This is a genomic window from Pseudomonas sp. NY15364, from assembly GCF_048068235.1.
Classification (GTDB): Bacteria; Pseudomonadota; Gammaproteobacteria; order Pseudomonadales; family Pseudomonadaceae; genus Aquipseudomonas; species Aquipseudomonas mendocina_D.
In genome coordinates this window covers 1-48,092 of the sequence record NZ_JBLUPX010000028.1, presented here as the reverse complement: position 1 = coordinate 48,092, position 48,092 = coordinate 1, and the positions used below count along the sequence as shown (strand labels likewise).

Here is a 48,092-nt window from a genome sequence, read left to right as displayed (position 1 = left end):
ATCCGCGATGGTCTTGAAGTCCGGCGCCAGACGACCCAGCAACCACATCACCTCGATATTGCGCTGGCACTCCGCCTCCAATCGACGAGAGGAGCGAATGCGCTGGAAGTAAACGACAATGCCCCTATCGATCGATAGAGGCATTGTCTTCAGCTTGCTCTCAGACTGCTAGGTTTTCACACAGTCTGCTCGGGCGCCGTTTTCGTTTGCATCACGGACAGGCCGGCAAGGCCTGACACTGCCCACCAGAACCACCGGCTTTCGGCGGTGCGGCGAAGCGCCCATCTTCCGGCCCCAGACGCCGTGCGCAGGCCTGGGCCTGCTGCGCCTCAGCAGCACAGCCCTGCTCACCCAGTACTTGCGACAGGTTGAACCAACCCGCAGCAAAACCCGGCTCGCGCTTGAGGCTCTCACGCAACGCCTGCTCGGCGCCCTTGCGGTCGCCATCGGCGTACCGACTGTTGCTAAGGGCGAACCAGGGCAATGACTGCTCCGGCCAGGCCTCGGCGGCGCGACGATAGGCGCGCCGAGCCGGCTGAGCATTGCCGGTTTGCTCAAGGTCGTTGGCAGCCTTCATCCAGACATGCATGTCGGCCTGTGCCGGCAAGCGCTCCGGTGGCAAGGTCACTACCGCCCAGCGACCACCGCGTGCCCAGGTTCTGTCGAAGCTGTTGAAGCTGTCTTCGAGCCTGCGCGTGGTGGCCGAGCGCAAAATCAGCGTGCGCTCGCGGCGGTCGTAACCCACCACCACCGCGAAGTGCCATTGCGGATACCAGTCGAATGCCAGGTTCTGCAGCACCAGCACCGGGTTGCCGGCGGACACTTCGGCGAGCACCGCCTCCAGGCTTGGCTGCAACGGATACACCAGCATTTCGTGATTGCGTGCGGCGGCGACCATCTCCACCTGCAGGCTGCCTTCACGACTGGGGATGTAGACCTTGTCCTTGAGCGCACCAGGCGTGGTCAGCACGCCACGCTGGTTGAGCATGGTAGCCAAGGCGGCCGGGCCGCACTGATAGGCGTCCTGGGGGAAGAAGGGAACGTCGGTGAGCTCCACCCGCTCAGGCAAACGCTCGCCCACCGGTGATAACACCGGGGAGCGAGCGCAGGCTGTGAGTAGAACGATCGATGCGATACAGCAGAGGCGAATCAGCGATTTATGCATTTGACGAAATTGAAGATGTTGGTGGCGCACAGCATATCAGTGATGATGAAGATCACCAGAAACAACACGATGATGCCGACAACACCCGCACCGGCTGGTGCCTGATCCAACTGCTGGTTGAACTGCGCCAGTTCGGCCGGGGTCAGGCTGGCGATACGCGACTCGACCTGATCACGGTCGACGCCCATCGATACCAGTTTCTCCTTCACCTGCTCGTCATCGAGCATGGCCATCAACTGCTCCTGATCCACCTTGTGCTGCTGCTCGGCGATCACCTCGTGAGTGCCGACCATCGCCGCATTCGCGGCAGGAATCTGCACCACCAGCAGCAGGTGAAACAGCGCAGTAATAGCTGCCAGACGGCGCATAACGGGGTTCATGGAAGTTGTCATTGTGGTTATCTCCTGAGGGACGAGGTAGCCGATAGACAGCATCCAAATCGCTCAGGTTCACTCCACCAGTCTGCGCGCGTTCACGTTTCCATCAAAAGCTGGCTGAGCACCGCACGCAGCTTGCCTGGCTTGACCGGTTTGTTCAGCAAAGGTGCACCCAGCGCCTGCAACTCGCGACGACAGTCATCGCTGCGATCGGCGCTGATGATCAGCGCCGGAATCGGCCTGGAAAACACCTCACGTAGCTGCTGAATCACCTGACAACCGAGCACCCCGTGATCGAGGTGAAAATCCGCCAGAATCACCTCTGGTGCCCTGCCCTGCAGACGCTGCAGGGCCTCGTTAAGATCAACCGCCGTGACCACCTCGCAGCCCCACTGCCCGAGCAGCGCCTGCATACTGTGCAGGATGTCGACTTCGTTATCGATCACCAACAAGCGCCTCCCCGGCAGGGGGTTGCCGAGGATCGGCTGCGCCGCGGATTGCACCTGGTGCCGCGGAGCCTGCTGCGCCAGCGGCACGCGGATACTGAAGACCGAACCACGCCCTGGCTGCGAGCGCACCTGCACCGGGTAGCCCAGCATACGCGCGATGCGCTCGACGATGGCCAAACCCAGGCCGACCCCCTTGCGCTCGGCCGCACGCCCGACCTCAAGCTGGCTGAACTCGAGAAAGATCTTGTCCAGTTGATCGGCCGCGATGCCGCGGCCGCTATCCCACACTTGCAATTCGATGAAAGCGCCACGGCGCCGCGCACCAAGCAGCACGCCGCCACGCTCGGTGTAACGGCAGGCATTGCTGAGGAAGTTGCGCAAAATGCGCGTCAACAAGCGGAAATCGGTATGCACCGCATAACTGGCAATTCGCGCGCGCAGGCGCAAACCACTGGCCGACGCCACGCTGTCGAACTCGGACGCGAGCGGAGCGAGCAACTCTTCAAGGCGATAGACATCGAGATCCGGCTTGATCGCCGCCTGATCCAGCTTGGAAATATCCAGCAGATCCGCCAGCAGATCCTCGGCGCCTTCCAGGGCCAGGTGGCTGCGCTCCACCAGGTTCTGCTCGGCACTCGGCAGTTCGCGCTCACGTAGCGTGGAGATCAACAAGCGCGCCGCGTTAAGTGGCTGCAGCAAGTCATGACTGGCCGCGGCCAGGTACTTGTCCTTGCTGCGGTTGGCCGCTTCGGCTGCGTCGCGCGCCTCGCGCAGGGCCAGCTCGATGCGTTCGCGCTCCTCGATCTGCCGCTGCAGATTGCGGTTGGATTCGAGCAACTCGAAGGTGCGCGCAGCGACGCGACGCTCCAGTTCGTCATTGAGTTGTTGCAGGCGCTGCTGCGCCTGCTTGCGCTCGGTGATATCAGCGACGAAGCCTTCGAAGATGCCCTCGCCTTCAGGCTTGAGCAGCAGGTTCATCAGCACGTCGATGGTGCTGCCATCGCGCCTGCGCAGGCGCGTCTCGTAGCCGAGCAGAGTCTGGCCCTGGCTCAGTCGCTGGCGAATCACTTCCAGCTCGTCGAAGCCGCCAACGAACAGGTGCCGAGCCAGATCGCCCGGCGACCACAGCACCTGCTGCGGGTCGTCATAACCGAGCATGCGCGCCATCGCAGGATTGGCCGCCAGTACGCCGTCCTGCAGGCTGGCCTGGATGATGCCGTGTACGGCGTGTTCGAACAGCCATTTATAGCGGTTGCGCTCAACTTCCAGCTCTTCCAGGCGCGCCAGCAGCTCAGGGTAATGACTTTTGCGCGCCGACTGGCTGCCGAGCCCCAGCAGCCCGGCAAGCGCTTCGTCAGAGCGCCTCGCCATACACCACCTCGACGTCACGCTGGGTCGATTCACGCGGATTGGTGAGGATGCACGGATCGTCCATGGCGTGGCTGGACAGGAACGGAATGTCCGAGGTTCTGACGCCGTGCAGGCCAAGCGTCTCGCGGAAGCCCATGGCGTGCTTGAAGGCGATCAGATGCTCGACCAGGCGCTGGCGAATCTGCGCATGGTTGAGCCCACGGCAGTCGATGCCGAGGGTTTCGGCGATGACCTTGAAACGCTCCGGCGCCGCACTGTAGTTGAATGCCACCACATGCTCGACCAGCACCGCATTGCACAGGCCGTGCGGCAGGTCGAGGAAACCACCCAGGCTGTGGCTCATGGCATGCACCGCGCCAAGGATCGCGTTGGAGAACGCCAGACCAGCCTGCATGCTGCCGAGCATGATCTTCTCGCGCAGGGCGATATCGCCCGGGTTGGCGATCATCTGCACCAGGTTGCCGTTGATCAGACGCATGGCCTCCAGCGCGTGCGGATCGGTCAGCGGGCCGTGGCCAGTGGAAACGAACGCTTCGATGGCGTGCACCATGGCGTCGATGCCGGTACAGGCGCTGAGGAACGGGTCCATGCTCAGGGTGGTTTCCGGATCAATCAGCGACACGTCCGGCACCACTGCCTTGCTGACTATGGAGAACTTCATCCGCTCCTGCTGGTTGGAGATGATCACGAACTGCGACACGTCGGCCGAGGTGCCGGCAGTGGTCGGGATCAGGATCAGCGGCGGGCTGGGCACGCGAATGGTGTCCACGCCTTCGAATTCGAGAATGCTGCGACCGTGGGCGACGACGATACCGATGCCCTTGGCGCAGTCCATCGGGCTGCCGCCACCGACCGCGACGATGACGTTGCAACCTTCGCTGCGATACAGCTCGGCGCCCTCCATCACCTCTTCCACACGCGGGTTGGGCGATACCTTGGTGTACAGGCAGTAGGCGATGCCCTGGGCCTGCAGACTCGCCTCGACATCGCCAGCCCAGCCCGCGGCGACCACACCGGGATCGGAGACGACCAGCACCTTGCGTGCACCGAAGGTCTTGGCGTAATTGCCGACGTTATGCCGGGAGCCGGCGCCAAAGATGATCTCGGGGGAAACGAACTTTCGCAGCTGATTCAATTCGTGGCTCATACAACGGCCTGAAACTTATTGTTATGGAATGGCGATCAGCCTACTGCATTGCCGGGTTAATGCAATGCGACCTGCGATCAGCTCAGCCGCTGATAAAAGGTATGCTCAGCGCGCAGAGCCTCGGCCAGGTTGGTGGCCTGACGGAAACCGTGGCGTTCTTCTGCGAACAGGTGATATTCAACCGGTAACCCGCGCTGACGCAACGCCTCGGCCATGGCCTCGGTCTGGCTCGGCACCACCACCGCATCCAGTGCGCCCTGGAAGAAAATCACTGGTGCCTTGATCCGTTCGGCCTGCAACAAGGGTGTGCGATCCCGGTAGCGCTCGGCATCCTGCTCGGGGTCGCCGATCAGCCAGTCGAGATAATCCGCCTCGAACTTGTGGGTCAGCCGACGTAGCGCCAACGGGTCGCTGACGCCATAGAGGCTGGCGCCGCCACGCAGTTGCGGCAACTCGACCAGTGCACGTAGCGCGCTGAAGCCGCCCGCGCTGCCACCGCGTACGAATACGCGCTGCGGATCGATACGGCCATTACTGGCGAGCGAGTCGATGGCAGCGCGAGTATCTTCCACTTCCAGCTCGCCCCACTGCCCTGCCAGACGCAGACGATAGGCACGCCCATAACCACTGCTGCCGCGATAGTTGAGATCGAGCACGGCGTAGCCACGTAGCGTCCAGAAAGCGATACGCGGATCGAACACCGGGTAGCAGGCCGAGGTCGGGCCGCCGTGCAGGAAGATCACCAGCGGTGGGCGCTCCCCGGTTGATGCAGGCGAGTAGAAAAAACCATGGCTGCGTTCGCCCTCACCGACCCCACAGCTGAATGGCTGGGGTCGTGATAGCTGTGCTTCGGACAGCGGCTGCTCGCCACCGGCGAGTATGCGCAGTGCACCATCGCTTCGGCGAATAGCAAGCACAGCCGGCAGACGATCCGGGGCACCAGCGATGCAGTAGAAGTGCTCGGCATCGGCGGCCAGGGAGCGAAAGCGGGTGAAATCCTCGGCCAACCGTCTTTCTAGGGAGGCTGCCCTGTGCGCACCGATTGTTTTGCCTTCGAGAGCGCTGGTGCGCACGGCGCACCCTACCAGCGCGCCGACACCCTGCTCGAAACGGGTCAGCAGAAACTCATCGTTTTCCAGCGGCAGATAGGTTCGACCGCCCAGTTGCCAGGGCGCCGGCGCGTGATCATAAGGCGCGGCGTGCAGTGTTGTGTCGCCATCGACGCACCAGGGTTGCCACCATCCTGCCTTGTCGCTCAACACCCACAACCGGCCCCGGGCATCGAACCGCGGCTGCTGCAGGGCCTGATCGCTGCCCTGCCCGGCCAGCACCCGAGTGCGCTCGCCGGACTCACGCTGGCACAGGCGCGTGGCGATCCAGGGCTGATGTGGTCGATCCCATTCGATCCAGGCAAGACGCTGGCCAGTTGGGTCAGCCACCGGCGCCGCATAGAAATCGGCACCCTCGACCAGTACCTCACGCTTGCCGTTCAGACCGATGCGCACCAGGCGATGCACCACCGTGCCGACTTCATGGCTTTCCTCCACAGCCAGCAACGCCTGCCAGGCGGGCACGAAGGACAGGTCGCCATAACGGCAGTGGGAATGACTGGTGATCAGGTAGGGTGCGCCGTGCGCACCGCCGTCCAAGCCGATATCGATGCGATAGACCTGCTGATCACGCTCATTGACGAACGCCACGCCCTGCTCCGTGGCGCAGCAAGCGCCACCGCCGTACTCGTAGACGCGGCTTCGCACGGAAAACCCTGGTGGCGTGAGCTCACGCACGACACCATCGCGATAGAAAAACAGCCCGCAACGCGCCAACTGTGGGTCGAATGCCACCCACAACACGCCACCGTGGGTAGCGTGCAGTTCGGCGAAGTCGGCACTGGCGGCTGCAGCCTGCTCGGCGCTCCAGATCGCGTCAGGATCGGTGCGCACGGCGCACCCTACGCTTTGCATATGATTCGTGAGGTCTTCTCGTTGCGGTACTGCAGTTCACCCAGCCCAAGCGGCGCCTCATCGGCCTGCTGACGTGCAGCGAGAATCACGCCATGGTGCGCCGACTTGCTGCATACCGGGTCGGCGTTACTGGCATCGCCGGTGAGCATGAAGGCCTGGCAGCGACAGCCGCCGAAATCCTTGTCCTTCTCGTCGCACGAACGACACGGCTCGGGCATCCAGTCGTCACCGCGGAAGCGGTTGAAACCGAAGGAATGCCGCCAGATATGTTCGAGACTGTGCTCGCGCACGTTGGGAAACTGCACCGGCAACTGCCGCGCGCTGTGGCAAGGCAGCGCCGTGCCGTCAGGGGTGATGTCGAGGAACAGGTTGCCCCAACCGTTCATACAGGCCTTGGGGCGCTCCTCGTAGTAGTCCGGGGTGACGAAGATCAGCTTGCACGGGTGGTTCTCGGCCGCCAGCTTGTCGCGCCACTGATTGGTGATGCGTTCGGCGCGCTCCAGTTGCGCGCGGGTCGGAAGCAGCCCGGCTCGGTTCAGCTCGGCCCAACCGTAGAACTGGCAGGTGGCGAGCTCGACGAAATCCGCCTCCAGCTCCAGGCACAGTTCGATGATGCGCTCGATATTGTCGATGTTGTGCCGGTGGGTGACGAAGTTGAGCACCATCGGGTAGCCATGCGCCTTGACCGCGCGGGCCATCGCCAGTTTCTGCGCGAAGGCCTTCTTCGAGCCCGCCAGCAGGTTGTTCACTTCCTCATCGGCAGCCTGGAAGCTGATCTGAATATGATCGAGCCCGGCATCGGCGAACTCGGCGATACGTGCTTCGGTCAGGCCGATGCCGGAGGTGATCAGGTTGGTGTAATAGCCCAGGCCGCGCGCCGCTGCGATCAGCTCGGCCAGATCCTGACGCACCAGCGGCTCGCCGCCGGAAAAGCCCAACTGCGCCGCACCCAGCTCGCGTGCCTGGCGGAACACCTCGATCCATTCGGCGGTGCTGAGCTCGGCACCCTGCTGAGAGAAATCCAGCGGATTGGAGCAGTACGGACACTGCAGCGGGCAGCGGTAGGTCAGCTCGGCCAGCAGCCACAGCGGTGGCCCTGGTTCATGACCTGCCTTAGCGAAGCTCGATCCAGAACTGAGCATGGGCCACCTCCATGAAGGCAAGAATGTCTTCGTCGATACCGGGCACATCGGGGAAGCGCTGGTGCAGGTTGCCGATGATCTCGGCCACCGAGCGCTTGCCGTCGACCTGCTGGAGAATCTCGCTGGCGCTGTCGTTGAGCTTGATCATGCCTTCCGGATAGAGCAGCACATGGCAACCCTGCGCCGGTTCGAACTGCAGGCGGAAGCCGCGGCGGATGGCAGGTACGCTGGGTGGGAGGATGACAGCAGTCATTGTTCGGGCTCCTGACTGGTGCGCGCGGCGCACTCTACAAAGGGCGCGTCGAACGGAAATGCGGCAGTAGGGTGCGCCGTGCGCACCGCTTGCTCGATACTCATAAGGCGATACCCCGATGCCAAGCGCGCTCGGCGGTCACGGTGTGATACGGCGGACGCTGCAGTTCATAGGCCATGCTCATGGCATCGAGCATGCTCCACAGCACATCCAGCTTGAACTGCAGGATATTCAGCATGCGCTCCTGCGCCTCACGGGTGCGGTAGTGCTCGAGGGTGATGCGCAGGCCATGCTCAACGTCGCGGCGCGCCTCTTTCAGCCGCTTGCGGAAGTAGTCGTAGCCGGTGGCGTCGATCCACGGGTAGTGCTGCGGCCAGGCATCCAGGCGCGACTGGTGGATCTGCGGGGCGAACAGCTCGGTCAGCGAACTGCTGGCCGCTTCCTGCCAGCTCGCACGGCGAGCAAAGTTGACGTAAGCATCAACAGCAAAGCGCACGCCGGGCAGCACCAGTTCCTGCGACAGCACCTGCTGGCGGTCGAGGCCGACCGACTCGGCCAGACGCAACCAGGCCTCGATACCGCCCTCCTCGCCAGGTGCGCCATCGTGGTCGAGAATGCGCTGAATCCACTCGCGGCGGGTTTCGCGATCCGGGCAATTGGCGAGGATCGCCGCATCTTTCAGTGGAATGTTGACCTGGTAGTAGAAACGATTGGCCACCCAGCCCTGGATCTGCTCGCGAGTGGCGCGCCCTTCGTACATGGCGCGGTGGAACGGGTGATGGATGTGATACAGCGCGCCCTTGGCGCGCAGCGCCTGCTCGAATTCGGCAGGTGTCATGGCAGCTTGGCTCATCAGTACTCCCCGGTGCGCACAGACTACAAAACGATGCTCATGCCATCGAACGCGACCTCGATGCCGTGGGCGTCCAGTTCGGTGCGCTCGGGCGAGTCCAGGTCGAGAATCGGGTTGGTGTTGTTGATATGGATCAGGATCTTGCGCGCGGACGGCAGGCCGTCGAGCACCTCGATCATGCCGCCAGGACCGCTCTGGCACAGGTGGCCCATCTCGCTGCCGAGCTTGTCGCCCACCTCGCACACGCGCATCTCATCGTCGCGCCACAGCGTGCCATCGACCAGCAGGCAGTCCGCGCGGCGCATCCAACTCAGCAACTGCTCGTCCACCTGGCCCAGGCCTGGCGCGTAGAACAGGCTGCGGCCGCTGCGACGGTCCTCGATGAACAGGCCGATGTTGTCGCCCGGATGCGGATTGCCACGGTGCGGCGAATATGGCGGCGCACTACTGCGCAGGGCGATGGCGGTAATGCTCAGCGCCGGACAGGCAGGAATGCTGAAGGGTTTAGCGTCCAGCTCGATCAACCGGTGCTGCAGACCACCGTTCCAGTGGCTGAGCATGTTGAACAGCGGAAAACCTGTGGTCAGATCCTGATGCACCATCTCGGTACACCAGACCTCATGCGGGCAGCCCTCGCGCAGGGTCAACAAGCCCGTGCAGTGATCGATCTGGCTATCGAGCAGGACGATGCCGGCAATCGCCGTGTCGCGCAGCTTGCGCGCCGGCTGCAGCGCAGGAAAAGCTTCAATCTGCGCACGGATGTCAGGCGAGGCATTGCACAGAATCCACTGCTCGCCATCGTCGGAGATGGCGATGGACGATTGCGTGCGCGGCTGCGCCCGCAGGGTGCCGGCCCGCACGCCACGGCAGTTGCGGCAGTTGCAGTTCCACTGGGGAAAGCCGCCGCCAGCGGCGGAACCGAGAATCTGGATATGCATGGAAGTCACCAGCGGGGATGCCCCGGACGAACCGGGGCCAGGAGCGATCAGCGGTTGGCGAAATACATGGTCACTTCGAAGCCAATGCGCAGATCGGTGTAGGCGGGTTTAGTCCACATGGTGCGGTCCTCTTTTTATGAAGCCGGGGCATTCCGGCAACCCCATTAAGCCCCCGCCAGGCAAGAGGCCAAATGGTACTTTGGGATGAATCGGTACTGGCATTGGTAGGTGACGCTATCAGTAGGCGTGCCTCGCGCCTGGAAGGTTCCAGTCATAGCCCGAGCTGAAACATGCGCCAATAAAAAACGCGGCCGAAGCCGCGTCGCGATAAGGATCTGCTGCCGTTCAGGCCCATGGCTGCCTGCAGATCCACCCGGGTAGGGTTGTTCGCCTGGCAAGAGGCGGCGCACCGGAGCTAGCGTGCCGCCGTTGGGATGCATCACAACTCAGAAGAAACCCAGAGGATTGATGTCATAGCTCACCAGCAGGTTCTTGGTCTGCTGGTAGTGGTCGAGCATCATCTTGTGGTTTTCACGGCCGACACCGGACTTCTTGTAGCCACCGAAGGCGGCGTGCGCCGGGTACAGGTGGTAGCAGTTGGTCCACACACGGCCGGCCTTGATCCCACGACCCATGCGGTACGCGGTGTTGATGTCGCGGCTCCACACACCGGCGCCCAGACCGAACTCGGTGTCGTTGGCAATCGCCAGGGCTTCGGCTTCGTCCTTAAAGGTGGTCACGCCGATCACCGGGCCGAAGATCTCTTCCTGGAACACGCGCATCTTGTTGTGACCCTTGAGCAGGGTCGGCTGGATGTAATAGCCGCTGGCCAGGTCGCCTTCGAGCCGCTCGACAGCACCGCCGGTGAGCACCTGTGCGCCTTCCTGCTGAGCGATTTCGAGGTAGCTGAGGATCTTGTCGTACTGCTGCTGCGAGGCCTGTGCGCCAACCATGGTGTCGGTGTCCAGCGGGTTGCCGCGCTTGATCTGTTTGATCTTCTTCATCACCTCGACCATGAAGGCGTCGTAGATGGACTCCTGCACCAGCGCGCGCGACGGGCAGGTGCACACCTCGCCCTGGTTGAAGAAGCCCAGCACCAGGCCTTCGGCGGCCTTCTCGATGAAGGCCGGCTCGGCGTTCATGATGTCGGCGAAGAAGATGTTCGGCGATTTGCCGCCCAGCTCGACAGTGCTCGGGATGATGTTCTCGGCAGCGCACTTCATGATGTGCGAGCCCACCGGGGTGGATCCGGTGAAGGCGATCTTGGCAATGCGCGTGCTGGTGGCCAGCGCCTCACCGGCCTCACGGCCGAAGCCCTGAACGATGTTGAGCACGCCCGGCGGCAGCAGATCACCGATCAGCTCAATCAGCACGGTGATGGAGAACGGCGTCTGCTCGGCCGGCTTGAGCACGATGGCGTTGCCTGCAGCCAGCGCCGGAGCCAGCTTCCACGCGGCCATCAGCAGCGGGAAGTTCCACGGGATGATCTGCCCGACTACGCCCAGCGGCTCGTGGAAGTGATAGGCCACGGTGCCGTCGTTGATCTCGGCGGTGCTGCCTTCCTGAGCGCGGATGCAGCCGGCGAAGTAACGGAAATGGTCGGCGGCCAGCGGTACGTCGGCGTTCAGCGTCTCACGCACCGGCTTGCCGTTGTCCCAGGTTTCGGCCACGGCGAGCAGTTCGAGGTTGGCTTCGATGCGGTCGGCGATTTTCAGCAGGATGTGCGAACGCTCCTGCACGCTGGTGCGGCCCCAGGCGTCGGCAGCGGCGTGAGCAGCATCGAGAGCCTTGTCGATGTCGGCAGCGTTGGAGCGGGGGAATTCGCCGATTACCGAGCCATCGACCGGGCTGGTGTTGCTGAAGTACTGGCCGCTGAGCGGGGCGACGAACTCACCGCCGATGTAGTTGCCATAGCGCGGCTTGAGGGTGACGAGGGCGCCTGCAGTACCCGGTTTGGCGTAAATCATGATGCTGACCTCTCTTGTTGTCGGAGCCCGCTGCCAGTCTGGGAAGCGAGTCATGGTTCGATCTTAGGAAGCCCCTGAAAACCTCGGTATGCGCCCATGGCACAGATAGCCTAGTCATTTGGTAGTAGAGCGGTCTGGCACGGGCCTTTGGTAGCGAGGTACGAGGCGATGGAAGCTAAAGGCTAGACCCGTTGGCCTGGTCTTGCGTTCCAAACCAGGAAAATTAGCCCGTGGCATTTCGCAGCGGCTCGGCGCTGGCAGCCAGAAGCCAGAAGCCAGAAGCCAGAAACGACGATGGCCGGACAGAGTCCGGCCATCGTCTGAGACCTCATGCGATCAGTGCTTGGCCACCAGCTCCTTCGGCAGCTTGAAGGTCCACAGCATGCCGCCCTGGTTCAGGTGCTTGACGCGCTTGGCCACCTCGCCGCCCCACAGCGGTACCGCACCGCCCCAGCCGGACAAGACGGAGACATACTGCTCGCCGTCCATTTCCCAGGTTACCGGCGAGCCGATCACGCCCGAGCCGGTCTGGAATTCCCAGACTTTCTCACCGGTCTTGGCATTGAACGCCTGCAGGTAGCCTTCCGGGTTGCCGGTGAACACCAGGTTGCCCTTGGTGGTCAGCACCCCGCCCCACAGCGGCGCGTAGTTCTTATGGCGCCACACTTCCTTGCCAGTTTTCGGGTCGATGGCGCGCAACACGCCGATGTAGTCCTCGTTGAGCGGCTTGATGGTAAAGCCGGCACCCAGGTAGGCCGCGCCCTTCTTGTAGGCGATGTCCTCGTTCCAGATGTCCATGCCCCACTCGTTGGACGGCACGTAGAACAGGCCGGTGTCCTGGCTGTAGGCCATGGGCATCCAGTTCTTCGCGCCGAGGAAGGCCGGAGCGGAGAACACGCTCGTGCCCTTCTCCTTCGCGCTCGGCGAACCCGGACGGTTGCTGTCGTCGTAGATCGGCCGGCCATTCTTGTCCAGACCCTTGGCCCAGGTGATCTTGTCGACGAAGGGGAAGCCACGGATGAACTTGCCGTTGGTGCGGTCGAGCACGTAGAAGAAGCCGTTACGGTCGGCGGTCGCAGCTGCCTTGATGGTTTTACCGCCTTCCTGGTAGTCGAAGGAGATCAGCTCGTTGACGCCGTCGAAGTCCCAGCCGTCGTGCGGCGTGGTCTGGAAGTGCCATTTGATGCTGCCGTCGTCCGGGTTCAGTGCCAGGCGCGAGGAGGAATAGAGGTTGTCGCCAGGACGCAGGTGCGAGTTCCACGGTGCCGGGTTGCCGGTACCGAAGAACAGCAGATTGGTGTCGGCATCGTAGTAGCCGCCGAGCCAGGGCGCGGCGCCGCCGGTCTTCCACAGGTCGCCCGGCCAGGTCTTGCCGGCCTCGCCACCACTGATGCCATTCTCGACGGCCTTGCCGTCCTTGTAGACGTAACCCATGTGACCTTCGACGGTCGGGCGACTCCAGAGCAGCTCACCGTTCTTCGGATCGTAGGCTTCGATCTTGCCGACCACGCCGAACTCACCACCGGAGACGCCAGTGATCAGCTTGCCGTTAACCACCAGCGGCGCCGCGGTGATGGAGTAACCCGCCTTGTGATCGGCGACGTTCTTGCGCCACACCACCTTGCCGGTGTCCTTGTTCAGCGCCACCAGCTTGGCGTCGAGGGTGCCGAAGATCACCAGATCGTCATACAGGGCGACACCCCGGTTGATCACGTCGCAGCAGGGACGGATATCGTCCGGCAGGCGCGCTTCGTACTGCCACAGCTCACGCCCGGTGCGTGCATCGACGGCGAACACCCGCGAATAGGAGGCGGTAACGTACATCACACCGTCCTTGATCAGCGGCTGCGCCTGCTGACCACGCTGCTTCTCACCACCGAAGGACATGGTCCAGACGGGGCGCAGTTCCTTGACGTTCTGCTCGTTGAGGATGTTCAGCGGGCTGTAGCGCTGGCCTTGCAGACCGAGGCCATTGGTGACGATCTCGTCGGTGGTGGTGGCGTCCTTGAGAATCTCGGCGTCGGTGACCGCCAGCGCGGCGGCGGACGGCAACAGCATGGCGGCACAGAGTGCGGTGAGGAGGAAAGGCTGGCGAAGACCGGCGTGTTTCATTGCGGCTACCTCTGCGGGTTCATTGTTATTGCCGGGAAATTTTCCCGGTCTGCCGCAAATTCTTGGCTCACCCGGGTCCCCCAACAATTGCACCCCCAGCCGATTTTCCTCGTTCCTTGGTAGCAATACCTGCCGTACCCGCCCCCGGACAGATCGCCGCAAGTAGCAACCAGGCGCCACCAAAATCCCATGGTGCAGGGATGACGCGGCCCGTAGAAAGGCACCTCCCAACCATAAGGAGAATGCCCATGGGACGCGTACTGCTCGCACTACTACTGGCCACGTTGCTTGGCCAGGCGCAGGCCGAAAGCCTGAAGATTGGCCTCAACTATCCGCGAACCGGCAACTACAAGGATGAAGGCCTGGAGCTGCGCCGCGGCGCCCTGCTCGCCGTCGAGGCGATCAACCAGCAAGGGAGCCTGCTCGGCCAGTCGCTGGAACTGCTCAGCGAGAACACCGACTCCAACGCTGCCCAGGCCACACGCAACGTCGACCACTTCGCCAGCCAGGGTGCACGTATGGTCTTCGGCAGCGCCACCAGCGAAGAGGCCATCGCCGCCGGGCAACGGGCCCGCGAGTTGGGTCTGCTGTATTTCGCTACCCTTGGTTACGCCAACGAAGTCACCGGCCAGGCCGGCCAGCGCTACCTGTTTCGCGAATCCGGCAGCGCCTGGATGAGTGCGCGGGTGCTCGGCGAGTACCTGTCCTGGCATCTGCCGCGCCAGCGTTATCACTACATCGTCATCGACGATGCCTGGGGTCGCAGCATCGAGCAGACCCTGCGCCTGGCCACCGGCAGCGCTGACCGTGCCCGTCATGGCCGCAGCGCCCTGCCCCCCGGCCCGTTGCGCCGCGAGCAATACCGCGCCGCCATGGACAAGGCTGCGGCGAGCGGTGCCGACGTGCTGGTCCTGGCGCTACTCGGCGACAACCTGCAACGCAGCATGCGCATGGCTCACAACATGGGCCTGAAGCAGCGCATGCAGATCATCGTGCCGAACCTGACCAAGAGCCTGGTCCAGCAGGTTGGCCCGCAGGTGATGGAAGACGTGATAGGTACCGAAACCTGGACCTGGGACACCCCGAAACTGGAAAACAGCGAGGCCGGCCAACGCTTCGTCGAACGCTATCTGCGCGAGCATCAGGAGTATCCGGGCGGTACCGCGGCCTCTGCCTACACCGTCGTCCAGCAATGGGCCGATGCCGTCAGGCGTAGCGCCAGCACCGACGCCGAAACCCTGATCGCCGCACTCGAAGGCCACCGCTACCAGCTGCTCAAGGACGAGCAGCAATGGCGCGATTTCGACCATCAGAATCTGCAGAGCATCTACGCCGTGCGCGTGCGCAAGCGTGAACAGATCATGCGTGACACCCTCAAGCAACATTACTTCGAGATCATCCACCGCATGAGCGGCGAACAGGCCGCGCCCAGCCATGACGAATGGATCCAGGAGCGCGGCGAAGTGCTCAGCCTGCAGTGAGCTTCGTCACCAAGCAGGCTTTACAGGCTCCACGATGATTGCGGCGGCCCCGGCTTTGCCCGACACTTGGCCGCCCGCACATTCTGATCGGAGACGCCCGTGCCCCACCCTCGCCAGGAAATTCTCAACCATCCCGATGCACTGGACTGCACTGTCTATCGCCCGGACGAGCAGGACCCGGATGCCGAAGAGCAGGATCTGGGCGACGGCAAGGTGCTGATCACCGGTGCCTTCGAGCCGCCGCAGGATTGGGATGCGCACCAGCGCGAGGACTACTACGGCGAAGAAGACCCCACCCACTTCGTCAGCGCCCATATCGAGTGCCTGGCCAAGCCGGCGACTCGGGACTTCTTCATGCCCGAGAGCGGTGACTATGTGGCCGTGCAGTCGAGCCTGGGCGAAGTGGTTATGTATTACGTCTACGACCACGAAGAGACCGAGCACGGCCGTCATTACGTGCTGATTCGTGACGACGAAGAGCTCTAGGTTGTAGGGGTGGATTCAGGAGCGAAGCGAACAATCCACCAATCTTCGGAGCCTCACAGATCCAACGGCGTACTGCTTCGCGAGTACGCCCTACTCGAATACCCAGCCGTTATGAGATTGGTTGCAGGGTGCGCCGTGCGCACCGATGACACCCCACGCTTCTAATCCTGACGATCAACCCGCCCCATGGCGTTGCGCTCATAGCGCGGGTAGAGGTGGCTAACACTGCGGATCAGCTCATAGCGCGACAGGTTGACCTGAGCGAAGCGCTCGGGGATCGGCGTACGAATCAGTTCGTTCATCTCCGCGCCCTGCTCTGCCCCCTGACGCAGCAAGCCATCGAGCCAGCCCAGGTAATCACGCATCTGCACGAACGGCGCCGCATCAAGGGTCACCGGGCCATGGCCGGGCACGATCTGCTTCCATGGCATTGCTTCGAGCCGGTCCAGATCGGCCAGCCACACGTCCAGCCCCGGGCTGTTCGGCGTGGTCAGCGCACGCTGATAGAACAGGATATCGCCGGCGAACAGCACGCCCGTGCGCTCATCCAGAATCGCCAGGTCGGCGCCGGTATGCCCCTGTAGCTCCAGCAGTTGCAGGCGCCTGCCGCCAATTTCCAGCGTGCCTTCCTGCACCTCCTCGGTGGGCAACACCACTTCGGTACCGCGCATCCAGTCGCCGACCAGGCGGTACATGTTCTCCGCCATGGCGTCGCCCTGTTCGGCCAGCAACCGGGTGGTCTCGGGCAATGCCGCGATGGACACCCCGGCGAAAGCCTGGTTGCCCAGCACATGATCGGGGTGATGGTGAGTCAGCAACACGCGCAGCACCGGTTTGCCGGTGGTTTTCTCGACACTCTGGCGCAGCGCCTCGCCATAACGCCGCGACGGGCCGGTGTCGATCACCACCACGCCGTCTGCGGTTTCGATGAAACCGATGTTGACGATATTGCCGCCGTTTTCCGCCGCGAAATTATCGGTACTGCCCTCCAGCAACCAGACACCCTCAGCGATCTGTCGGGGTTGCAGGTGGTAATCGAGTGCTTGGGCAAGCCCGGTACCGAGAGCCAGCAAAAACAGTATCCAGCGCATGCTTTTCTCCTCGAAATCCGCTTGAGCCGCGAGCTTCGCCCCGAGGCGGGGCTCCTACACACAGGGCGAGCGCCGCTGCCTACTGTGGGAGCCGCGCCCCGCGGCGAATAGAACCGCCGTCAGAACGCGGCCTGGAATTCGTTGCCGTTGTTGTCGCGCAGCCAGACTTCGGCCTGCCGGTCGTCGCGCAGGTCGAAGGTCAGCGTCGGGTTCTCGCTGACTGCAGGGAACAACTCGATACGCCCCAACACCTGGCCATCGGCATCGCGCAACTCGGCCTGCTCGATGTAGAACTCGGGGATGCCGCCGACCAGGCCGTTGTCCATCGGGTGCGACACCTGCAGGCGCAGGCGGCTGTCCTCGCCACGCACGAAGCGCTTGCCCAGTACCTGGCCCAGACGCTCCTCCCAGCCGGCCTCGGCGCGCACCACGCTGGGCGCGGTACAGCCGCCGCCTGCCGCCTCGACCCGGGCCGAGCCGATATGCCAGACGCCATCGTCGGTCAGCACCGCCGCGCGAATCGGCGTGGCCTGCTCGACCCGAATGCGAATGGCCAGGCTCGGCTCCAGATGCTCGCCGGGGGCGAAATCGAGAATACGCGGGATAGGGTTGAGCTCGGCCCAGGCCAGAATGCGCTTGACCTTGCCGCGGTAGGCGCTGGCGTCGATCTGGATCGGCACCTGGCGCGCATCCTCGGCGAACGGCGGTACCTCGAGACGAACCTTGTCGTCGAAGACGAAGGCCTCACCGTTGAGCAGGCGCTGGTGATAGTAGTCCCACATCACCGAGGTGACCGGATCGGGCGCGGCGGCCCTTGCTTCCCAGGCCCAGGCAAACAGGGCCAGCAATATCAGGCTACGCCAATCCATCGCCCACCTCCGGCTCGACTCTTATTGGTATTGTTCTGGCTTCTCGTAGCGCAGCCCGTAGCGCGCGTACAGGCGCTCGAGTGAGCCGTCGAGGATCATGTTTTCCAGCTGTTCTTCCAGGGCATAGGCCAATTGCCGATTGGTTTCGTGCACCGCCATGCCGATTTCCCAGATCTGCCGGCCCATGTCCGGGTAGGCGTTCTCGGCCAGCGCCAGTTGTGGGTCATCGGCCTCGTGCACCAGCCAGTCCACCTCACCCCGCAGCGCCATCACCGCATCCACTTCACCACCCTGCATGGCCGCAAAGGCCAGCTTCGGCGTTGGGTAATGGCGGGTTTCCTGGCTGAGCATGCCGCCCTGCACCGAACTCAGGTAGAACGAGGGCACACTCTCGACTTCGACGCCGACCGGGTGCTGGCGCAACGCGACGATGCTCGGCACTTCGGGCAGACGACGGCGATCGAACGCCAGTTGCCAGCGCTCACGCTGATAGGGGCCGAACATCACCACGAGTTCGTTGACCAGCTCGCCCAGCTCGTTGCGCATCTGCGCGTAGTCGCGGTCGTATGGCACACGCAACATCACATCGGCCAGTTGGCCCTGCGCTGTCACCCGGCCACGCCAGATGTAGTCACGCAGGTCGTCGTCAAGCTTTTCGCCAGGCGGCGCCCACATCACTTCCAGCTTGAGCCCAAGCCCCTCAGCCAGCGCCTTGGCCAGCTCGTAGTCGACACCACGTGGCTGACCGTCCTGCTCGTAACTGTAGGGCGGGAAGTTCTGGTACAGCGCCACGCGCAGGGTGCCCGACTCGGTGATGCGGTCGAAGTCGCGCACCTGCGCCTGGGCAATGCCCAGGCCTAGCAGCAGGCCAAACAGGAGGATCAGCCGGCGCATAACGCGAGCGCTTATGAAGAAATCGTCGCGAGCGATGGCAGGTCGCGCTTCGCTGGAGCGCAGCAAGCGGAATGTATTGAAATACATGAGCATTGCGAGCACCGCCGAAACGCGAGATGCCGAGCGCAGCAGATTTATCATCAAGCGCTACTCCTCGACGTGCACGCTCTCCAGGTAGCTACGCACTGCCCACAATGCTTCCTGGCTAAGGAAGTCGGCCATCTTCGGCATGTACACACGCCCATCGCGCACCGCGCCGTTGATTACCCGCTCCTTGAACCATTCATCGCCGCTGGCGCCCAGCTCCAGCAGGCGCAGGTCGGGGGCGATACCGCCGGATTTGGCTTCGAGGCCGTGGCAGGCAGCGCAGTTCTGGTTGTAGGCCGAGGAGCCAATCTCGATGGCGCGCGGATTGTCGCGATAGGGGTTCTCGTCCAGCCATTCCTCACCCAGCGGTTCCAGGCCATCAGTGTTCACCGCCTGCGGGACCACATCACCGTGCGCCCAAAGGTTGGTCGATGCGGCGAGCAACAGCAGCGCCAGGGTGGATTGGATCTTCTTGTTCATGGCCAGGACCTCATCTAATGCACGCAAGACAGCCCATACAGAGCTCGTGGCGACCATCTTAGAAAGGCCGTGCAACGCGCCGAATGCTGCTTTGGTGGTCGCGTTCTAGTCCCTTGGTAGTAGGGCTTGTGAGGGGGTGTTGGCGATGCCTTGGCAGCAAGGCCAAGTCATGGGCCGACCGGGAAATCCTCCCGGCAAAGGCGGGAGTTTTTCCGTAGGCGCGAAGGTGGCCGGGTACCACCATCGGCTTGCCTCTGCTGGACATCCCCGGAACCCAGTTTTCGCGGTGTCACTGCAGCGACCTACCACCTCCAATGGGAAGCACAACGATGACAACAAGAAACCTACCCAGCACCCCGCGCCCTCTGGCGCTTGCCCTGATGTTGGCCGGCGGCCTGGCGCTGAGCCAGGGCGCGTTTGCCAAGCCGGTCACCTGGGAAGACATCGCCAACGACCACACCACCACCACCAACGTGCTGCAGTACGGCATGGGCACCAACGCCCAGCGCTGGAGCCCGCTGGCTCAGGTGAACGCCGAAAACGTGTTCAAGCTGACCCCGGCCTGGAGCTATTCCTTCGGTGACGAGAAGCAGCGCGGCCAGGAGTCCCAGGCCATCATCCACGACGGCGTGGTCTACGTGACCGGCTCCTACTCGCGCGTCTTCGCTCTCGATGCGAAAACCGGTAAACGCCTGTGGACCTACAGCCACCGCCTGCCCGATGACATCCGCCCGTGCTGCGACGTGGTCAACCGCGGCGCCGCCATCTATGGCGACAAGATCTACTTCGGCACCCTCGACGCCCGCGTCGTGGCGCTGAACAAGGACACCGGCAAGGTGGTCTGGAACAAGAAGTTCGGCGATCACTCCGCCGGCTACACCATGACCGGCGCGCCGACCATCGTCAAAGACGGCAAGACCGGCAAAGTATTGGTGATCCACGGCAGCTCCGGTGACGAGTTCGGCGTGGTCGGCAAGCTGTTTGCCCGCGACCCGGATACCGGTGAAGAAGTCTGGATGCGCCCCTTCGTCGAAGGCCATATGGGTCGTCTGAACGGCAAGGACAGCACCCCGACCGGCGACGTCAAAGCGCCGAGCTGGCCGGATGATCCCAACCACCCGACCGGCAAGAAGGAAGCCTGGAGCCAGGGCGGCGGTGCGCCGTGGCAGAGCGCCAGTTTCGATGCCGAAACCAACACCATCATCATCGGCGCCGGCAACCCGGCCCCGTGGAACGGCTGGGCACGCACCAGCGACGGCGGCAACCCCAAGGACTACGACAGCCTGTACACCTCCGGCCAGGTCGGCGTCGACCCCACCACCGGCGAAGTGAAGTGGTTCTACCAGCACACCCCGAACGATGCCTGGGACTTCTCCGGCAACAACGAGCTGGTGCTGTTCGACTACAAGGACAAGGACGGCAAGGTCACCAAGGCCACCGCCCACGCCGACCGCAACGGCTTCTTCTACGTGGTCGACCGCGCCAACGGCAAGCTGAAGAACGCCTTCCCCTTCGTCGACAAGATCACCTGGGCCAGCCATATCGATCTTGAAACCGGTCGCCCGGTCGAAAACGAAGGCCAGCGCCCGCCGAAGCCCAAGCCCGGCGAAAGCAAGGGTGAAGTGGTCGAGGTCTCCCCGCCGTTCCTCGGCGGGAAAAACTGGAACCCGATGGCCTACAGCCAGGACACCGGCCTGTTCTACGTCCCGGCCAACCACTGGAAAGAGGACTACTGGGCCGAGGAAGCGCATTACAAGAAGGGCTCTGCCTACCTTGGCATGGGCTTCCGTATCAAGCGCCTGTTCGACGACCACGTCGGCATCCTGCGCGCGATGAACCCGACTACCGGCAAGGTCGCATGGGAGCACAAGGAGCGCCTGCCGCTGTGGGCCGGCGTGCTCGCCACCAAGGGCAACCTGGTGTTTACCGGCACCGGCGACGGCTACTTCAAGGCCTTCGATGCCAAGAACGGCAAGGAGCTGTGGAAGTTCCAGGTCGGTACCGGGATCATCTCCCCGCCCGTCACCTGGGAGCAGGACGGTGAGCAGTACATCGGCGTGACCGCCGGTTACGGCGGCGCCGTGCCGCTGTGGGGCGGCGACATGGCCGACCTGACCAAACCGGTCGCCCAGGGCGGTTCCTTCTGGGTGTTCAAGCTGCCGAGCTGGGACAAGGCCAGCGCCCAACGCTAAAGGCTGAACGCATGGCGCACCTGAGTGCGCCATGCACGCTACCTGTGGGAGGGGCTTTAGCCGCGACTGCCTCACCCATCATCCCATTCGAGGACTCGCCATGAACTACCTGCCCCTGCTTATCCCGGTCCTGCTACTGGTACTCGGCAGCCACGCCATCGGCGCCGAAACCCAGAACGACGGCGTGCCGCAGATCAACGGCTGCCGCATCGAACCCGACAGCAAATGCCCCAACGCCAACCTGCGCGGCGCCGACCTGCGCAACCTCGACATGCGCCGCATGGACCTGTCCGGTGCCGACCTTTCCGGCGCCGACCTGCGCCACGTCAACCTCGACCTGGCCAACCTGGAGAAAGCCAAGCTGCGCGGCGCCAACCTCACCCGCGCCAGCCTGCAACAGAGCAACCTGCGCCTGGCTGACGTGTCCGGCGCAAGCCTGGTGGCCATCAGTGGCTGGGCCCTGTTCGCCCAGGCTGCGCAATTCGAAGGCGCCGACATGCGCGCCGCCAACCTGGAGTTCGCCCGCCTCTCCGGCGCCAAACTGCACAACGTCCAGCTGCAGGCGGCCAACCTGGAAATGACCTGGCTGAGCAAGGCCGACCTCAAGGGTGCACATCTGGAAGATGCCAACCTGCAGGAAGTGAAACTCAGCGGCTCCAACCTGGAGAACGCCAACCTCACCGGCGCGCGCACCCGCTTCGGCAACTTCCAGGACGCCAACATGCCCGGCTGCGTGCAATGTCCCAAGGGCTGGGACTGAGCCTAATCCCGCAAGGCCCTGATTCTTAGGGTGGGCCGGGCGGCGCTCCGCTTCAGCCCACCGACAGGCAGTGCAGCTAACGCCAATCCGCGTTCTGGCGGGTTGCACCCGCCCTACGTTGTTCCCCCCCCCTGTAGGAGCGGCTGGGCGGCATTCCGCTTTAGCCGCGATACTCAAGAGCGCTTCGCGGCTAAAGCCGCTCCTACGGTCTGCGGCCGAACGCTGATTTGCGTAGGAGCGGCTTCAGCCGCGAACCCACCCTGAATCAAGCACTCTCCAACCCCACCCTTACCACCCCACTATCAATCGCCAAATGCACCAGCTCCGCCTGCGAGCTGATCTGCAATTTGTTCTTTACCAAAGTCTGATAATTGGACAGGGTCTTGGCGCTGATGCACAGCTTCTCGGCGATCTGCCGAGGTGGCAGGCCGCGGGCGAGCATGACGAAGATTTCGAACTCGCGCTGGGTCAGCTCGCGCAGGCGCGGGTCTAGGCCGTCGCTGCTGGCGGGGTTGCAGGCCAGTTGGGTGGCCAGTTGCTGCTCGATATAGGCGTGGCCGGCAGCGGTGCGTTTGACCGCCTCCACCAGCACTTCCGGTGAAGAGTTCTTGGTCAGGTAGCCGATGGCGCCGGCGTCCAGCGCCTGGCGTACCAGAGGCAGTTCGTCGTGCATGCTGAAGAACAGCACGCGCAGTTGCGGCAGGCGCTGACGAAGGCGGCGGGTGGTTTCCAGGCCGCTGATGCCGGGCAGGCCGATGTCCATAATCACCAGGTTGGGAATCTCTTCCTGTACCCGCTGCAGGGCCTGCTCGCCATCGCAGGCTTCGCGCAGTTGCACGTCTGGCAACAGCGCACGCAGCAGGCTGGCGTAGCCCTGGCGCACCACGGCGTGATCGTCCACCAGTAGAACCTTCATCGCGTTGCCTCCAGAGGAATGTTCAGACACAACGCCCAGCCGGCTTGCGGGCGACTGTGCAAGCGCAACTCGCCACCGAGGCTGCGGCTGCGTTCGCGCATCGAGCGCAGGCCGATGCCGGGGCGTAGCGGCAGCGCGGTGCCCTGGCCGTTGTCGCGCACCAACAGGCGCAGGCCCTGGCCACGGCGTTGCAGGCGAATGCGCACTTCGCTGGCGTCGGCATGGCGGGCGACATTGGTCAGCGCCTCCTGCACCAGGCGATAGAGATGGGCCTTGCTCGCCAGCGGCAGGCTCGGCAGGTGCTCGCCCAGTTGCAGACGGCAGCGAATGCCTTGCGCCTGCTGCCAGTCGGCTGCCAGTTGCTGCAGCGCCGGGCCCAGCTCCAGGCGCTCCAGCACCACCGGGTAGAGGTCGCGAATCAGGCTGCGAAAGCCCTGCTGCAGGCGCTCGCAGTTGTCGTCGAGCAGGCGCGCGGTGTCCTGCACCTGCTGCGGCCGGTCGGCAATCACCTTGAGCAGGCAGGCCTGGGCACGGATGCCACTCAGGTACTGGCCGAGGTCGTCATGTAGGGTCTGACCGAGGCGCGTGCGCTCGCGCTCCTGCAGTTCCAGCAGCGCCTGGGTCAGCTCGGCGTTGTCCGCCTGCACCTGCTGCAGGGTGATGGCCATGTCGTTGAAGTGCGCCGCCAGGTGCTTGGCCTCGGCCAGGCCGTGGTCGTGCAAACGGGTATCGAAGTGACCGGCGCCGACTTCGCGCAGGCCGGCAAGCAGCTCGTCCAGCACGCGCCTGGCACGGCGCACGGCAAAGCGGATGGTGAGCAGGCTGAGGACCAGGGCGAAGGCGCTGAGCAGCAGCAGTTGCAGCAGCGAGTCGTAGATTTCCTCGATCTCGTCATAGGGGTCGAGAGCGATACGCAACTCGCGGCCATCTTCCAGCGGCCAGGCATCGGCCACCAGTGAAGCCGAGCCCAGCAGGCGCTCGGCGATCCAGTGCTCGATGAGGCTTTCGGTCTGCTGCTCGGGCTCTTCGCCCGGTCGCAGCCAGCTCACGCGGATATGCCGCAGGTTCTCGGTCAGCTCCGGGCGCAGGCTGCCGGGGTTGCTGCGCGCCACTTCGCCGAGGTATTCAACCACCGCCTCGGCGGCCTGTAGCTCGCGCTGCACATCGTGGCTGGCCTGGCGCAACAGCAGCACCAGCCCGGCCAGGGTCACCAGCCCGAACAGCAGGCTGACGCCGAGGTTGATACGGCCCAGAGCAGTCATCTACTTGGCCGCGCTACTTGACGACGAAGTAACCGAGCATGCCCTTGCCTTCCAGGCCTTTGGCGTAGAAGCGGTATTTGCCCGGTTTGACCGGCAGGAAGAAGATCTCCGCCTCGCCAGCCTCTTCGAACTCCAGTTCGGTGAGGGTGACCGCCTTGATCTCCACACCACCCGCCTCGACCTTGCGCAGGTAGATGGAAGTGGCGAACTCCGGCGCCTGGAAGGCGTATTCCTTCTGCCCGCTGGCAATGATCTTGAGCTGGTAGGCCTGGCCGGTTTCCAGCTGGTATTCGGTCTGCGACATGAAGTAGTCGCTGTCGTCGTTACCCAGCACCAGGTCAGGCAATGCCACCGGGCGGCGGGTCATATCACCGGCGGCGTGCAATTGATCGACACCGAGCAGGCTGATGATCAGCAACAGCGGCAGTAGCAGAGCCTTGAAAATACGCATGGCGTTCACCTGTTCTTGTTATTGGACGTTGCCTGCCATGCTAGGAAGTAACGCCTTGCGCCGGGTTACTACCTTGGTACTGACGCGCTGGTACTTTGGGCATATTTCCCGGCAGCTGCGGGCTGACAGCCCAGCACGACCGCCCTACCCGCCACCATTGGTGCATCCATTCGCCACCATCGAGTTAGATACCCCACGCACTGGGCTTGCTAGCCTCCATTGCATACGTCTAACCACTGGAGTATCACCATGCGTCAACTTGCCGGCCTGTTGCTGGGCGCTCTGTTGAGTACGCCGCTGAGCGCCAGCGACGACGAACAGACGCGCATTGCTCGCGAGATGATCCAGGTGCTGGACGCTTACGCGGTGTACAAAATGGGCGACTTCGACGAGGCCTTCGAGCGCTATCGCCGGCTCGCCGAAGCCGGCAACCGCCAGGGCATGCTCAACCTGGGCAACATGCACGCAGCAGGTCTCGGTACCAGGACCGATCTGGGACAGGCGTTGAGCTGGTACCAACGCGCAGCTGATGCGGGCGACGCTATCGGCATGTATGAAGTGGCCCGCGCCCACGACATCGGACTCGGTACGCCAGCCAACCCCGACGAGGCGCTACGCTGGTATCAGCGTGCCGCCGAGCAGGACAACGCCGACGCCCAGTGGGCGCTGGGCGAGCGCCTTTACCAGCAGGGCCAGCACGCCAATGGCCTGAGCTGGATTCGCGCTGCGGCCAGGCAAGGCGAACATGCGCAGGCCCAGCAGTTTCTTGCCACGCTGGACGGTGATGGCGTTGCCGCCATCCAACCCAATAACGAACAACGCCAAGCGGTACTGGCCGCACTCAGCCTGATCGACCAGGCGGCGCAGCGCCGTGACGTCGACGCACTGGTGGCGTTGATCCGCGATGAGGCCCAAATACAGGTGCGCCTGCCGCAGTCACGTAGCTGGCAAGCATTGAGCAAGGCGCAGCTGCGTACATTGTGGCAACAAACATTCGCCCAGACAGATCGCTATCACTACCAACGTAACGAACCAGAACTGCTGAGTACTGATGATGGGATCCTGGCCTTCTCGCTGATTCGCGAAACGCTGGCACGCGGCGAACGTACGCAGCAGCTGGAAATCCACGAGAGCGCCCGACTGCAGCTCCTTGAGGGCAGGGCAAGCATCTACGGTCTGCGCCTGGATATCCGCCAGCGGGGCGAGTGAGCACGACACACCGCCACCCTGAAGAGCTACTACCTTCGTACGTGTCCGGCGCTACCTTGGGCATATTTCCCGAGCTGTAAGCGCTTCCTATGCTGGCGACACCCTCTGCAGGAGTCGTCCCATGCACCGGATCAGTTGCCGCCTGTTGTTCTGTCTCGCTGCCATATTCAGCTTGGTGGCCGAAGCCAGCGCGAACGAGCTGCAGGTGCGCATCGGCTACCTGGCTCATCAACCACCACGCGGGCCTTTGCTGTCCAACGTCATCCCCGAACCGCTGGACGCCGGCCGCCGCGGCGCGGAGCTGGCGATCATCGATAGCAACAGCACCGGGCGCTTCCTCAAGCAGAAGTTCGAACTGCAAAGCGCCGAGAGCGAGGATGCAACGGAGCTGCTCGCCGCCGCCGAACAACAGCATCAGGCCGGCATTCGCCTGTTCGTAGTCAATGCCCCGGCCGCCACCCTGCGCCAGCTCAGCGAGCGCCTGCCGGACAGCCTGCTGCTCAACGCCGGCAGCGCCGACGACGGCCTGCGCCGCGAGCAATGCCTGGGCAACGTGCTGCACACCCTGCCCAGCCGCGCCATGCTGGCCGACGCCCTGGCGCAGTTTCTCGCCGTGCGCAAATGGACACGCTGGCTGCTGGTCACCGGCAGCACCGAGGACGACATCGCCTACGCCGACGCGCTCAAGCGCGCCGCGAAACGCTTCGGCCACAAGATCGTCGCCGAAAAGCCTTGGAGCTTCGACAACGACCAGCGCCGCAGCGCCCAGGCGGAAATGCCTCTGTTCACCCAGGCCAGCGAGTACGACGTGGTGTTGGTAGCCGACGAGCGCGGCGACTTCGGCGAATACCTGCCCTACAACACCTGGTACCCGCGCCCGGTGGCCGGAACCCAGGGCCTTACCCCGACCGCCTGGCACAAAACAGTGGAAACCTTTGGCGCCGCGCAGCTGCAGAAACGCTTCGAGGAGCTGGCCGGACGCTGGATGAACGACCGCGACTTCGCCGCCTGGATGGCCGTGCGCAGCTTGGCCACGGCCGTCACCAAGCAGCGCACCGCCGAGCCGCAGGGCATTCGTCACCTGCTGCTGAACGAACAACTGCCGCTGGACGGCTTCAAGGGCCGCAAGCTGAGCTTCCGCCCGTGGAACGGCGAGCTGCGCCAACCTATTCCTCTGGTGCATCCACGCGCCCTGGTCAGCACCTCGCCGCAGGATGGTTTTCTCCATCCCAGCAACGAGATGGACAGCCTTGGTTACGACCGGCCCGAGGTTGGCTGTGATCTGGCGGGGACGCCTTAGCGGCTCAGTATTCAGCACGATTGCCCAGTGGAAGGAGATGGCCGCAGGCAAAGAAATTCTGTCCCCTCGCCCCTCCGGGGAGAGGGCTAGGGAGAGGGGTAATTTCAGCCCTCTCCCCCAACCCCTCTCCCATAAATGGGAGAGGGGAGCACGCGCACAGGCCAACGCCTTCGCCCCGACAACAACAAGAGGATCAACCCCATGCACCTGACCCGTCTTGCCTGCGCCGTCGCCTTCGGCCTGGCCTGCCACTCAGCCTTCGCCGCCACTGCCTACGTGTCCAACGAGAAGGATGACAGCATCAGCGTCATCGACCTCGACAGCCTGGAAGTCACCGCCACCCTCGATGTCGGCATGCGCCCGCGCGGGTTGCTGCTGTCTTCCGACAACAAGCTTTTGTACATCTGCGCCAGCGACTCGGATCGCGTGCAGGTGATGGATCTGGCCACGCGCAAGATCATCAAGGAGCTGCCCTCCGGCGCCGACCCCGAGCAGTTCGCCCTGCATCCCAATGACCGCTGGCTGTATATCTCCAACGAGGACGATGCCCTGGTCACGGTGGTCGATACCCAGAGCGACGAAGTGCTGGCGCAGATCGAAGTCGGCGTGGAGCCCGAAGGCATGGCGGTGAGTCCCGACGGCAAGTGGGCGGTCAACACCAGCGAAACCACCAACATGCTGCATTGGATCGATACCAGCACCAATCAACTGGTGGACAACACCCTGGTCGACCAGCGCCCGCGTCACGTCGAATTCGACAAGGACGGCAAGCGCCTGTGGGCCTCAGCCGAGATCGGCGGCACGGTGACGGTGCTGGACGTCGACTCGCGCCAGGTGCTCAAGGTGCTCAACTTCGCCATCAAGGGCGTGCACCCGGACAAGGTGCAACCGGTCGGGGTCAAGCTCACCGACGACGGCAAGTACGCCTTCGTAGCCCTCGGCCCGGCCAACCATGTGGCGGTGGTGGATGCCAAGACCTACGAGATTCTCGACTACCTGCTGGTCGGCCGGCGCGTCTGGCACCTGGCGTTCACCCCGGATCAGAAGCGCCTGCTGACCACCAACGGAGTCAGCGGCGATGTCTCGGTGATCGACGTCGATACGCTCAAGGTGACCAAGTCGATCAAGGTTGGCCGCTACCCCTGGGGCGTGGTGGTGACGCCATGAATGCGCTGGAGGTGAGCGGCGTCGGTTTCGCCTATGGCGCCCGCCAGGCGCTCCATGACCTGGCCTTCGAGCTGGCGCCGGGGCGCTTCGGCGCCCTGCTCGGCCCCAACGGTGCCGGCAAATCCACGCTGATCGCCCTGCTCACCCGCCTGTACGACCTGCAGCAAGGCGACATCCGCATCTTCGGCCACAGCCTGCGCGACGAACCGCGCCAGGCGCTGCGCCAGTTGGGTGTGGTGTTCCAGCAGAGCACGCTGGATCTCGACCTGTCGGTGCAACAGAACCTCGCCTATCATGCCGCGCTGCATGGTATGCCCCGTCGCGAGGCGCAGGCGCGTATCGACGAGGAGCTGTTGCGCCAGGATCTCGCTGAGCGCCGTCACGACAAGGTGCGCACGCTCAACGGCGGCCACCGTCGCCGTGTGGAAATTGCCCGCGCCCTGCTCCACCAGCCGCGCCTGCTGCTGCTCGATGAAGCCAGCGCCGGGCTCGACCCAGCCAGCCGCCTGGCGCTGGGCCGACATGTGCGCAACCTGTGCCGCGAGCAGGATTTGTGCGTGTTGTGGACGACTCACCTGCTGGATGAGATCGAGTCCAGCGACGACCTGCTGATCCTGCATCGCGGCGCGCGCGTGGCTTGGGGCAAGGCCAGCCAGTTCGGCGACGACCTGGCCATCAGCTTCGCCCGCCTCACCGGCGACGAGGCGCTTGGCCGTGGCCATGTGCGCGAGGCGCTGCGACCGAAGCGTGCCGGCGAAGTTGGCGATGATGAAACGGCCCCGGTGCGCACCGCGCACCCTACGCGAGGAGCTAGCTGATGACGGCCTACTGGGAATGCCTGCGTGGCATCGTCCTGCGCGAATGGCTGCGCTTCGTGTTGCAGCGCTCGCGCTTTCTCAGCGCCCTGGTGCGCCCGCTGCTGTGGCTGCTGGTGTTCGCCGCCGGCTTTCGCGCCGCCCTGGGCATCGCCATCATCGAGCCGTACGACACCTACATCACCTACGACACCTATATCGTGCCGGGCCTGGCCTGCATGATCCTGCTGTTCAACGGCATGCAGGGCTCGCTGTCGATGGTCTACGACCGCGAGATGGGCAGCATGCGCGTGCTGCTCACCAGCCCGCTGCCGCGCGCCTTCCTGCTGGTGGCCAAGCTGCTGGCCACGGCGCTGATCTCGCTGCTGCAGGTCTATGCCTTCCTCGCCATCGCCTGGGTCTATGGCGTGCAACCACCGGCCTGGGGCCTGCTCGCGGCGCTGCCGACACTACTGTTGGTGGCGCTGCTGCTCAGTGCGCTGGGCTTGCTGCTGTCCAACGGCATTCGGCAGTTGGAGAACTTCGCCGGGGTGATGAATTTCGTCATCTTCCCCATGTTCTTCCTGTCGTCGGCGCTGTACCCGCTGTGGAAGATGCGCGAGTCCAGCGAGTGGCTGTACTGGCTGTGCGCGGCCAACCCCTTCACCCATGCCGTTGAGCTGGTGCGCAACGCGCTGTACCTGCGCCTGCATATCGAGGCACTGCTGATCTGCGCCGGCCTGACGGTATTACTGACGCTGTTCGCTGTGGTCAGCTTCAACCCGCAGCACGCGGCGCTGCGCAAGGCGGGCTGAGCATGATCGTTCCCACGCTTTGCGTGGGAGCAATCAACGTATCCGTAGGGCGGGCGCAACCCGCCAATGGCGCGGCGGCGGGTTGCACCCACCCTACCCACTGACCGCCCTACTACTTTGGTACTGGTTTTCCTCTCCAACGTAGAATTCCCAAGCCCGCGACCATGGCCTGTAATACCGCTACAAAAATAAGTAGAGACCTTGCCATGAAGTACCGTCTGCCCGTGCAAGCAGGCCTGATGCTAGCCTCCCTGCTGTTGGTCTGCGTCGTGCGTGCCGAAGAGCTGTTCGATGCCGACGGCTATCGCAGCAGCCAGTACCGCAGTCCCACGCCGTCCAGCCTGGAAGGCGTACAGATCGTCGATACTCCCGCCCTGCAAAAGCTCCTTGCAGAGCGCCCGGACACCCGCCTGATCGACGTTTATCGACGCCCCTTCGTGCAGGACCGCTTCGTCGAGGACGCGCCCCACTCGAACCTGCCCGGCAGCCTGTGGCTGGCCAACGTCGGCGACGGCAACCTGGCCCCGCAATGGCAGCGCTACTTCACCCACTACCTGCACCAGCAGAGCCGTGGCGACGTGCGCCAGCCCTTCGTATTCTACTGCCGCTCCGACTGCTGGCTGAGCTGGAACGCCGCGCGCCGCGCCCATGCCATGGGCTATCGCCAGCTCTACTGGTACCGTGACGGCGTCGATGCCTGGGAACAGGCCGGCCTGCCCCTGGTACCCGCTCAACCCGCCGAACTGCCTGCTGCTTTCCTCACGCCCACTGCCACACCATAATCACAACAACGAGGTGCAAGGCCATGTACAAGATTCTGATTGCCGACGACCATCCGCTGTTTCGTGAAGCCATCCATAACGTCATCGCCGACGGGTTTCCCGGCAGCGAGATCATGGAAACCGCCGACCTGGACAGCGCCCTGGAGCTGACCCAGAGCCACGACGATCTGGACCTGATCCTGCTCGACCTGAACATGCCCGGCATGCACGGCCTGGGCGGGCTGATGAACCTGCGCAACGAGGCGCCGACCATCCCGGTGGTGATCGTCTCCGCCGAGCAGGACAAGCAGATCGTGCTGCAGGCCATCACCTATGGTGCGGTGGGTTTCATCACCAAGTCCTCGCCACGCGCGCAGATGACCGACGCCATCGCGCAGATTCTCGACGGCAACGTTTATCTACCGCCGGACATCATCCGTTCGCAGAAAAGCGGCAGTTCACGGCAGCACCACGACAACCACAGTATCGCCCCGGAGCTGCTGCAGGCGCTGACGCGCAAGCAACTGTTGGTGCTCGAGCGGATGACCAAGGGCGAGTCGAACAAGCAGATCGCCTACAGCCTGGATATCGCTGAAACCACGGTCAAAGCCCACGTCTCGGCCATCCTGCGCAAGCTGGGCGTGCATAACCGCGTGCAGGCGATTCTCTCGGCGGGCGATATCGATTTCGCCTCCTATCTGCGGCGCTAGCGTCCGACAGGTTAGCTGTCGTTCCCGCGCAGGCGGGAAGCCAGAACCCGAGAAGCACCTGGGCTCCCGCCTTCGCGGGAGTGACGGACGAGGTTGTCCTGACTCCCGTCATCAAGCCGTGCTACAACGGCGGCCTCACCGATTGGAGTCCACCATGCACATCCGCCCCTTCCGGCTCGCTGACGAAGCCGCCGTCATTGATCTCTGGCAACGCTGCGACCTGACCCGCCCGTGGAACGACCCGCACAAGGACATCCAGCGCAAGCTGCAGGTTCAGCCCGAGCTGTTTCTGGTGGGTGAGATCGACGGCAAGCTGGTGGCCTCGGCCATGGCCGGTTATGAAGGCCATCGCGGCTGGGTCAACTACCTGGCGGTGTGCCCCGAGCAACGCCAGCAGGGCCTGGCCCGTCAGTTGATGACGTATATCGAAGAACAGTTGCTCGCTTTGGGCTGCCCCAAGCTCAGCCTGCAGGTGCGCGACACCAACGCAGCGGCATTAGCCTTCTACGAGCGGCTTGGCTACAAGATCGACGCCTCGGTAAGCCTGGGCAAGCGACTGATCGCGGATGACTGACGAGGCGCCCTTATCGTAGCCCGAATGAAATCCGGGGTAGAACGGCGTGATCGTTCCCGGATTGCATCCGGGCTACGGGCTCGCCTCGGTGCGCGCAGCGCACCCTACAGGAGGATCGACGCAGTGTCGTAGGGTGGATCACGCTGTACCGATCCACCGCTGCGGTGGATGTAAAAAGCGACATCCACCCTACAGCTCCTGCGCTCTGCTCGCTCGGGTAAACCGTAGGGTGTGCCGTGCGCACCGGATTTCAAGCCCCTGCCCCACGCTCCATCAAATGACTCATCGCCGCCTTCAGCTTCATCGGCCGCACCGGTTTGTGCAGCAGGCTATGGCCCAGCTCGCGCATCTGCTGCTTGAGCTCGTTGCTGTAGTTGGCGGTGATCATCAGCGCCGGTAGCGGCGTACTGCGTCGGGCGTTGATCTGCGCCACGGCGTCGACGCCATTGCGCTCGTCGTCGAGGTGGTAGTCGGCGATCAGCAGGTCGGCTTCGGCGTGGTAGTTGTCCACCTGGCACGCCAGGTCTTCTTCACTCAGCGCAGTCACCACCCGGCAGCCCCAGCCTTCGAGCAGGGTGCGCATGCCGGCGCAGATCGCCGCGTCGTTATCCAGCACCCAGACCCGCGCGCCGCTGAGGCGTTCGAGCAACATATCCGGGCTGTCCTGCACGGCACGCACACGCGGCGCGCGGCGGGTAAGCGGCACCTCAACGGCAAACATCGAGCCCCTGCCCTGCTGCGACGCTACGCGGATGCGATGGCCGAGCATGCCCGCAATCTTCTCGACGATCGCCAGGCCCAGACCCAGACCGCGATCCTGCTTGCGCTGCACGTTATCACCGCGTTTGAACTCCTGGAAAATCTCCACCAGCTTGTCCTGGGCGATACCGATGCCGGTGTCCCAGACTTCGATGGACAGGCTGTTGCCGCGCCGTCGACAGCCCAGCAGGATGCGCCCGCTGGCGGTGTAGCGAATGGCGTTGCTGAGGAAGTTGCGCAGGATCCGCGCCAGCAGTTGCACGTCGCTGCGCACCAGGGCCGAGCTGGGCAGGTAATCCAGGCGCAGGCCTTCGCTGCGGGCGATCTGGTGATACTCGGCGGCCAGGTTCTCCAGCAGCTCGCTGACGGCGAATGGTGCGATATCAGGCTTGATCACCCCGGCATCGAGCTTGGAAATGTCCACCAGCGTGCCGAGCAGACTTTCCACGTCTTCCAGCGAGTTGCTGACGTTGCGCACCAGCGGCGCACAGCCTGACAGGTCGCGTTTCTCCAACAAGGCACTGGTGAACAGCCGCGCGGCATTGAGCGGCTGAAGCAGGTCATGGCTGACCGCGGCGAGGAACTTGGTCTTGGACAGGTTGGCCTGCTCGGCCTCGCCCTTGGCATCACGCAGGCGCGCTTCCATCTGCGTGCGCTCGTCGATCTCGCGGCGCAGCTGGTCGTTCACCGTGGTCAGCTCGGCGGTGCGCTCGCGCACGCGCTGTTCCAGGTGTTGATAGGCCTGGTGCAACGCCTCGGCGGTGCGGCGACGCTCGGTGATATCGCGGATCAGCACGAAGATGCCGACCACCTCACCACTGGCCTGACGGTTGGGCACGTAGGAACGCAACATGTAGCGCTCCTGGCCGTTGTGGTTGGTTTCGGCGAATTCGAAGGTCACGCTCTCGCCGGACAGCGCCAGTTCGACGTAGGGCTCCAGGCGCTGGCAATGCTCCTCGCTGTGTACTTCGCGCAGGCTCTGGCCGAGCATCGCACCGCGTGGCCAGCAGTACCATTCCTCGTAGACCTTATTGGTGAATTCGTAGACCAGATCGGCTGACAGATAGGCGATCAGCGCCGGCACGTGGTCGGTGATCAGGCGAATCCAGCGCTCGCTGTCGCTCAGCGCCTGGGCCTGGCGATGGCGCTCGGTGATATCGGTGAAGGTATTGACGAAGCCGCCGGTGGGCAGCGGATGAGTACGCACTTCCAGCATGCGCCCGTCGAACAGACGCACCTCCACCTGGCGCAGCGGTTTGCCGCTGGCGTCGCGGCTGTCCGGGGTCAGCGGCTCAAGTTCGCTTTCCTCCATCACTTCGGCGAACGGCCGATGGGCGTTGATCGGCGCCAGCCCGCAGAGTTCGAGGAAACGGTGGTTCCACAATTCCAGCGCGCCCTCGGCATTGACCATGGCCATGCCCTGCGACAGGTTGTCGACCGCGCGCTGCAGCAGGCGCGACTTCTGCGCCAGGGCCTGCTCGCGGCGTAGCGCCTCGCTCTGCTTCACCTCGGTGATGTCGGTATAGAGGATCACCAGCCCGCCCTCGCGGGTCGGCCGCTCGCTGACCTGGACCCAGCGCCCGTCCTGCAGGCGGAACAGGCTCGGCTCGCCCTCCTTGCCCAGCTGCGCCTCCACCACCAGGCCGGTGCTGCGGCTCAGCCGGCGAATCTCCTCCAGCCGCGTACCGGTGCCGATGCGCGCGCGGCTGCGCGCCCACAGCGCCTTGAAGCGACTGTTGAACAGCACGATGCGCTGGCGATCATCGAACAGCACGAAGGCGTCGGAAATGCTCTCGATGGCGTCGATCAAATGCTGGTGCGCGGTCTCGGCCCGCAAGCGCGCATCGCTGAGCAGTTGGTTGCTGGATTTCAGTTCGGCCATCGCCTGGTTCAGCGCGTCGGTGCGCTCGCGCACCTGTTCGGACAGCACCACCGAATGCTGGAAGGCCGCGTAGGCGTCATCGCCACGGGAATGGATCGACTCGACCCGCTCGATCAGCGCGGCGTTGATGCGCCTGAGCTTGGCGTTCTCCTGCTCCAGCGCCGTACAGCGTGCCTGCAGCTCAGCGCTCGGCACGCCCAACAGGTCGGCCAATGGCGACACCGGTAAAGGTCTGGTTGATGTGCATGCCATTGAACTGCTCTCCGTAGGTGTTGAAGCCGATCACCCGCTGCTGGCGCAGCAGTGTGGCGACCGACTCGACGCCGCCATCGTTCTCGATCTCCAGGCGGCGCAGGAAGCAGTCGCAGCCGATGGTCAGCAGCAGAGGACCGAGGCGCTGCTCCAGTCCGGCGAACAGCTGCGCAAGGTTCGGCAGCAAGGGCCCGGGGTGCATGGCGGTAAGGACGATGCCGTTCTCCACCGCGCAGTAGAAGGTCAGACTGAGGTCGTCGTGCACCTGCTGGATCGAACGCACGTAGTAGTGATCGCTGATTCGCACTGCCAGCGGATAGGCGGCGAACGCGCGCAGATCCAGCGCCTCGACCGGCACACCGATCAGCTCGGCATATTCCTGCGCGGCCGGTGCGGCATTGAGTTCGTACACCCGGCGCGTGGCGCTGTCGGCGCGGGTCACCACCAGCTTTTCCGCACTGGGCTGGATGTGATGGGTGCTGAACACCTCGAACTCCAGCCAGGTGTTGAACAGCACCACCACCGCCGCACCGCTGTGGAAGCGCCCGCCGTGATAGACGTGGGTATGGGTCAGGTGATTGTCGTCACCGGCCGAGCCGCCGAAGTGCGGGATGCTGCCCAGCGCCGCGCTGAGTGCGCCTAGAACCAGTTCTTCGCGGCTGGAAAGACCGTCGAGCAGGGTCAGGGCGAAGCTGTGACCCTTGATCGAGGCCAGCTCGTTGCTGCGGCAATTCTTGACCAGACCATCGACCAATTGCTGCGCATCGAGCAGATTGAAGCGCTCCATCTCGTCGATCAGTACGCTGGCGATGGAGAAACAGCGCAGGTCGAATCCCAGTGCCACCACGCAACCACGGTCGTAGCCCTGCGGGGTGATTTCGCCGGCGCTGGTGCAGCCGACCAGGCTGACACCGCCGAAATGGGCCTCCAGCGCCTGGCCCAGACCGTCGAGATCGTACTCGGCCGAGCAGAAGAACAGCACGAAGCCGAGATAGGGATGGATCAGCTGGCGTGCCAGTTCCTGAGCGGCCAATTCCACATCCTTCGTGCTGGAGACGGCGCTAAGCACGCCCTCCGACTGTTCCAAGGCCATATCACGCCCCAATTCACGTGCTGATCATGGGGAAATTCTACGAAGCCGGCGCTGCCCGCCCCATGCTACTTGAGTACTGGGTAGTAGATCCGTAGGACGTACTCGCGAAGCAGTACGGCGGCGCCAAGGGCAATCGAGGGATGCGATCCCGGATTTCATCCGGGCGTCTTCATGAACGGGGAACTGCTGCTGCGCATGCGCGCCATCGCTCTTACAGAGCCGGCCAGAACATCAGGGTCAACACGAACATCCCGGCGTAGAAGCCGATCTCCAGGGTTTCCGTCCACGGCTGGATACGCTTGATCGCGCCATGCACATGCACCAGCATCATCAGCAGGGCCACCGCGGCCAAAACCTCGAAGGTGGTGTGCAGCGCTTCACCAGTCAGCGCGGCGCGCAGCATCAGCGCCTCGACGATCAGGATGAAGGCGCCCAGGCAGCGCCCGAAGTACACCGCGAGGTCGATGTCCTGCGGGATGCGCCAGCGCATCAGGCGCGCCCAGGTCAGCGGCAGGAGGAAGATGGGGAGCGCGAAGACCAGCGTGGTGCTGATCGCCAGCACCAGCAGATAGGTTTGAGCCGATTCGCTCCAGAGTCCGATCATTGAATTCTTCCTTTCGATTCATAAAAGAACGGGAGACCCATGGGCCTCCCGTCGTCCGCAAGCCATGTGGCTTACCAACTGAGTACCGCACCCACGGCGAAGGTGTCGGTGTCCTCGTTCAGACCACTGCCAGCGGCGGCGTCGATCTGGTACTGGTTGTACTCGGCGACCAGCTTGAGGTTGTCGTTGATGGTGCGGAAGTAGGCGATGCCACGAGTCTCGTAGTCCGCTGCCACGCCCAGGCCGTTGCCGTCGTCCTCGGTCTTGCCATAGGACAGCGCCACGCGGTTCTTGCCCCAGGTGTAGGATCCCTGCAGCAGGTAGCCGTCACTGTCGATGTCACGCAGGGTCGGCTCGCCCAGGTTGTTGGTGAAGAACGGGTTGATGCCCTTGGCCTGGAAGCCCGAACCAGTCAGCGACAGGCCGCCGAACTTGGCCTGCACGCCATAGCCGAGGCCCTTGGAGGTGACCTTGTCGACGGTGTCGTCGGTGTTCTCGGAGGTCTGGTAGGCACCGTTGACCCAGGTGTAGATGGTCGAACCGCCCAGATCGAACTGGTAGCTGACTTCCGATTCGAAGCGCGGGTTTTCCTGGTAGGCCTTGCCGGTCGGGCTGTCGTCGTTGGTGTCGACCGGGTCCATGATGCCCACCGCCACACGCAGGCCTTCGGCCAGGTTGTTGTTGCGGTAGGTGATCTGCGAGGTCGGGAACGGATACGGGTAGCCGGTGCCGATATTGCCGAAGGACACGCCGTTGCCGTCCACCAGGCCCAGGGTGTCGGAGACGTTGCCGTACCCGGCCAGCAGCTCATCGAGGAAGATATTGGAGCGCGAGAACAGGCCGAAGTCCTTGCCCACCAGCACTTCGCCCCACTCCGGGCTGGAAACGGTGCCGTAGAACTGACGGACGTCGATGGCAGTATCGGTGCCATTGGTTTCGCTGTCGTTGATGGTGACCCAGAAGGACGAGCGGCCGGTCAGCTTCAGATCATCGATCTGCTTGCCGAAGTTGAAGCCGATCCAGTTGGGCAGAAAGCCCATCTTCACCCGCGATTGACGGCGGTCGAACTGCTCGCCATCACGGTCCACGTCGCTGTTGACGTAGAAGGCGTTGATGTAGCCGTCGGTGGAGAAAGTGGTGTCGTCCTTGTCGTACAGGACGATCTCGGCGGCGGCCTGCTGCGCAGTCGCCAGGGCGACGGCCGTAGCCAGGGTCAGGGGCAGAAATCGAGTGATGGCGATCTTGTTGTTGTGCATAACGCTCTCCGCTTGAGTGGCGACCGCCGGGGCAGTCGTGTCGGAGGCGATTATCGAAAGCAGGTCCGGCGGGCCATACGCTGCCTTGGCAGCGATTCACTGCTGCTTTGGCCGGGCGCTACCGGCCCGCTCCCGCCGGCTCGCGACCGACTTGCTACCGGTAGCGGGAGAAAGGTCGTAGTACCGGGCCAGCCCTAGGGCGTAGACGCGCACGCAAAGCGCTGTGAAAAGGGAAATCGGCAAACGTCTGCAGGCAGACGCAAAACGCCCAGGCCTGCATATCAGAATGGAGAGCGGGAGGAAAACGGTGTAGTTAGGCCGGCGACGGTGCTCCGCTGGCGAGTACGCGCCAGTCGCGGGCGCCTAGCAGCTGCTCATGTGCCAGGAGCAGATCGTTCGCGGTCAGGGCCACCAACGCTTGCTGCACCCGTTGCAGGTGCACCTCGGGCAAGCCTGCCAGATGCAGCTGCCATAGCTGCTCGGCACGCGGCAGATTGGCCTTGGCCGGGCTCAGCGCTGGCAGCAAGGCATCGCGATACCGCGACACGGCCGTATCGTCCAGTGCTGCGAGCAACTGACGCTGCTCGCCCAGAAAGACGCGGATATGCTCGAAGATACCGGCCGCCTCGCAGACGGGTGACTGCAGGGCAAACAACAGGCCCCGGCAACCCTCGACCTGACGGAAACCGGCGAACAGCGCGTAACCCAGTTGCAGCTCACCACGCAGGCGCTGATAGAAACGCCCCTGCAACACCTGGCCAAGCAGACGCCAGGCAGCCTCGGTGCAGGCATCGACGGCAGGCAAGGGACAGAACAACAGCAACGCGGCATCCGCACTTGGCTGCGCGACCTGGTGCCAGTCGACTCCAGTCTCGATACACGACGCGGGCGACAGATCCGTAAGCGCCTCGACAGCCATGCACGACTCATTCAACTGCGCCTGCTCGCGCGCCCCAAGCCCAACACTCAGCCCTTCCAGTCGAGAGGTCTTAGGTAGTTCGCAGAGCTGCGGCAAACGTTGCAGCAGCGCCCGCAACAACATGCCCTGGGAATCGGGCTCGACTGGTTCATCCCGCGCGGCCAACAGTAGCGGTACCAGCAAAGCACTGAAGGTCGGCAATAGTGGTGCCGGCCCGCGCAATGAGAGACTCCAGCCAGCAGCTTGTACGCTCAGCTGGCAGGCGATGCCAAGCCGCTCACCGCGCCAGCGCAGATCGGCGCTGCGCGCCAGCAATCCCGCTTCGATGGCCGCAGCGTCGCCCGCCGCCGCACGAGGGCCACGCCAGTAAAGCGCAGCCGGCCCACCCTCCACCTGCCCCGGATGATGTCGTAGCGCGGCCAATGGCAAAACGGCCGATGCCACGGCAGCGCCGGCCAGCAACGGATCATTGCCAGGCAGCCGCCAGGGATGGTTCGAAATTGGGGTTGGCGATGGCATCGGCAAGGCCTGCAATGGCAAATCCAATCCAATTGCCGGCCACGGCGGCTGCGCCTGCTCGCAGCACTGCAGTTCGATCAGCCCATCACCGCGAGCCAGGCGAGCCAGCACGGCATTCAGGTCGTGCAAGGTATGGCTATCGTCCTGAGCAGACGACTGCAGTTCCCTGGCCGCCGCCAACGGGCTGAGCCCAAGCAACCTGAGCGTTGCTGCCTGCTGCTGGTGCTGCAGTCGCAATGACCAATCTGTATCGCCCTGCAACTGCGCGGCCCAACTCTGCACGGCGGCGCGCACTGAGGCGCCCTGCTCCGCGCTGGCGCCAGGAAAGTCCAGACGCAGCAGGCATTGCCCACCGTGCTGATACAGCACCCGCGCCTGCAACTGCCGGCACAATTGCATCGCGCGCAAGCCGTCGAGCAAGCCGCCGGGCGTAGGGTCCTGCAAGGCATCCAGCAACAGATCCAACGATGCGTTCAGGTCGCGGGTGTCGAGCTGCACGGCAAGCCCCAGGTACACACCAGAGCGACTGTGTTGCAGATGCAGGCACGGCGCTCGCAGCGGCAGCAGGTCCGGCGGCGGAGCGGAACAGGCGTCGCCCTCGCCTGCCGGCAACGCTCCAAGCAGCGCCTCGGCGATATCCAGCAACTGCTCGGCCGGTTGTGGCCCGACCAGGGTCAGGCTCATATGCCGAGCCTGGTAGTGACGTTGGTGATGATCACGCAGCGCCCGCTGAAATTCCGCAGATTCCACAGCCAGCGTGCTGCGATCACCGGCCAGGAACGCGCCGCAGCGATGCCCAGCGGCTAGCGCCTGGCCCAGCGCATGATCGATGCGACTGTCGGCATCCTGGCTGCGTGCTTGGTATTCGGCGTGCAGCACCTCGCGCTCACGCAGCTGCGCGTCGATCGCCAGCAAAGGCTGGCCAAGCATATCCAGCAGACGTGTCAGCGCTGGCTGCAGCAACTCGGCCGGCACCTCGCAGACGAAATCGGTGTAACGCGCCTGAGTCGAGGCATTGACCAGCCCGCCATGGCGCTGGACGAAAGCCATCAACCCCTGGTCGACCGGGTAATCGCGGCTACCAAGAAACAGCAGATGTTCGAGAAAGTGCGCCAGGCCCGGATAGGCCTGCGGCTCGTCATGACTGCCGGCGGCCACACGCAGACACAACCCTACCTGCTGCGCCCAGGGCTGCTGCTGCGCTCGCAGCTCGGCGCCATTGGCCAGTCGCCGGGTAACGGGAGCTTGATCAGACATTGATGGTTCTCTGGGCAGCTTGCCGCCAAGCGTGCCCCTTGCACCACGGTCCGGCAATGCTGCTTTGGGCCTAGACAAGCCGACACATTGGTACAAAAGCCCTCCTATGGCCGGCAACAAAAGCCCGTCCCGCGCGGGCTTGCTGTTAGAATAAGCAGCCTTTTTCAGCCCGTCACAGCGTCCCATGTCCCAGGATTCCAACCGCCTCGCCCTTTCCCGCCGCTTTTCCGTCGCCCCGATGATGGATTGGACGGACCGTCACTGCCGGTTCTTTCTCCGTCAGCTGTCGCGTCATGCCCTGCTCTACACCGAGATGGTCACCACCGGCGCGCTGATCCATGGCGACCGCGAGCGTTTCCTGCGTTACAGCGAGTGCGAACATCCGATTGCCCTGCAGTTGGGCGGCAGCAACCCGCAGGACCTGGCGACCTGCGCGAAGATGGCCGAAGAACATGGCTATGACGAAGTGAACCTGAACGTCGGCTGCCCCAGCGACCGGGTGCAGAACAACATGATCGGCGCCTGCCTGATGGGCCATCCGGCGCTGGTCGCCGACTGCGTGAAGGCCATGCAGGACGCCGTGAGTATCCCGGTGACGGTCAAGCACCGCATCGGCATCAATGGCCGTGACAGCTACGCCGAACTGTGCGATTTCGTCGGCCAGGTGCGCGATGCCGGCTGCCGCAGCTTCACCGTGCATGCGCGCATCGCCATCCTCGAAGGCCTGTCACCGAAGGAAAACCGTGAGATTCCGCCGCTGCGCTACGACATCGCCGCGCAGATCAAGCAGGACTTCCCAGATCTGGAGATCATCCTCAACGGCGGCATCAAGACCCTCGAGGAATGCGAGCAGCACTTGCAGACCTTCGATGGCGTGATGCTCGGCCGCGAGGCCTATCACAACCCCTATCTGCTGGCGCAGGTGGACAGCCGCCTGTTCGGCGCCGCAGACACGGGTATTTCCCGCATGGACGCTCTGCTCGCACTCAAACCCTACGTCGAGCAGCACCTACGCGAGGGCGGCACCCTGCATCACGTCAGCCGTCACGTACTGGGCCTGGCCCAGGGCTTCCCCGGTGCCCGACGTTTCCGCCAGCTGCTGTCGGTGGACATTCACAAGGTGCAAGACCCGCTGGCGCTGCTCGATCAGGCAGCCGAACTGCTACGCGGTCATTGATCCGGCGCGCTCAGGCGATAGCGGCTACGCCCCGTCGTCTGCACCAGGCCATTCTCCTCCATACGCCGCAGCACCTGGCGCACGCTGACCAGCGACAGTGGTTCGCCGGCCTCATTCAATTGCTGGTGGAGTGCGCGCGCGGATATTCCCTGCTCGTCATTGGCGCTGCACAGCGCCTCCACCACCTTGAGCCGGGGCATGCTGAAGCGCAGCCCGGCGGCCTGTAGCCACTCACGACACTGACGCGTATCCAGGCCAGCGGAAACTGAACGAGAAAGCTGGGTTTGGGTCGACATATTCGGGCTCCTTGGCAGCTCGTCTACAGTCGGACTCCACCGACTTCGGCACGTTCTTAAGCACCGTTATAGATAAAGACGAACGAGCCGGTAAAAAGCGCAGCCCGAAAAGGTAAATATTGTCAGTGACCCGACCGTTGAGCGCCCGCTGCGCCTCGGGTAAGGTCATGCCATCTGCAACGACAAGGCCTCGTCATGACCTCCAAGCTGGAACAACTCAAGCAGTTCACTACCGTAGTCGCCGACACCGGTGACCTAGACGCAATCGCTCGCCTGCAACCGGTGGATGCCACCACCAACCCCTCTCTGCTGCTCAAGGCGGCAGCCCTTCCTCGCTATGCCGATCTGCTGAATCAGGCCATGAGTGCTGGCAAGGGTGACCTGGGGCTGGCCTGCGATCATTTCGCGGTCGCCGTCGGCCAGGAGATCCTCAAGGTCATCCCGGGACGCATTTCCACCGAAGTCGATGCGCGCCTGTCGTTCGACACCGACGCGACCCTGCGCCGCGCCGAGCGCCTGATCGGCCTTTACGAAAAAGCGGGCATTGGCCGCGAGCGCGTACTGATCAAGATCGCTTCGACCTGGGAAGGCATCCGCGCCGCGGAGCAGCTGGAAAAAGCCGGCGTGCAGACCAACCTGACCCTACTGTTCGCCTTCGCCCAGGCGCAGGCCTGCGCCGATGCCGGCATATTCCTGATCTCGCCGTTCGTGGGGCGCATCTACGATTGGTACAAGAAGGCCGAGGGCCGTGATTTCGTCGGCAGCGAAGATCCAGGCGTGCAATCGGTCACGCGCATCTACGACTACTACAAGGCCAATGCCTACGACACCGTGGTGATGGGTGCGAGCTTCCGCAACATCGGCCAGATCGAAGCCCTGGCGGGTTGTGACCGCCTGACCATCAGCCCCGAACTGCTGCAGAAGTTGGCAGAAGACGAGGGCCAGCTCACTCGTCAACTCGCCCCTGGCGCTGCCGGCGAACCGCGCCAGAGCCTCAATGAAGGCGGCTTCCGCTGGGCCCTGAACGAGGATGCCATGGCTACCGAGAAGCTGGCCGAGGGCATCCGCCTGTTCGCCCGCGATCAGGAAAAACTCGAAGCCCTGCTGGCCGCCAAGGCCTGAATGACAAAGGGGGCGTCAGCTTGGCTGACGCCTCTTTTCATTGCGAGTTAGAAAGTAGAGCGCGTTGTGCGCACCAGCGACTTTATCGGCAGATATCGGTGCGCATAGCGCACCCTACGGAAAGCGATCAATCAATGCCGTTCGAGCGCACTGACCAGGTCGTGGAACGCTTCGCGGTTGGAGTCGTTGAGCCCCATCAGGATGCGGTGCGCTTCCAGCACCTTGGCCTTGACCACCTCTTCGGATTGATCCTGCGACGGTAGATCATCCAGGCATTCCGGGCACGGGATTGGCCGATCGACGATGTTGAACACCTGGTCGAAGCCCATGGACTCCAGCAGGCGCGTGATGTCGTCGTGAGTGGTGACAACGGTCGGCAATAGACCAACCTTCTGCCGCGACAGAATGGACAATTTCGCCAGCAAACCGAGGGTCGTGCTGTCGATACTGCGAGTTTCGGTCAAGTCGATGACGATGGCCGAAAAATTCAACGCGGTGAAAATCTTTTCAATCGTGGCATCCAGTGCTGAACACAACGTCAGACGGACTTCACCGACAAACTTCAGGACGAAGGTTCCATCCTGCTCGGCGAATTGGATGCGACCGGGGCTTATCCCAGGATTCATGCAAGGTTCCTGCTCAACACCAGCAAGGCGATATCATCCGGCATCTCGCCCAGATTGGCCAGACCGAGAACTTGACGCAAACCACCCAGCGTACCGCCAGCCTGGCTAACCAGTTGTGGCAACGCCAATTCCTTCTCTTTCAGCGTGTCACCCGGCAGCAGGTCGAGAATGCCATCGGACAGCAGCGTCAGGCTGAAAGACTCTGGCAACTGCATTTCCAGATCACCGTATTCGGCTTCCTCGAACAGGCCGACTGGCAGGCCACGGCCTTCCAGGTAGCGCGCCTGGCCATTCTCGAACAGCACCGGCAGCGGCAGATGCCCGCCGATGCTGTAGGTGAGCATGCCGCTCTCCTCGTCGATCACACCGCCGAGCATGGTCACGTGCTTGCCCAGCTTGCAGTTGATCAACCCGCGATTGATGTGGCCGAGTACATCGGAGGGTTTGAATTCCGGTAACGTGCCGCCACGCCGCCACTCGTAGAGCAGGCGCGTGGTCATGAACTTGAGCAGCACGGTGACGAATGCCGACGACGCACCATGGCCGGAGACATCGGCCAGATAGAACGCGATGCGTCGCTCGTCGATACGGAAGTAATCGACGAAGTCACCGGACAGGTACAACGACGGGATGATCTGGTGCGCGAAGTTCAGGCCGTCAGCCTGCCAGGGCGTCACCGGCAGCATGTTCATCTGCACCTGACGGCCGGCGTTCTGGTCCTCCTGCAACAGGTGCAGGCTAGCCTGGAGCTCACGATTGGTCGCTTCCAGCTTCTCACGATAGAGCTGGTTCTCGACGCGCAGACGCGCACGGTCCAGCGCACGGCGCACCGAATGCTCCAGCACCGCCAGGTCTTCGAGAGGTTTGATCAGGTAATCGGCAGCGCCGAGACGCAGGGCTTCGACAGCATCGGTCATCACACCGGCGCCGGAAACGACGATCACCGGCACCTCGACACCCAGTGCGTTGATACGACGAATCAGTTCAAGACCGTCGACCTGCGGCATGCGCAGGTCGCAGATCATCAGGTCGGGGCCTTCCTGCTGGAACACTTCCAGCCCCTGCAAACCGTTGTTGGCCTGCAACACCTTGAAGCCGCTGTCCTCGAGGTAGGCCGCGAGGCTTGCACGTACGACATCGTCGTCGTCAATGATCAGCAGAGTGGCACTGGTTTTGTGCATGGGGTATCCAGGCAAACTGCGCCAGGGCAATTTTTGGTCACTGCCCGTGGCGCGGCGCTGCATCTATGGCGCCAGGGCGATTTCAAGGGGCAGACGGTACTCCCATCTGCCGGCCGATTCAAGCCGGGACCGGTCGTCGTTCGGCGGCTTTACAGGTCAAATCGACGAGGGTTATAAGAGCCGCGGGAGAGCTCATAAGAAGAGGACAGGGTCCATGAGTCAGAACGATCGAGCGTACAGCGAGAAACGCGACTACATCCGCATGCGACTGGAAGCTGCAGTCGTCCTCCATCATGCTGGCCGGGAAATTCCTGCACTGTGCCTGGATCTTTCCAGTACTGGCATGCAAATCGAGGCTGAAGCGGCCTTGAGCATGGGAGACAAGGTCAAGGTCCATATCCCTTCAGAACACAGCGAACTCGCCGGCCTCGACGCCCAGGCCGAAGTGGTTCGGATCAGCGATCTGGGCGACGGTCGTCAATCGCTGGGCTTGGCAATCATATCCATGAGCTGAAATCTGCATTTACGAAAAAGGCGGCTCTAGAGCCGCCTTTTTTGCATCTATCAGGACTTAGAAGTCGTCTTCAACCTGCCCATCTTTCACCTTGAACTCACGGCTCTGCAAGTAGGCGTTGCGAATGAAGATGTACTTATCGCCGCTGATCAGGCGCTCGGCCTGCAGCAGGCTGGCCCGGGTATCGAGCACCTGGACGCCACGAGTGACGTTACGGGTCGGCACATGGTCGATGTACGGATAGGGGGTCAGGAAGCTATCCGGTACACGCCCGGCAGCGTCGCGCACGGTGCTTGGGCCAAGAAACGGGATGACCAGATACGGGCCGCTTTCCAAACCCCAGACACCTAGGGTCTGACCGAAATCTTCGTTGCTCTTCTGCAGGCCCATGTGTTTCGCCACGTCGAAGAAGCCCAGCACACCGAAGGTGGTGTTGAAGATCAGGCGACCGGTATCGACGCCGGCGTTGTGCAGCTTGCCCTGCAGCAGGTTGTTGGCCAGGTTGCCAACGTCGCCGATGTTGCCAAACACGTTGTGTACGCCATCTTCGAGAAATTGCGGCGTGACCGCCCGGTAACCCTGGGCGATCGGCTTCAGCGCATAGGTATCGACGGTATCGTTGAAACGGAAGATGGGACGATTGAAACTTTCCCAAGGATCTTCTTCCGAAGCGGCCTGACTCATCGCAGGCAGCAGGCTGAGGCCGACGAGGGCCATCAGGCCACCCAGGCGCGCGATCCAGCGAGCACCGATCACATGCATTTAAATCTCTCCTTGAGGAAAATAATGTGGCCACCGCCAGCGGGCCGAATGCCGCGTAGTATAAAGCCTGGAGCCCTGATTGGGCAGCATAGCGAAGAAAAGCGATGACCGACGAAACCTTGCTGCACACCGCACACATCCCCGTACGCTGGGGCGACATGGACAGCTACGGGCACGTCAATAACATCATCTACATGCAATACCTGGAAGAAGCCCGTGTCGCCTGGTTCGAGCTGGCCGGCGTAGCCATGAGCAACGTGCCATTCGGCCCGGTGGTCCTGCAAACCCAGCACACCTATCTGAAACCGGTGATCCACCCCGCCACCGTGGTGGTGGAACTGAGAGCAGGCGCAGTTGGGCGCAGCAGCCTGGTGATCGAACACCGGCTGCGCACCGTCGAAGCCCCGCTCACGGTCTACGGTGAGGGTTACTGCAAACTGGTATGGATCGACCATGAGAGTGGCAAGTCGGTAGCCCTGCCGGAGCATGTACGCGCTCTGTTCGACGTCATCTAGCGGTCACATTACGGTCATCCGCTGGCGCTAGATTGGCCTAGGCCAATGCCACGGATGATCCCATGCCCTCCCCCTGCACCGCCCTGATCTTTCAACTGTCCGGCTGCCTGGTCGACTTCGGCGCCCGCACGCTACCCGTCGCACTGCAGCGGCTGCACCCCGAGTGCACGCGCGCAAGCCTCGTCGGTACGCCGCAGCAGGCGCTGGATGCCTGGCTAGGCAAGCCGGCAACCGCAGCACAACTGCAAGCGCTACAGCAGACGCTGAGCGAGGTGGCCGGCGACCATGCCGAGCTGACCCCAGGTGCTGCACAGTTGCTGCAAAGCCTGCATGCCAATGGCACGCCCTGCGCCTGGCTGGACGATCTACCAGCTGACGCCAGTCTGCGCCTGGCAGAAGCGTTACCCACGTCCATCGAAGCGGTGCTGGCGCGTCAGGCCAGGCCATGGCCGGCGCCAGACAGCTGCTGGCAGGCATTGAGCCAGCTGAACGTCGAGCGCCTGGATGGTTGTGTAGTCGTCAGCGGTAATCCGCTATTGCTGCAAGCCGGGCTCAATGCCGGCTGCTGGACCATCGGCCTGGCCGCCTGTGGGCCACTGTGCGGCTACGCCCTGGCCGACTGGCAGGCACTGGACGCAAGCGAGCAGAAACACCTGCGCGCCGAGGCCACGCTGCTGCTCTATCGTCTGGGCGTGCATTCGGTGGTCGATCACCTGGGAGAAATCGAGGCCAGCCTGGACGATATCGGCGTACGCCGGAGCAAAGGCGAAAAGCCCTGAGACTTTGACTCGGATCAGGCAAAGCCGGCCCGCTTGGATTAACCTTCAGGTACGGGTTGAAAACTTCCAGCGCAGCTGGGGGTCAATGCCTAAGCTGATTCGAAAAGGAGAACTCTATGCCAGCAAGCGACCTGCAGCAGCAACTGGAAGCCCTCCAACAACACCTGGCCCAGGACACGCCGCTCAGCGAGGAAGAACGCGCATCGCTCTACCTGCTAACCCAGGAAATCGAAGTGCAATTGGCGCGTGAAGCCGCCTCAGCGCCCGACGCCACGCTGGTCGATGGCGTCAATCTGGCGGTGGAACGTTTCGAGGCCAGCCACCCCACCCTCGCCGGCACCCTGCGCAATATCATGCAGAGCCTGGCCAATATGGGCATCTGAATGCCCTGCCCCGGCTAACATCGAGCAACTCAGGAAAATGCCGCCTGGTTTCAGACTGTGTGAAAACGTTCTGAACTGACCGGTTCAATACAAACGCCCCGATTGATTCGGGGCGTTTGTGTTTTTACTGGTGCAATGATGCAAAGTGCAGCGCTCAGG

Annotated in this window: 46 protein-coding genes and 1 pseudogene; 18 read left to right on the top strand and 29 right to left on the bottom strand. The window is 63.4% G+C overall.

From position 1 onward, the window contains the following. From ACNFCJ_RS19455 to ACNFCJ_RS19395, 13 genes and pseudogenes are all read right to left on the bottom strand, one after another. Positions 1 to 111 (bottom strand): annotated as a pseudogene (locus ACNFCJ_RS19455) (transposase); the annotation flags it as partial. Between the two features lie 100 nt (positions 112 to 211). Beyond that, positions 212 to 1,165, bottom strand: coding sequence for a PA2778 family cysteine peptidase (locus tag ACNFCJ_RS19450; protein ID WP_416773127.1), 954 nt, complete (start codon positions 1,163 to 1,165; stop codon positions 212 to 214). Beyond that, positions 1,150 to 1,557 (bottom strand): PA2779 family protein, encoded by a 408-nt coding sequence (locus tag ACNFCJ_RS19445; protein ID WP_143507104.1) that lies wholly within the window; start codon positions 1,555 to 1,557, stop codon positions 1,150 to 1,152. The genes ACNFCJ_RS19450 and ACNFCJ_RS19445 overlap by 16 nt, the downstream gene beginning before the upstream one ends. Before the next feature lie 80 nt (positions 1,558 to 1,637). After that, a complete protein-coding gene (locus ACNFCJ_RS19440; protein ID WP_416773125.1) occupies positions 1,638 to 3,362 on the bottom strand; it encodes a NahK/ErcS family hybrid sensor histidine kinase/response regulator in 1,725 nt (574 codons plus the stop codon). Next, a complete protein-coding gene (gene ercA, locus ACNFCJ_RS19435; protein ID WP_416773124.1) occupies positions 3,346 to 4,509 on the bottom strand; it encodes an alcohol dehydrogenase-like regulatory protein ErcA in 1,164 nt (387 codons plus the stop codon). The genes ACNFCJ_RS19440 and ercA overlap by 17 nt, the downstream gene beginning before the upstream one ends. A 77-nt stretch (positions 4,510 to 4,586) precedes the next feature. Continuing rightward, on the bottom strand, positions 4,587 to 6,473 hold the full coding sequence (locus tag ACNFCJ_RS19430) for an alpha/beta hydrolase family protein (RefSeq protein ID WP_416773122.1): 1,887 nt from the start codon (positions 6,471 to 6,473) through the stop codon (positions 4,587 to 4,589). Continuing rightward, the gene (pqqE, locus tag ACNFCJ_RS19425) at positions 6,461 to 7,615 is read right to left on the bottom strand and encodes a pyrroloquinoline quinone biosynthesis protein PqqE (RefSeq protein WP_416773120.1); all 1,155 of its coding nucleotides are present in this window, start codon (positions 7,613 to 7,615) and stop codon (positions 6,461 to 6,463) included. The genes ACNFCJ_RS19430 and pqqE overlap by 13 nt, the downstream gene beginning before the upstream one ends. After that, positions 7,587 to 7,868, bottom strand: coding sequence for a pyrroloquinoline quinone biosynthesis peptide chaperone PqqD (gene pqqD, locus ACNFCJ_RS19420; protein ID WP_017363275.1), 282 nt, complete (start codon positions 7,866 to 7,868; stop codon positions 7,587 to 7,589). Before pqqD ends, pqqE begins: the two co-directional genes overlap by 29 nt. Before the next feature lie 100 nt (positions 7,869 to 7,968). After that, a complete protein-coding gene (gene pqqC / locus ACNFCJ_RS19415; protein ID WP_416773118.1) occupies positions 7,969 to 8,721 on the bottom strand; it encodes a pyrroloquinoline-quinone synthase PqqC in 753 nt (250 codons plus the stop codon). A 23-nt stretch (positions 8,722 to 8,744) separates the two neighbouring features. Beyond that, positions 8,745 to 9,659, bottom strand: a complete 915-nt coding sequence (pqqB, locus tag ACNFCJ_RS19410; RefSeq protein WP_013716035.1) for a pyrroloquinoline quinone biosynthesis protein PqqB — start codon at positions 9,657 to 9,659, stop codon at positions 8,745 to 8,747. A 47-nt stretch (positions 9,660 to 9,706) separates the two neighbouring features. After that, entirely contained in the window at positions 9,707 to 9,778 is a 72-nt protein-coding gene (gene pqqA / locus ACNFCJ_RS19405; RefSeq protein ID WP_003243383.1) for a pyrroloquinoline quinone precursor peptide PqqA, read from the bottom strand. 327 nt (positions 9,779 to 10,105) lie between these two features. Next, positions 10,106 to 11,626 (bottom strand): aldehyde dehydrogenase family protein, encoded by a 1,521-nt coding sequence (locus tag ACNFCJ_RS19400; RefSeq protein WP_125836628.1) that lies wholly within the window; start codon positions 11,624 to 11,626, stop codon positions 10,106 to 10,108. A 336-nt stretch (positions 11,627 to 11,962) separates the two neighbouring features. Continuing rightward, positions 11,963 to 13,738, bottom strand: a complete 1,776-nt coding sequence (locus tag ACNFCJ_RS19395) for a methanol/ethanol family PQQ-dependent dehydrogenase (protein ID WP_143507094.1) — start codon at positions 13,736 to 13,738, stop codon at positions 11,963 to 11,965. Between the two features lie 248 nt (positions 13,739 to 13,986). Here ACNFCJ_RS19395 and ACNFCJ_RS19390 point away from each other — a divergent pair, with 248 nt between their 5' ends. Both ACNFCJ_RS19390 and ACNFCJ_RS19385 read left to right on the top strand, forming a co-directional pair. Continuing rightward, complete coding sequence (locus ACNFCJ_RS19390; protein WP_416773115.1) at positions 13,987 to 15,219, top strand: ABC transporter substrate-binding protein; 1,233 nt, start codon at positions 13,987 to 13,989, stop codon at positions 15,217 to 15,219. Between the two features lie 99 nt (positions 15,220 to 15,318). Continuing rightward, on the top strand, positions 15,319 to 15,705 hold the full coding sequence (locus ACNFCJ_RS19385) for a hypothetical protein (protein WP_072425559.1): 387 nt from the start codon (positions 15,319 to 15,321) through the stop codon (positions 15,703 to 15,705). 161 nt (positions 15,706 to 15,866) lie between these two features. Here the strand turns inward: ACNFCJ_RS19385 and ACNFCJ_RS19380 are convergent, their stop codons facing one another. The 4 genes from ACNFCJ_RS19380 to pedF all read right to left on the bottom strand — a co-directional run bounded on the left by ACNFCJ_RS19380 (position 15,867) and on the right by pedF (position 19,126). Continuing rightward, the gene (locus ACNFCJ_RS19380; protein ID WP_416773114.1) at positions 15,867 to 16,796 is read right to left on the bottom strand and encodes a quinoprotein relay system zinc metallohydrolase 1; all 930 of its coding nucleotides are present in this window, start codon (positions 16,794 to 16,796) and stop codon (positions 15,867 to 15,869) included. Between the two features lie 119 nt (positions 16,797 to 16,915). Beyond that, positions 16,916 to 17,665: a quinoprotein dehydrogenase-associated SoxYZ-like carrier gene (locus ACNFCJ_RS19375; RefSeq protein ID WP_256837236.1), complete on the bottom strand. Its 750-nt coding sequence runs from the start codon at positions 17,663 to 17,665 to the stop codon at positions 16,916 to 16,918. A 21-nt stretch (positions 17,666 to 17,686) separates the two neighbouring features. Continuing rightward, on the bottom strand, positions 17,687 to 18,559 hold the full coding sequence (locus ACNFCJ_RS19370; RefSeq protein WP_256837242.1) for a substrate-binding periplasmic protein: 873 nt from the start codon (positions 18,557 to 18,559) through the stop codon (positions 17,687 to 17,689). Positions 18,560 to 18,706: 147 nt separating this feature from the next. Then, positions 18,707 to 19,126 (bottom strand): cytochrome c-550 PedF, encoded by a 420-nt coding sequence (gene pedF, locus ACNFCJ_RS19365; protein ID WP_143507084.1) that lies wholly within the window; start codon positions 19,124 to 19,126, stop codon positions 18,707 to 18,709. 329 nt (positions 19,127 to 19,455) lie between these two features. Between pedF and exaA the strand changes: the two genes are divergently transcribed. Next, entirely contained in the window at positions 19,456 to 21,318 is a 1,863-nt protein-coding gene (exaA, locus tag ACNFCJ_RS19360) for a quinoprotein ethanol dehydrogenase (RefSeq protein ID WP_079783513.1), read from the top strand. Between the two features lie 100 nt (positions 21,319 to 21,418). Beyond that, positions 21,419 to 22,078, top strand: coding sequence for a pentapeptide repeat-containing protein (locus tag ACNFCJ_RS19355; protein ID WP_256837237.1), 660 nt, complete (start codon positions 21,419 to 21,421; stop codon positions 22,076 to 22,078). A 265-nt stretch (positions 22,079 to 22,343) separates the two neighbouring features. Here ACNFCJ_RS19355 and ACNFCJ_RS19350 read toward each other — a convergent pair whose 3' ends face one another. The 3 genes from ACNFCJ_RS19350 to ACNFCJ_RS19340 are packed head-to-tail and all read right to left on the bottom strand — an operon-like array spanning position 22,344 to position 24,707. Further along, the gene (locus ACNFCJ_RS19350; RefSeq protein ID WP_106735326.1) at positions 22,344 to 22,994 is read right to left on the bottom strand and encodes a response regulator transcription factor; all 651 of its coding nucleotides are present in this window, start codon (positions 22,992 to 22,994) and stop codon (positions 22,344 to 22,346) included. Continuing rightward, a complete protein-coding gene (locus ACNFCJ_RS19345) occupies positions 22,991 to 24,256 on the bottom strand; it encodes a histidine kinase (RefSeq protein ID WP_416773111.1) in 1,266 nt (421 codons plus the stop codon). Before ACNFCJ_RS19345 ends, ACNFCJ_RS19350 begins: the two co-directional genes overlap by 4 nt. Before the next feature lie 13 nt (positions 24,257 to 24,269). After that, the gene (locus ACNFCJ_RS19340; protein WP_099523017.1) at positions 24,270 to 24,707 is read right to left on the bottom strand and encodes a copper-binding protein; all 438 of its coding nucleotides are present in this window, start codon (positions 24,705 to 24,707) and stop codon (positions 24,270 to 24,272) included. A gap of 249 nt (positions 24,708 to 24,956) precedes the next feature. On the opposite strand from ACNFCJ_RS19340, the gene ACNFCJ_RS19335 reads away from it, so the two are divergent. The 8 genes from ACNFCJ_RS19335 to ACNFCJ_RS19300 all read left to right on the top strand — a co-directional run bounded on the left by ACNFCJ_RS19335 (position 24,957) and on the right by ACNFCJ_RS19300 (position 32,037). Next, the gene (locus ACNFCJ_RS19335; protein WP_416773110.1) at positions 24,957 to 25,916 is read left to right on the top strand and encodes a tetratricopeptide repeat protein; all 960 of its coding nucleotides are present in this window, start codon (positions 24,957 to 24,959) and stop codon (positions 25,914 to 25,916) included. 121 nt (positions 25,917 to 26,037) lie between these two features. Continuing rightward, the gene (locus tag ACNFCJ_RS19330) at positions 26,038 to 27,216 is read left to right on the top strand and encodes an ABC transporter substrate-binding protein (RefSeq protein ID WP_416773108.1); all 1,179 of its coding nucleotides are present in this window, start codon (positions 26,038 to 26,040) and stop codon (positions 27,214 to 27,216) included. A gap of 201 nt (positions 27,217 to 27,417) precedes the next feature. Continuing rightward, positions 27,418 to 28,383, top strand: coding sequence for a YVTN family beta-propeller repeat protein (locus tag ACNFCJ_RS19325; RefSeq protein ID WP_416773106.1), 966 nt, complete (start codon positions 27,418 to 27,420; stop codon positions 28,381 to 28,383). Beyond that, the gene (locus tag ACNFCJ_RS19320) at positions 28,380 to 29,201 is read left to right on the top strand and encodes an ABC transporter ATP-binding protein (RefSeq protein WP_416773105.1); all 822 of its coding nucleotides are present in this window, start codon (positions 28,380 to 28,382) and stop codon (positions 29,199 to 29,201) included. The genes ACNFCJ_RS19325 and ACNFCJ_RS19320 overlap by 4 nt, the downstream gene beginning before the upstream one ends. Then, positions 29,201 to 29,992 (top strand): ABC transporter permease, encoded by a 792-nt coding sequence (locus ACNFCJ_RS19315; RefSeq protein ID WP_416773104.1) that lies wholly within the window; start codon positions 29,201 to 29,203, stop codon positions 29,990 to 29,992. Before ACNFCJ_RS19320 ends, ACNFCJ_RS19315 begins: the two co-directional genes overlap by 1 nt. A gap of 206 nt (positions 29,993 to 30,198) precedes the next feature. Further along, positions 30,199 to 30,774 (top strand): PQQ-dependent catabolism-associated CXXCW motif protein, encoded by a 576-nt coding sequence (locus ACNFCJ_RS19310; protein ID WP_416773102.1) that lies wholly within the window; start codon positions 30,199 to 30,201, stop codon positions 30,772 to 30,774. 23 nt (positions 30,775 to 30,797) lie between these two features. Beyond that, a complete protein-coding gene (locus tag ACNFCJ_RS19305; protein WP_017363255.1) occupies positions 30,798 to 31,463 on the top strand; it encodes a response regulator transcription factor in 666 nt (221 codons plus the stop codon). 154 nt (positions 31,464 to 31,617) lie between these two features. Beyond that, entirely contained in the window at positions 31,618 to 32,037 is a 420-nt protein-coding gene (locus ACNFCJ_RS19300; RefSeq protein ID WP_416773101.1) for a GNAT family acetyltransferase, read from the top strand. 250 nt (positions 32,038 to 32,287) lie between these two features. On the opposite strand, the gene nahK is transcribed toward ACNFCJ_RS19300, so the two are convergent. The 5 genes from nahK to pqqF all read right to left on the bottom strand — a co-directional run bounded on the left by nahK (position 32,288) and on the right by pqqF (position 40,578). Further along, positions 32,288 to 34,930: a hybrid sensor histidine kinase/response regulator NahK/ErcS' gene (nahK, locus tag ACNFCJ_RS19295; protein WP_416773099.1), complete on the bottom strand. Its 2,643-nt coding sequence runs from the start codon at positions 34,928 to 34,930 to the stop codon at positions 32,288 to 32,290. Beyond that, entirely contained in the window at positions 34,860 to 36,023 is a 1,164-nt protein-coding gene (nosP, locus tag ACNFCJ_RS19290; RefSeq protein WP_099523026.1) for a nitric oxide-sensing protein NosP, read from the bottom strand. The genes nahK and nosP overlap by 71 nt, the downstream gene beginning before the upstream one ends. 211 nt (positions 36,024 to 36,234) lie before the next feature. Then, the gene (locus ACNFCJ_RS19285; protein ID WP_115291331.1) at positions 36,235 to 36,627 is read right to left on the bottom strand and encodes a hypothetical protein; all 393 of its coding nucleotides are present in this window, start codon (positions 36,625 to 36,627) and stop codon (positions 36,235 to 36,237) included. Positions 36,628 to 36,698: 71 nt separating this feature from the next. Beyond that, positions 36,699 to 37,883, bottom strand: coding sequence for a porin (locus tag ACNFCJ_RS19280; RefSeq protein ID WP_013716061.1), 1,185 nt, complete (start codon positions 37,881 to 37,883; stop codon positions 36,699 to 36,701). Between the two features lie 313 nt (positions 37,884 to 38,196). Further along, positions 38,197 to 40,578 (bottom strand): pyrroloquinoline quinone biosynthesis protein PqqF, encoded by a 2,382-nt coding sequence (gene pqqF, locus ACNFCJ_RS19275; protein ID WP_416773097.1) that lies wholly within the window; start codon positions 40,576 to 40,578, stop codon positions 38,197 to 38,199. A 184-nt stretch (positions 40,579 to 40,762) separates the two neighbouring features. On the opposite strand from pqqF, the gene dusA reads away from it, so the two are divergent. Then, on the top strand, positions 40,763 to 41,755 hold the full coding sequence (gene dusA / locus ACNFCJ_RS19270; RefSeq protein ID WP_416773096.1) for a tRNA dihydrouridine(20/20a) synthase DusA: 993 nt from the start codon (positions 40,763 to 40,765) through the stop codon (positions 41,753 to 41,755). Here dusA and ACNFCJ_RS19265 read toward each other — a convergent pair. Further along, on the bottom strand, positions 41,749 to 42,051 hold the full coding sequence (locus ACNFCJ_RS19265) for a winged-helix domain-containing protein (protein ID WP_021490573.1): 303 nt from the start codon (positions 42,049 to 42,051) through the stop codon (positions 41,749 to 41,751). The genes dusA and ACNFCJ_RS19265 overlap by 7 nt on opposite strands. Before the next feature lie 195 nt (positions 42,052 to 42,246). Here ACNFCJ_RS19265 and tal point away from each other — a divergent pair, with 195 nt between their 5' ends. Further along, the gene (gene tal / locus ACNFCJ_RS19260; protein ID WP_143507049.1) at positions 42,247 to 43,173 is read left to right on the top strand and encodes a transaldolase; all 927 of its coding nucleotides are present in this window, start codon (positions 42,247 to 42,249) and stop codon (positions 43,171 to 43,173) included. A gap of 131 nt (positions 43,174 to 43,304) precedes the next feature. On the opposite strand, the gene rssC is transcribed toward tal, so the two are convergent. Next, entirely contained in the window at positions 43,305 to 43,787 is a 483-nt protein-coding gene (gene rssC / locus ACNFCJ_RS19255; RefSeq protein WP_024308595.1) for an anti-sigma factor antagonist RssC, read from the bottom strand. Between the two features lie 8 nt (positions 43,788 to 43,795). Beyond that, complete coding sequence (gene rssB / locus ACNFCJ_RS19250) at positions 43,796 to 44,980, bottom strand: two-component system response regulator RssB (RefSeq protein ID WP_125836675.1); 1,185 nt, start codon at positions 44,978 to 44,980, stop codon at positions 43,796 to 43,798. Between the two features lie 214 nt (positions 44,981 to 45,194). On the opposite strand from rssB, the gene ACNFCJ_RS19245 reads away from it, so the two are divergent. Further along, positions 45,195 to 45,494 (top strand): PilZ domain-containing protein, encoded by a 300-nt coding sequence (locus tag ACNFCJ_RS19245; RefSeq protein WP_143507045.1) that lies wholly within the window; start codon positions 45,195 to 45,197, stop codon positions 45,492 to 45,494. A gap of 57 nt (positions 45,495 to 45,551) precedes the next feature. Here ACNFCJ_RS19245 and ACNFCJ_RS19240 read toward each other — a convergent pair whose 3' ends face one another. After that, a complete protein-coding gene (locus ACNFCJ_RS19240; protein ID WP_128578485.1) occupies positions 45,552 to 46,256 on the bottom strand; it encodes a VacJ family lipoprotein in 705 nt (234 codons plus the stop codon). A gap of 104 nt (positions 46,257 to 46,360) precedes the next feature. Between ACNFCJ_RS19240 and ACNFCJ_RS19235 the strand changes: the two genes are divergently transcribed. From ACNFCJ_RS19235 to ACNFCJ_RS19225, 3 genes are all read left to right on the top strand, one after another. Next, a complete protein-coding gene (locus ACNFCJ_RS19235; RefSeq protein ID WP_416773094.1) occupies positions 46,361 to 46,771 on the top strand; it encodes an acyl-CoA thioesterase in 411 nt (136 codons plus the stop codon). Positions 46,772 to 46,833: 62 nt separating this feature from the next. Continuing rightward, entirely contained in the window at positions 46,834 to 47,550 is a 717-nt protein-coding gene (locus ACNFCJ_RS19230; protein WP_416773092.1) for an HAD family phosphatase, read from the top strand. Between the two features lie 116 nt (positions 47,551 to 47,666). After that, positions 47,667 to 47,933 carry a DUF4404 family protein gene (locus ACNFCJ_RS19225; protein ID WP_021490580.1) on the top strand — a complete coding sequence of 89 codons (267 nt, stop codon included), beginning with the start codon at positions 47,667 to 47,669 and terminating at the stop codon, positions 47,931 to 47,933. Positions 47,934 to 48,092: the final 159 nt, after the last annotated feature.

Excerpts from the sequence above, each read along its gene's own strand:
- ACNFCJ_RS19450 (WP_416773127.1), bottom strand. The coding sequence starts at position 1,165 with ATGCATAAATCGCTGATTCGCCTCTGCTGTATCGCATCGATCGTTCTA.
- ACNFCJ_RS19445 (WP_143507104.1), bottom strand. The coding sequence starts at position 1,557 with ATGACAACTTCCATGAACCCCGTTATGCGCCGTCTGGCAGCTATTACT.
- ACNFCJ_RS19440 (WP_416773125.1), bottom strand. The coding sequence starts at position 3,362 with ATGGCGAGGCGCTCTGACGAAGCGCTTGCCGGGCTGCTGGGGCTCGGC.
- ercA (WP_416773124.1), bottom strand. The coding sequence starts at position 4,509 with ATGAGCCACGAATTGAATCAGCTGCGAAAGTTCGTTTCCCCCGAGATC.
- ACNFCJ_RS19430 (WP_416773122.1), bottom strand. The coding sequence starts at position 6,473 with ATGCAAAGCGTAGGGTGCGCCGTGCGCACCGATCCTGACGCGATCTGG.
- pqqE (WP_416773120.1), bottom strand. The coding sequence starts at position 7,615 with ATGCTCAGTTCTGGATCGAGCTTCGCTAAGGCAGGTCATGAACCAGGG.
- pqqD (WP_017363275.1), bottom strand. The coding sequence starts at position 7,868 with ATGACTGCTGTCATCCTCCCACCCAGCGTACCTGCCATCCGCCGCGGC.
- pqqC (WP_416773118.1), bottom strand. The coding sequence starts at position 8,721 with ATGAGCCAAGCTGCCATGACACCTGCCGAATTCGAGCAGGCGCTGCGC.
- pqqB (WP_013716035.1), bottom strand. The coding sequence starts at position 9,659 with ATGCATATCCAGATTCTCGGTTCCGCCGCTGGCGGCGGCTTTCCCCAG.
- ACNFCJ_RS19400 (WP_125836628.1), bottom strand. The coding sequence starts at position 11,626 with ATGATTTACGCCAAACCGGGTACTGCAGGCGCCCTCGTCACCCTCAAG.
- ACNFCJ_RS19395 (WP_143507094.1), bottom strand. The coding sequence starts at position 13,738 with ATGAAACACGCCGGTCTTCGCCAGCCTTTCCTCCTCACCGCACTCTGT.
- ACNFCJ_RS19390 (WP_416773115.1), top strand. The coding sequence starts at position 13,987 with ATGGGACGCGTACTGCTCGCACTACTACTGGCCACGTTGCTTGGCCAG.
- ACNFCJ_RS19380 (WP_416773114.1), bottom strand. The coding sequence starts at position 16,796 with ATGCGCTGGATACTGTTTTTGCTGGCTCTCGGTACCGGGCTTGCCCAA.
- ACNFCJ_RS19375 (WP_256837236.1), bottom strand. The coding sequence starts at position 17,665 with ATGGATTGGCGTAGCCTGATATTGCTGGCCCTGTTTGCCTGGGCCTGG.
- ACNFCJ_RS19370 (WP_256837242.1), bottom strand. The coding sequence starts at position 18,559 with ATGCGCCGGCTGATCCTCCTGTTTGGCCTGCTGCTAGGCCTGGGCATT.
- pedF (WP_143507084.1), bottom strand. The coding sequence starts at position 19,126 with ATGAACAAGAAGATCCAATCCACCCTGGCGCTGCTGTTGCTCGCCGCA.
- exaA (WP_079783513.1), top strand. The coding sequence starts at position 19,456 with ATGACAACAAGAAACCTACCCAGCACCCCGCGCCCTCTGGCGCTTGCC.
- ACNFCJ_RS19355 (WP_256837237.1), top strand. The coding sequence starts at position 21,419 with ATGAACTACCTGCCCCTGCTTATCCCGGTCCTGCTACTGGTACTCGGC.
- ACNFCJ_RS19350 (WP_106735326.1), bottom strand. The coding sequence starts at position 22,994 with ATGAAGGTTCTACTGGTGGACGATCACGCCGTGGTGCGCCAGGGCTAC.
- ACNFCJ_RS19345 (WP_416773111.1), bottom strand. The coding sequence starts at position 24,256 with ATGACTGCTCTGGGCCGTATCAACCTCGGCGTCAGCCTGCTGTTCGGG.
- ACNFCJ_RS19340 (WP_099523017.1), bottom strand. The coding sequence starts at position 24,707 with ATGCGTATTTTCAAGGCTCTGCTACTGCCGCTGTTGCTGATCATCAGC.
- ACNFCJ_RS19335 (WP_416773110.1), top strand. The coding sequence starts at position 24,957 with ATGCGTCAACTTGCCGGCCTGTTGCTGGGCGCTCTGTTGAGTACGCCG.
- ACNFCJ_RS19330 (WP_416773108.1), top strand. The coding sequence starts at position 26,038 with ATGCACCGGATCAGTTGCCGCCTGTTGTTCTGTCTCGCTGCCATATTC.
- ACNFCJ_RS19325 (WP_416773106.1), top strand. The coding sequence starts at position 27,418 with ATGCACCTGACCCGTCTTGCCTGCGCCGTCGCCTTCGGCCTGGCCTGC.
- ACNFCJ_RS19320 (WP_416773105.1), top strand. The coding sequence starts at position 28,380 with ATGAATGCGCTGGAGGTGAGCGGCGTCGGTTTCGCCTATGGCGCCCGC.
- ACNFCJ_RS19315 (WP_416773104.1), top strand. The coding sequence starts at position 29,201 with ATGACGGCCTACTGGGAATGCCTGCGTGGCATCGTCCTGCGCGAATGG.
- ACNFCJ_RS19310 (WP_416773102.1), top strand. The coding sequence starts at position 30,199 with ATGAAGTACCGTCTGCCCGTGCAAGCAGGCCTGATGCTAGCCTCCCTG.
- ACNFCJ_RS19305 (WP_017363255.1), top strand. The coding sequence starts at position 30,798 with ATGTACAAGATTCTGATTGCCGACGACCATCCGCTGTTTCGTGAAGCC.
- ACNFCJ_RS19300 (WP_416773101.1), top strand. The coding sequence starts at position 31,618 with ATGCACATCCGCCCCTTCCGGCTCGCTGACGAAGCCGCCGTCATTGAT.
- nahK (WP_416773099.1), bottom strand. The coding sequence starts at position 34,930 with ATGGCATGCACATCAACCAGACCTTTACCGGTGTCGCCATTGGCCGAC.
- nosP (WP_099523026.1), bottom strand. The coding sequence starts at position 36,023 with ATGGCCTTGGAACAGTCGGAGGGCGTGCTTAGCGCCGTCTCCAGCACG.
- ACNFCJ_RS19285 (WP_115291331.1), bottom strand. The coding sequence starts at position 36,627 with ATGATCGGACTCTGGAGCGAATCGGCTCAAACCTATCTGCTGGTGCTG.
- ACNFCJ_RS19280 (WP_013716061.1), bottom strand. The coding sequence starts at position 37,883 with ATGCACAACAACAAGATCGCCATCACTCGATTTCTGCCCCTGACCCTG.
- pqqF (WP_416773097.1), bottom strand. The coding sequence starts at position 40,578 with ATGTCTGATCAAGCTCCCGTTACCCGGCGACTGGCCAATGGCGCCGAG.
- dusA (WP_416773096.1), top strand. The coding sequence starts at position 40,763 with ATGTCCCAGGATTCCAACCGCCTCGCCCTTTCCCGCCGCTTTTCCGTC.
- ACNFCJ_RS19265 (WP_021490573.1), bottom strand. The coding sequence starts at position 42,051 with ATGTCGACCCAAACCCAGCTTTCTCGTTCAGTTTCCGCTGGCCTGGAT.
- tal (WP_143507049.1), top strand. The coding sequence starts at position 42,247 with ATGACCTCCAAGCTGGAACAACTCAAGCAGTTCACTACCGTAGTCGCC.
- rssB (WP_125836675.1), bottom strand. The coding sequence starts at position 44,980 with ATGCACAAAACCAGTGCCACTCTGCTGATCATTGACGACGACGATGTC.
- ACNFCJ_RS19245 (WP_143507045.1), top strand. The coding sequence starts at position 45,195 with ATGAGTCAGAACGATCGAGCGTACAGCGAGAAACGCGACTACATCCGC.
- ACNFCJ_RS19240 (WP_128578485.1), bottom strand. The coding sequence starts at position 46,256 with ATGCATGTGATCGGTGCTCGCTGGATCGCGCGCCTGGGTGGCCTGATG.
- ACNFCJ_RS19235 (WP_416773094.1), top strand. The coding sequence starts at position 46,361 with ATGACCGACGAAACCTTGCTGCACACCGCACACATCCCCGTACGCTGG.
- ACNFCJ_RS19230 (WP_416773092.1), top strand. The coding sequence starts at position 46,834 with ATGCCCTCCCCCTGCACCGCCCTGATCTTTCAACTGTCCGGCTGCCTG.
- ACNFCJ_RS19225 (WP_021490580.1), top strand. The coding sequence starts at position 47,667 with ATGCCAGCAAGCGACCTGCAGCAGCAACTGGAAGCCCTCCAACAACAC.